The 55,524-nt window shown below is 59.2% G+C and carries 53 protein-coding genes, 1 tRNA gene and 1 riboswitch; of the genes, 32 read left to right on the top strand and 22 right to left on the bottom strand.

The features are described 5' to 3' along the window. Positions 1-60 precede the first annotated feature (60 nt). Positions 61-1,044 (bottom strand): tripartite tricarboxylate transporter substrate binding protein, encoded by a 984-nt coding sequence (locus tag Q1M54_RS11535; protein WP_366146258.1) that lies wholly within the window; start codon positions 1,042-1,044, stop codon positions 61-63. A gap of 134 nt (positions 1,045-1,178) precedes the next feature. Continuing rightward, the gene (locus Q1M54_RS11530; RefSeq protein ID WP_300557304.1) at positions 1,179-3,005 is read right to left on the bottom strand and encodes a gamma-glutamyltransferase family protein; all 1,827 of its coding nucleotides are present in this window, start codon (positions 3,003-3,005) and stop codon (positions 1,179-1,181) included. Positions 3,006-3,219: 214 nt separating this feature from the next. Here Q1M54_RS11530 and Q1M54_RS11525 point away from each other — a divergent pair, with 214 nt between their 5' ends. Together Q1M54_RS11525 and Q1M54_RS11520 are read left to right on the top strand one after the other, a co-directional pair. Beyond that, a complete protein-coding gene (locus Q1M54_RS11525; RefSeq protein WP_300557302.1) occupies positions 3,220-3,498 on the top strand; it encodes a type II toxin-antitoxin system RelE/ParE family toxin in 279 nt (92 codons plus the stop codon). A gap of 10 nt (positions 3,499-3,508) precedes the next feature. Beyond that, positions 3,509-3,814, top strand: a complete 306-nt coding sequence (locus tag Q1M54_RS11520; protein WP_300557300.1) for a HigA family addiction module antitoxin — start codon at positions 3,509-3,511, stop codon at positions 3,812-3,814. 21 nt (positions 3,815-3,835) lie between these two features. On the opposite strand, the gene Q1M54_RS11515 is transcribed toward Q1M54_RS11520, so the two are convergent. Next, positions 3,836-4,345, bottom strand: coding sequence for a hypothetical protein (locus tag Q1M54_RS11515; protein ID WP_300557298.1), 510 nt, complete (start codon positions 4,343-4,345; stop codon positions 3,836-3,838). Beyond that, the gene (locus Q1M54_RS11510; protein WP_300557296.1) at positions 4,335-5,048 is read right to left on the bottom strand and encodes a TetR/AcrR family transcriptional regulator; all 714 of its coding nucleotides are present in this window, start codon (positions 5,046-5,048) and stop codon (positions 4,335-4,337) included. The genes Q1M54_RS11515 and Q1M54_RS11510 overlap by 11 nt, the downstream gene beginning before the upstream one ends. A gap of 45 nt (positions 5,049-5,093) precedes the next feature. On the opposite strand from Q1M54_RS11510, the gene Q1M54_RS11505 reads away from it, so the two are divergent. Then, a complete protein-coding gene (locus Q1M54_RS11505; protein ID WP_300557295.1) occupies positions 5,094-5,888 on the top strand; it encodes a hypothetical protein in 795 nt (264 codons plus the stop codon). A 21-nt stretch (positions 5,889-5,909) separates the two neighbouring features. Here the strand turns inward: Q1M54_RS11505 and Q1M54_RS11500 are convergent, their stop codons facing one another. Further along, the gene (locus Q1M54_RS11500; RefSeq protein WP_300557294.1) at positions 5,910-6,668 is read right to left on the bottom strand and encodes a 3-hydroxyacyl-CoA dehydrogenase; all 759 of its coding nucleotides are present in this window, start codon (positions 6,666-6,668) and stop codon (positions 5,910-5,912) included. Positions 6,669-6,885: 217 nt separating this feature from the next. Between Q1M54_RS11500 and cfa the strand changes: the two genes are divergently transcribed. From cfa to ahpF, 4 genes are all read left to right on the top strand, one after another. Continuing rightward, positions 6,886-8,061, top strand: coding sequence for a cyclopropane fatty acyl phospholipid synthase (cfa, locus tag Q1M54_RS11495; protein ID WP_300557293.1), 1,176 nt, complete (start codon positions 6,886-6,888; stop codon positions 8,059-8,061). An 80-nt stretch (positions 8,062-8,141) separates the two neighbouring features. After that, positions 8,142-8,582 (top strand): DUF423 domain-containing protein, encoded by a 441-nt coding sequence (locus Q1M54_RS11490; protein ID WP_300557292.1) that lies wholly within the window; start codon positions 8,142-8,144, stop codon positions 8,580-8,582. A 168-nt stretch (positions 8,583-8,750) separates the two neighbouring features. After that, positions 8,751-9,317 (top strand): alkyl hydroperoxide reductase subunit C, encoded by a 567-nt coding sequence (gene ahpC, locus Q1M54_RS11485; RefSeq protein WP_019428084.1) that lies wholly within the window; start codon positions 8,751-8,753, stop codon positions 9,315-9,317. 159 nt (positions 9,318-9,476) lie between these two features. Continuing rightward, positions 9,477-11,069 (top strand): alkyl hydroperoxide reductase subunit F, encoded by a 1,593-nt coding sequence (ahpF, locus tag Q1M54_RS11480; RefSeq protein ID WP_300557291.1) that lies wholly within the window; start codon positions 9,477-9,479, stop codon positions 11,067-11,069. Here the strand turns inward: ahpF and Q1M54_RS11475 are convergent, their stop codons facing one another. After that, a complete protein-coding gene (locus Q1M54_RS11475; protein ID WP_300557290.1) occupies positions 11,070-12,113 on the bottom strand; it encodes an extracellular solute-binding protein in 1,044 nt (347 codons plus the stop codon). 131 nt (positions 12,114-12,244) lie between these two features. Here Q1M54_RS11475 and Q1M54_RS11470 point away from each other — a divergent pair, with 131 nt between their 5' ends. Then, complete coding sequence (locus tag Q1M54_RS11470; protein WP_300557289.1) at positions 12,245-13,153, top strand: patatin-like phospholipase family protein; 909 nt, start codon at positions 12,245-12,247, stop codon at positions 13,151-13,153. Positions 13,154-13,297: 144 nt separating this feature from the next. Here the strand turns inward: Q1M54_RS11470 and Q1M54_RS11465 are convergent, their stop codons facing one another. Next, the gene (locus tag Q1M54_RS11465) at positions 13,298-13,840 is read right to left on the bottom strand and encodes a phasin family protein (RefSeq protein WP_300557288.1); all 543 of its coding nucleotides are present in this window, start codon (positions 13,838-13,840) and stop codon (positions 13,298-13,300) included. A gap of 186 nt (positions 13,841-14,026) precedes the next feature. On the opposite strand from Q1M54_RS11465, the gene Q1M54_RS11460 reads away from it, so the two are divergent. From Q1M54_RS11460 to Q1M54_RS11395, 14 genes are all read left to right on the top strand, one after another. Beyond that, a complete protein-coding gene (locus tag Q1M54_RS11460) occupies positions 14,027-14,956 on the top strand; it encodes a histone deacetylase (RefSeq protein ID WP_300557287.1) in 930 nt (309 codons plus the stop codon). Further along, positions 14,953-15,417 (top strand): thioesterase family protein, encoded by a 465-nt coding sequence (locus Q1M54_RS11455; protein WP_300557286.1) that lies wholly within the window; start codon positions 14,953-14,955, stop codon positions 15,415-15,417. Before Q1M54_RS11460 ends, Q1M54_RS11455 begins: the two co-directional genes overlap by 4 nt. Continuing rightward, positions 15,414-16,145: a nitroreductase gene (locus Q1M54_RS11450; RefSeq protein WP_300557285.1), complete on the top strand. Its 732-nt coding sequence runs from the start codon at positions 15,414-15,416 to the stop codon at positions 16,143-16,145. The genes Q1M54_RS11455 and Q1M54_RS11450 overlap by 4 nt, the downstream gene beginning before the upstream one ends. A 41-nt stretch (positions 16,146-16,186) precedes the next feature. Then, complete coding sequence (locus Q1M54_RS11445) at positions 16,187-18,058, top strand: ABC transporter permease (protein WP_300557284.1); 1,872 nt, start codon at positions 16,187-16,189, stop codon at positions 18,056-18,058. Continuing rightward, on the top strand, positions 18,055-18,882 hold the full coding sequence (locus Q1M54_RS11440; protein WP_300557283.1) for an ABC transporter ATP-binding protein: 828 nt from the start codon (positions 18,055-18,057) through the stop codon (positions 18,880-18,882). Before Q1M54_RS11445 ends, Q1M54_RS11440 begins: the two co-directional genes overlap by 4 nt. Continuing rightward, a complete protein-coding gene (locus tag Q1M54_RS11435) occupies positions 18,869-19,519 on the top strand; it encodes an ABC transporter ATP-binding protein (protein ID WP_300557282.1) in 651 nt (216 codons plus the stop codon). Before Q1M54_RS11440 ends, Q1M54_RS11435 begins: the two co-directional genes overlap by 14 nt. Before the next feature lie 81 nt (positions 19,520-19,600). Then, positions 19,601-20,785, top strand: coding sequence for a nicotinate phosphoribosyltransferase (gene pncB / locus Q1M54_RS11430; protein WP_300557281.1), 1,185 nt, complete (start codon positions 19,601-19,603; stop codon positions 20,783-20,785). Between the two features lie 98 nt (positions 20,786-20,883). Continuing rightward, positions 20,884-22,263, top strand: a complete 1,380-nt coding sequence (locus Q1M54_RS11425) for a sodium:proton antiporter (protein WP_300557351.1) — start codon at positions 20,884-20,886, stop codon at positions 22,261-22,263. Next, positions 22,263-23,249, top strand: coding sequence for a D-glycerate dehydrogenase (locus Q1M54_RS11420; protein WP_300557280.1), 987 nt, complete (start codon positions 22,263-22,265; stop codon positions 23,247-23,249). The genes Q1M54_RS11425 and Q1M54_RS11420 overlap by 1 nt, the downstream gene beginning before the upstream one ends. Continuing rightward, positions 23,246-24,619 carry a DNA recombination protein RmuC gene (gene rmuC / locus Q1M54_RS11415; RefSeq protein ID WP_300557279.1) on the top strand — a complete coding sequence of 458 codons (1,374 nt, stop codon included), beginning with the start codon at positions 23,246-23,248 and terminating at the stop codon, positions 24,617-24,619. The genes Q1M54_RS11420 and rmuC overlap by 4 nt, the downstream gene beginning before the upstream one ends. Before the next feature lie 31 nt (positions 24,620-24,650). Continuing rightward, positions 24,651-25,832, top strand: a complete 1,182-nt coding sequence (locus tag Q1M54_RS11410) for an MFS transporter (protein WP_300557278.1) — start codon at positions 24,651-24,653, stop codon at positions 25,830-25,832. A 69-nt stretch (positions 25,833-25,901) separates the two neighbouring features. Next, complete coding sequence (locus tag Q1M54_RS11405; protein ID WP_300557277.1) at positions 25,902-27,884, top strand: DNA topoisomerase IV subunit B; 1,983 nt, start codon at positions 25,902-25,904, stop codon at positions 27,882-27,884. Positions 27,885-27,971: 87 nt separating this feature from the next. Next, positions 27,972-30,341 (top strand): DNA topoisomerase IV subunit A, encoded by a 2,370-nt coding sequence (parC, locus tag Q1M54_RS11400; protein WP_300557276.1) that lies wholly within the window; start codon positions 27,972-27,974, stop codon positions 30,339-30,341. Then, a complete protein-coding gene (locus Q1M54_RS11395) occupies positions 30,338-31,189 on the top strand; it encodes a thioesterase family protein (RefSeq protein ID WP_300557275.1) in 852 nt (283 codons plus the stop codon). Before parC ends, Q1M54_RS11395 begins: the two co-directional genes overlap by 4 nt. A 4-nt stretch (positions 31,190-31,193) precedes the next feature. Here Q1M54_RS11395 and Q1M54_RS11390 read toward each other — a convergent pair whose 3' ends face one another. Continuing rightward, a complete protein-coding gene (locus tag Q1M54_RS11390) occupies positions 31,194-32,237 on the bottom strand; it encodes a quinone-dependent dihydroorotate dehydrogenase (protein ID WP_300557274.1) in 1,044 nt (347 codons plus the stop codon). Between the two features lie 105 nt (positions 32,238-32,342). Between Q1M54_RS11390 and rpiA the strand changes: the two genes are divergently transcribed. Further along, a complete protein-coding gene (rpiA, locus tag Q1M54_RS11385; RefSeq protein WP_300557273.1) occupies positions 32,343-33,014 on the top strand; it encodes a ribose-5-phosphate isomerase RpiA in 672 nt (223 codons plus the stop codon). 7 nt (positions 33,015-33,021) lie between these two features. On the opposite strand, the gene Q1M54_RS11380 is transcribed toward rpiA, so the two are convergent. From Q1M54_RS11380 to Q1M54_RS11355, 6 genes are all read right to left on the bottom strand, one after another. Continuing rightward, positions 33,022-34,557, bottom strand: coding sequence for an AMP-binding protein (locus tag Q1M54_RS11380; RefSeq protein WP_300557272.1), 1,536 nt, complete (start codon positions 34,555-34,557; stop codon positions 33,022-33,024). A 72-nt stretch (positions 34,558-34,629) separates the two neighbouring features. Then, on the bottom strand, positions 34,630-35,745 hold the full coding sequence (gene ribD, locus Q1M54_RS11375; RefSeq protein WP_300557349.1) for a bifunctional diaminohydroxyphosphoribosylaminopyrimidine deaminase/5-amino-6-(5-phosphoribosylamino)uracil reductase RibD: 1,116 nt from the start codon (positions 35,743-35,745) through the stop codon (positions 34,630-34,632). Between the two features lie 99 nt (positions 35,746-35,844). Further along, on the bottom strand, positions 35,845-36,306 hold the full coding sequence (locus tag Q1M54_RS11370) for a prepilin-type N-terminal cleavage/methylation domain-containing protein (protein ID WP_300557271.1): 462 nt from the start codon (positions 36,304-36,306) through the stop codon (positions 35,845-35,847). Beyond that, on the bottom strand, positions 36,303-37,514 hold the full coding sequence (locus Q1M54_RS11365) for a hypothetical protein (protein ID WP_300557270.1): 1,212 nt from the start codon (positions 37,512-37,514) through the stop codon (positions 36,303-36,305). Before Q1M54_RS11365 ends, Q1M54_RS11370 begins: the two co-directional genes overlap by 4 nt. Then, on the bottom strand, positions 37,511-38,200 hold the full coding sequence (locus Q1M54_RS11360) for a hypothetical protein (RefSeq protein WP_300557269.1): 690 nt from the start codon (positions 38,198-38,200) through the stop codon (positions 37,511-37,513). The genes Q1M54_RS11365 and Q1M54_RS11360 overlap by 4 nt, the downstream gene beginning before the upstream one ends. Continuing rightward, the gene (locus tag Q1M54_RS11355) at positions 38,139-38,627 is read right to left on the bottom strand and encodes a type IV pilin protein (RefSeq protein ID WP_300557268.1); all 489 of its coding nucleotides are present in this window, start codon (positions 38,625-38,627) and stop codon (positions 38,139-38,141) included. The genes Q1M54_RS11360 and Q1M54_RS11355 overlap by 62 nt, the downstream gene beginning before the upstream one ends. A 92-nt stretch (positions 38,628-38,719) precedes the next feature. Here Q1M54_RS11355 and Q1M54_RS11350 point away from each other — a divergent pair, with 92 nt between their 5' ends. After that, entirely contained in the window at positions 38,720-39,295 is a 576-nt protein-coding gene (locus Q1M54_RS11350) for a GspH/FimT family pseudopilin (protein ID WP_300557267.1), read from the top strand. Positions 39,296-39,308: 13 nt separating this feature from the next. On the opposite strand, the gene nrdR is transcribed toward Q1M54_RS11350, so the two are convergent. From nrdR to Q1M54_RS11335, 3 genes are all read right to left on the bottom strand, one after another. After that, positions 39,309-39,758: a transcriptional regulator NrdR gene (nrdR, locus tag Q1M54_RS11345; RefSeq protein ID WP_019428054.1), complete on the bottom strand. Its 450-nt coding sequence runs from the start codon at positions 39,756-39,758 to the stop codon at positions 39,309-39,311. 12 nt (positions 39,759-39,770) lie between these two features. Further along, positions 39,771-41,015 (bottom strand): serine hydroxymethyltransferase, encoded by a 1,245-nt coding sequence (gene glyA, locus Q1M54_RS11340; protein WP_300557266.1) that lies wholly within the window; start codon positions 41,013-41,015, stop codon positions 39,771-39,773. 53 nt (positions 41,016-41,068) lie between these two features. Continuing rightward, positions 41,069-41,238: riboswitch (ZMP/ZTP riboswitch) on the bottom strand. A 12-nt stretch (positions 41,239-41,250) separates the two neighbouring features. Further along, positions 41,251-41,832 (bottom strand): lytic transglycosylase domain-containing protein, encoded by a 582-nt coding sequence (locus Q1M54_RS11335; protein WP_300557265.1) that lies wholly within the window; start codon positions 41,830-41,832, stop codon positions 41,251-41,253. A 592-nt stretch (positions 41,833-42,424) separates the two neighbouring features. Between Q1M54_RS11335 and Q1M54_RS11330 the strand changes: the two genes are divergently transcribed. Further along, on the top strand, positions 42,425-45,205 hold the full coding sequence (locus tag Q1M54_RS11330; protein ID WP_300557264.1) for a DUF349 domain-containing protein: 2,781 nt from the start codon (positions 42,425-42,427) through the stop codon (positions 45,203-45,205). On the opposite strand, the gene Q1M54_RS11325 is transcribed toward Q1M54_RS11330, so the two are convergent. From Q1M54_RS11325 to Q1M54_RS11310, 4 genes are all read right to left on the bottom strand, one after another. After that, positions 45,183-45,977: a UDP-2,3-diacylglucosamine diphosphatase gene (locus Q1M54_RS11325; protein WP_300557263.1), complete on the bottom strand. Its 795-nt coding sequence runs from the start codon at positions 45,975-45,977 to the stop codon at positions 45,183-45,185. The genes Q1M54_RS11330 and Q1M54_RS11325 overlap by 23 nt on opposite strands. 11 nt (positions 45,978-45,988) lie before the next feature. Then, positions 45,989-46,495 (bottom strand): peptidylprolyl isomerase, encoded by a 507-nt coding sequence (locus tag Q1M54_RS11320; protein ID WP_300557262.1) that lies wholly within the window; start codon positions 46,493-46,495, stop codon positions 45,989-45,991. A gap of 4 nt (positions 46,496-46,499) precedes the next feature. Further along, positions 46,500-47,066 (bottom strand): peptidylprolyl isomerase, encoded by a 567-nt coding sequence (locus tag Q1M54_RS11315; RefSeq protein ID WP_300557348.1) that lies wholly within the window; start codon positions 47,064-47,066, stop codon positions 46,500-46,502. A gap of 90 nt (positions 47,067-47,156) precedes the next feature. Next, complete coding sequence (locus Q1M54_RS11310; RefSeq protein ID WP_300557261.1) at positions 47,157-47,663, bottom strand: tetratricopeptide repeat protein; 507 nt, start codon at positions 47,661-47,663, stop codon at positions 47,157-47,159. A gap of 258 nt (positions 47,664-47,921) precedes the next feature. Between Q1M54_RS11310 and cysS the strand changes: the two genes are divergently transcribed. The 6 genes from cysS to Q1M54_RS11280 all read left to right on the top strand — a co-directional run bounded on the left by cysS (position 47,922) and on the right by Q1M54_RS11280 (position 53,500). After that, positions 47,922-49,298, top strand: a complete 1,377-nt coding sequence (gene cysS / locus Q1M54_RS11305) for a cysteine--tRNA ligase (RefSeq protein ID WP_300557260.1) — start codon at positions 47,922-47,924, stop codon at positions 49,296-49,298. Next, positions 49,295-49,945: a DNA-3-methyladenine glycosylase 2 family protein gene (locus Q1M54_RS11300; protein WP_300557259.1), complete on the top strand. Its 651-nt coding sequence runs from the start codon at positions 49,295-49,297 to the stop codon at positions 49,943-49,945. The genes cysS and Q1M54_RS11300 overlap by 4 nt, the downstream gene beginning before the upstream one ends. A 47-nt stretch (positions 49,946-49,992) precedes the next feature. After that, on the top strand, positions 49,993-50,967 hold the full coding sequence (locus tag Q1M54_RS11295) for an acetyl-CoA carboxylase carboxyltransferase subunit alpha (RefSeq protein ID WP_300557258.1): 975 nt from the start codon (positions 49,993-49,995) through the stop codon (positions 50,965-50,967). A 29-nt stretch (positions 50,968-50,996) separates the two neighbouring features. Further along, positions 50,997-51,953: a tRNA lysidine(34) synthetase TilS gene (gene tilS / locus Q1M54_RS11290; protein WP_300557257.1), complete on the top strand. Its 957-nt coding sequence runs from the start codon at positions 50,997-50,999 to the stop codon at positions 51,951-51,953. A gap of 173 nt (positions 51,954-52,126) precedes the next feature. Next, a complete protein-coding gene (locus Q1M54_RS11285; RefSeq protein ID WP_300557256.1) occupies positions 52,127-53,389 on the top strand; it encodes an aspartate kinase in 1,263 nt (420 codons plus the stop codon). An 18-nt stretch (positions 53,390-53,407) separates the two neighbouring features. Continuing rightward, positions 53,408-53,500: transfer RNA gene (locus Q1M54_RS11280), tRNA-Ser, on the top strand. 279 nt (positions 53,501-53,779) lie between these two features. Here the strand turns inward: Q1M54_RS11280 and Q1M54_RS16405 are convergent. Beyond that, complete coding sequence (locus Q1M54_RS16405; RefSeq protein WP_366146257.1) at positions 53,780-54,766, bottom strand: DUF3703 domain-containing protein; 987 nt, start codon at positions 54,764-54,766, stop codon at positions 53,780-53,782. A 105-nt stretch (positions 54,767-54,871) separates the two neighbouring features. Between Q1M54_RS16405 and cadR the strand changes: the two genes are divergently transcribed. Beyond that, on the top strand, positions 54,872-55,303 hold the full coding sequence (cadR, locus tag Q1M54_RS11265; protein ID WP_300557255.1) for a Cd(II)/Pb(II)-responsive transcriptional regulator: 432 nt from the start codon (positions 54,872-54,874) through the stop codon (positions 55,301-55,303). Positions 55,304-55,524 lie beyond the last annotated feature (221 nt).

Genomic DNA, 55,524 nt, shown 5'->3' with positions numbered 1-55,524 from the left:
TGGCAGCGATGCCAAACAAAAGGCAGCCTCGGCTGCCGTTTGTCATGGTGCTGACCCGCGTCAGGTTTTCATGGCCAAGCCCAAACGCTCGATGGTCGCTTTTTCGGACTGGAACATGTTGTTGATGAACCGGGTGTATTCCTCGGTGCCCATGTAGATCACTGACTGGTCGTACTTGTCGAAGCTGGCCAGCACGGCTGGGTCTTGCAGCGTGCTTCTGAAGGCGTCGTGCAGGCGTTTGACCACGGCCGGGTCCATGCCCTTGGGGCCGCCGATGCCAAAGGGCGAGTCGGACACCGTGTCGAAACCGAGTTCGTTGAGGGTGGGCACGTTGGGCCAACGCTTGGTGCGTTTGCTGCCATAGGTGGCCAACAAGCGCATGGTGCCCGCTTCGACCTGTGGGGCCCAGCCTGTGGCATCGCTGTGTGACATGACATGGCCGCCCAACACCGCTTGCACGCCATCGGCGCTGCCTTTGAAGGGAATGTGGGTGACGTCGATCTTGGCTTTGCTGGCAAATTCTGCAAAGGCCAGGTGCGGCGTGGTGCCGTTGCCCGTGGAGCCATAGGTGAACTTGCCCGGGTTGGCTCGGGCAAAAGCCACCAAGTCGGCAATAGACTTGATGGGCGAATCGGCCCTGACCACCACGCCAAAGGTGTAGCCGGTCAGGCAGGCGATGTAGGTGAAGTCTTTGAGCGGGTCGAACTGCATTTTTTGCATGTGCGGCAGACGCGCGACGCCGATGGTGATTTGCGACAGTGTGTAGCCGTCGGGTTGGGCGCGAACCAGTTCGTTGGGGCCGAGCATGCCGCTGGCGCCGGGTTTGTTTTCGATGACCACTTGCACGCCCAGAGCCTTGGTGGCGCTCTCGGCCAAAGCACGCATGACGGCGTCCGTAGAGCCGCCCGCAGGCCATGGGCAGATCAGCTTGATGGGCCTGGCTGGAAAGGCCTGGGCTTGCGCCAGGGTGGGAAATGCGACCGTGACTGCGGCGGCGGCGGTGGCCTGAACAAAGCTGCGTCGTGATGTGTCTTGGGTTTTCAAATTGCTCTCCTTTTTCAAATGGATCATCCCATTGAAAAGCAAGACCGCTTAATCAGCAAGGGGGCAAACCTGCAGCCAGGTCGGCAGCGGGTCGCTTGCGTGACTGGCCAAGGACTACACCCCTCGGCGCGTGTTCAGTCGCCCATCACCACGCCCTCGCGCCGGGGGTCGGCTCCGCCGAACCAGCCGCTTGGCGTGCGTTCAATGGCTTGCAGGCCGCTGGTCATGTCGATCTCCAACACATCGTGGCCTCGGGCTTTGAGGGCTTCGACCGTGGTTCGGTCAAATCGCTTGGCTTCCAGAAAGGAGGGGCCGTTCAGCGTGCCAAAGTTAGGCAGGTCGATGGCTTGCTGGGCGTTCAGGCCCCAGTGCAAAGTGCCCACGAGCAGCTTGGCCGTGTAATGGATGATGAAGGCACCACCCGGGCTGCCACCGCTCATGAGCAGTTGGCCTGTGGCTTTGTCAAACACCAGGGTGGGTGACATCGAAGAGCGCGGGCGCTTGCCGGGCTCGACGCGGTTGGCGATCGGACGGCCCTGCGCGTCTCTTGGGGACAAGCTGAAGTCGGTCAACTCGTTGTTGAGCAAAAAACCGCCTTGGCGCGCGGGGTCGGTGGTCACCATGCGGCGCGCTCCGAAAGCGGCTTCGATGGTGCTGGTCATGGCCACGGCGCGTCCTTGCGCATCCACCACGCTGATGTGGCTGGTGCCGTATTCGGTTTGAGTGGGCATGGGGGCAAAGCTGCTTTGGCTGGTGCCCGGTTGTCCGGGCTTGGCCACTTTCATGGACTGGTGGCCAATCCCTTGGCTGCGTTGGCGCAGGTAGTCAGGCGCCAGCAGGCTGCGCCAGTCGCCGCCCGGGGCAGGCACAAAATCCGGGTCGGCCAGGTACTGCGCCCGGTCGGCAAAAGCCAGGCGCGAGGCCTCGGTGTAGCGGTGCAAAAAATCGGGCGAGGGCAAACCACCCACCAGCTCGGGGCCCTGCGGCTGGGTGTGGGCCAGCAGCCCCAAGATTTGCCCGATGGCGATGTGCCCAGACGATGGCGGGGGAAAGCCGCAGACGCGGACCTCGCGTGCAGGCGCCGGGTGTTCAAAGCACAAGGCTTGTCTTTCCTTGGGCTGATAACTCGCCAAGTCTTGCAGGCTCAAGGTGCCGGGGCGGGGTGCTTGCGCTGTGCGTGCCACCATGGCCTCGGCCACCGGTCCTTCATGCAAGGCGCGGCTACCCTCTGTGGCAATGCGTCTGAGCACATGGGCGTATTCGGGGTTGCGCAGCACATGGCCCACGGGCCAAGCTTGCCCTTGGGCGTTGTAGAAAAAACGCAAAGCCAGTGGGTCTTTTTTCAGGTGGGGGTCGGCCTGCAGCAGGGTGTGCAAGCGGGGGCTGACCCGAAAGCCTTGCTCGGCCAGCGTGATGGCGGGCGCCAACAGCTGCGCCCAAGGCAAGCGGCCGTGTTGGCGGTGCGCCGCCTCCAGCATGCGCACCACGCCGGGCACGCCCACCGAATGGCCGCTTTGTACGGCTTCGTCAAACGGCAGCGGTTTGCCCTGGTCCATGAACATATCGCCCCGGGCGCCAGCAGGTGCGGTTTCGCGCCCGTCGTGCGCCGTGACTTTTTGGCCATCAAAGTGCAACAGAAACGCGCCGCCGCCAATGCCGCTCGACTGCGGCTCCACCAGGCCCAACACCATTTGCACGGCAATGGCCGCATCCAGCGCTGAGCCGCCCGCGCGAAGCACCTGGTGCCCCGCATCGGTGGCCAGCGGGTTGGCGGCGGCCACCGCCTGGCGCGAGAAGGCCCAGCCGGGTTTGGCGCTGCGGCCACTGGCCGCTTCGGGTTGAACGACAAGATCGGGCACGCTGTAGCGCAAGGCGTTGGCGGGTGTTGGTGATGTGGGCCCGGACGCGCAGGCGCTCAACAGCGTCAGCACGATCAGGCTCCAAGGTAAGTGTGTGTTCATGTGTCGTAACTCTTCTCAGCATGCTAGCGGCATTGGAGGTCAGCACCAAGTGATCCGATGGCAAGAATTTTGTCAAGGTTTACAGGTCAATAGTGGGTATCAATGTATTCATAATTGCCTCGTCAATTTTGAATTTTGCTTCGAGGCGTTGATCCGATCAGCCATCAGGTGAACGCCAGTTTTGAGCTATTCGTAAAGTCATGATTTACAGTTTATGATCCTGAGCATCCGACACAAAGGTCTTGAGCTTTATTTCAAGACGGGTCGCATGTCTGGCATCCAGGCCATTCATGCCAAGCGTTTGCGTGAATTGCTTACCGCGCTGAACGTGGCGCAAGGCCCGACTGACTTGAATCGCCCGTCATGGCGTTTGCATGTTTTGACGGGAGACCGGTCCGGTTTTCATGCTGTGACGGTTCAGGCCAACTGGCGGCTGAACTTACGGTTTGTGGGGCAAGACGTTGAATTGCTGGATTCTTTGGACTACCACTGAAAGGCCAACCATGAAGATGCACAACCCGGCCCACCCCGGTGAAATGCTGGCTGGCTGGCTGGAAGACTTGAACACGAGCGTGACCGCTTTTGCAGGTCATTTGGGCATCAGCCGTGTGATGCTGTCCCGTGTACTGCATGGCCATGCGGCGGTAACGGCCGATATGGATGTGAGGCTCTCCGAGGCTTTGGGCACCAACCCAGGGTATTGGCTGGCTTTGCAAACCCAGAGTGATTTGTGGAAAGCCATGGAGCGGGCCAAGGAGCGCCCACCCATTGGGCGCATGCCTTTGCCGCTGGGCTTGGCGGTCGACTGAGGGTTAAATTGGGTATTCCACTCAAAATTTTTGTGAATGTTGGAGCGCCACTTTAAGTTGAGGCAAAAGCCGAAGTGCCTCCATCTCGCCTGACTGCCTGGCCATTCTGAAAAAAGCGGGTGTGGGGCGGGTGGCAAAACCCATGTCGGGGTGGATCACAAAATCAGCGTGTTGCAGTCCCGGGTCGATGCGTGCGCGTCTGCGGGCTTCGCGTTCCAGGCGTGCGGCTGATGTGCCGTCAGGTGCGTTGCCCGGGCGGGCGGTCACGTCGACGGCGATGACAAACTTGGCGCCAGCTTGGCGGGCGGCGCGAACCGCCACTGGCAAGGACTCGTCACCGTCTTCATATCCTCGGGGGCCGCCGCTGCCAAGCACCAGCGCCACACGCGGTGCGGGCGAGATAGCGGGCACGGCGCTCAGGGCCACGGGGCTGTTGGGTTGTGCGTGGTTGAACTGGGCGCAGGCCGCGGAGGTCCCCGCGGCGATGAGCAGGGCGGCCAAGCCCCAGCGGCGGTGTGATTCAGCCTTCATGGCGGTCCTTGGCCGATGCCGGGCTGGCTGGGGAGGCCTGGGCCGGGCCGTGGGTCAAGGCGGTCTTCATCATGCCCATCAAGTAGGGCTCGGCCATTTCAGAAACACCGGGTGAGAGCATCAGGTGATGCATGACGTTGGCCTGCTGGATGCTGGCCATGCCGTGCAGGGCTGACCAAATGAACAGGGCTTGCAACTCCGCTTGGGCCAACAAGGCCAGCATGTCACTCTGTTTTGTGTCTGCGCGCTGTTGCAATTGCTGCTGCAAATGGTGACGCAACAGGTCAAAAGCATGCACCGCATGGCGCACCAATTCGGGATGGGCTGCAGGCTTGGGCCAGGGTATACCGAACATCAGTCGGTATTCCAGCGGGTGTTCTGCAGCGAAAAGCATGTAGGCCTGGCCCATGCCCAGCAGTGCATCGCTGGCATGGGCTTTGGAGGCTTGGTCCAAAAAAGCGGCGAAATCCTCAAAGCACCTCTGCATGATTGCCGCCAGCAAGTGGTCCCTGCTGGGGTAGTGCCGGTAGGGCGCTTGGTGCGACACACCGAGTTTGCGCGCCACATCGCGCAGGCTCAGGCCTTCCACGCCTTGCTCGGCAATCACCTCGCGGGCCGCTTGGATGCAGGCTTCTTTCAGATCTAGTTCCTGAATGGTTTTGACCATTTGGCCTTTGACTTGGGCTAATGTTGACAGTGTCAACAGTTTAAGCGACACTTGTAGACGGCGTCAACTTTAGGGGCGATCGTGTCGTTTTTAAACACGGTGCAGGGATGGGCCGATTCGGCCTTGGGCTGGCACGGACTGAGTGCATCGCAAAAAACTTTGTGCCTTTATGGTGTTCTGATGGCGGCGGTGCTGTTGCCCACTTATGCGCTGTCTTGGGTCGATGCGCGCACACTGCGCGAGGTGGGCATTTGGGCCAAGCCCATGAAGTTCATGGCAGGCACGGCGCTGTTTGCCTTGACCACCATTTGGTTGACCACGCTGGTGCCCGGTCAGGTAGGCCACGACCCAAGCTTTCAGTGGATCGCTGCTTTGATCATCGTCACCTCTTTGTTCGAAGTGGTGTACATCACATACCAAGCCTCGCTTGGTGAAGGCTCGCACTACAACACGAGCGACCCTGTGCGGGCGATCCTGTTTGGTCTGATGGCTGTTGCTGCGGTGGGCTTGGTGGCATCTCAGGCCTGGCTGGCATGGGTCATTTGGAAAGCTTTGGGGACAACTGTCCTCACGCCCACCCTCTTGGCGGTACTTTTGGGCTTGGTCCTGACCTTTGTGTTGTCCACCGTCAGTGGTTTCATGTTGGGCGGCAGGCAGCCGCCTGCTGGGGTGGGTTGGCCTGTGGTGGGTTGGCACACCTGGCAAGACGTGCGCCCCGCGCATTTTTTGGCCGTTCATGCCCAGCAATTCATCCCACTGTCTGGACTCTTGGCCGAACGCATCGGCGGTCAGGCTGCCATGCCATCTGTGCTGGCTTTCACCAGCGTTTACATCGCGGCTTGGTTCGCCTTGAGTTGGATGGGCATGGTGGCCTGAGTCAGCGGGCCTGCTGGGCGCTCACTTCGGCGCCAAGCGGATCGCGCCGTCCAGACGAATCACCTCGCCGTTGAGCATGTCGTTTTCGATGATGTGCTTGGCCAACTTGGCATAGTCTTGTGGTGTGCCCAAGCGGCTGGGGAAGGGCACGCCAGCGGCCAGCGCGTCTTGCACTTCTTGGGGCATGCCAAACAGCATGGGGGTGCCAAAGATGCCGGGGGCAATGGTCATATTGCGGATGCCGTTGCGCGAGAGGTCGCGGGCAATGGGCAAGGTCATGCCGACCACGCCGCCCTTGGATGCAGCATAGGCCGCCTGGCCAATCTGGCCGTCGTAGGCGGCCACGCTGGCGGTGCTGATCAGCACACCGCGTTCGCCAGTGGCTTCGGGCTCGTTTTTGCTCATGGCTTCCGAGGCCAGGCGGATCATGTTGAAGGTGCCCACCAGGTTGACCATGATGGTCTTGGTGTAGACGGCCAGGTTGTGTGCGCCGTTTTTGCCCACGGTTTTTTCGGCGGGGGCGATGCCCGCGCAGTTGACCAAGCCCACCAACTTGCCCATCGACACAGCTTGAGCCACCACGGCCTGGCCGTCGGCTTCGTTGCTCACATCGCACTTGACGAATGCGCCGCCCAGTTCTTTGGCGATGGCCTCGCCTTTTTCAGCCTGCATGTCGGCGATCACGACCTTGCCGCCATTGGCCGCCAGCATGCGGGCCGTGCCTTCGCCCAAGCCCGATGCGCCGCCGGTGACTATGAAAACTTTGCCTTGTATGTCCATTTCAACTCCTGAATTTGATTGACGTTACGTCAACGTCAATTATGCACAGATGGCCTGCGCAAAAGGACGCCATGCACCCGATCCATTCCGCCATGCCTTACCGATAACACGGTACAGGGCTACCGGCTTTGCTGAATGGATCTGGGCCAAGAGACGGCCTAGCATGGACAACACCCCGGGCCACCGGTCCGGGTGGGTGCATCAACAGGAGAACCGGATGGCTATAGAGCTCAAGTGGGATAAGAACGAATCGGCTTTGTTGCACACCGACAGCAACTGGCGGCGCGCCTGCGATTTGTTGGCCACGGCCGATATACGGGTTGGGGGCGGCAGGCCTTGGGACATGCGGGTGCGCCACCCCGACACCTTTGACCGCATCTTGACGCGCGGCAGTTTGGGTTTGGGCGAAAGCTACATGGATGGCTGGTGGGACTGCGACCATGTGGACGAGTTCATCGCCCGAATCCTCAGGGCGCGGCTGGACGAGCAGGTGGGTCGAGCGGGTTGGTTGTGGGCGTCGCTCAAGGCCCGTTTGACCAACTTGCAATCTCCCCACAGGGCTTGGCAGGTGGGCGAGCTGCATTACGACTTGGGCAACGATTTGTACGAAGCCATGCTCGACCCGTCAATGGCCTACAGCTGTGCTTACTGGCCAGCTGCCCAAACGCTGCAGCAGGCGCAAGAGGCCAAGCTGGAGCTGGTTTGCCAGAAGCTGCAACTTCAGCCTGGCATGACACTGCTGGACATTGGCTGCGGCTGGGGCAGTTTGATGTTGCACGCGGCCAAGCGCCATGGCGTGCACTGTGTGGGTTTGACCATTTCCAAAGAGCAGGCGCGGCTGGGTAACGCCAAAGCGCAGGGCTGGCCGGTGCGCTTCGAGTTGGCTGACTACAGGCAGTTCAACCCCGAGGGGTACCAACGCTTTGACCGCATTGCTTCGGTGGGCATGTTTGAGCATGTGGGCCACAAAAACTACCGCGCCTACTTTGAAATGGCACGGCGCAGCCTGCGCAATGAGGGTTTGTTTTTATTGCATACCATCGGCAAAAACCGGGCAGGTGCGAGCATTGATCCGTGGATTGAAAAATACATCTTTCCTAACGGCGTGCTGCCCGCTGCCTCTGAAATCTCTTTCTATAGCGAAGAGCAGTTCGTCATGGAGGATTGGCACAACTTGGGCGAGGATTACGACAAGACGCTGATGGCTTGGCATGCGCGTTTCGAAGCCGCATGGCCGTTACTTCGGGAACGCTACGGCGAGCGCTTTTACCGCATGTGGCGCTATTACCTGCTGTGTTGTGCAGGCACTTTCCGCTCTCGTGACAACCAGCTGTGGCAGGTGGTCCTGTCTCCTGGCGGACAGGCTGGTGGTTACCGAAGGCCGCTGATGTGAGCGTGCATTCCTGGTGGCGCATGGGGCTCCCGAACATGCTCCAATGCACGGGTCCCATTTTTGTCTTGTGCCCACACACCATGTCCAACCAGCCTTTTGCTTTCACTTCAAATTCCTCACCTGAAGTTTGGCCCCTGTCGGCTCGGTGGTTTCTGGCGCTGGGAGCGATCAGCGCCTGCGCCAGCGTGGTGTTCAGCGCTGCATTTGCACATTTGCCGGTGTTTGCCGGGGGTGTGCCCGCGGCAGTGCAAACCGCATTGAGTCAGCAGCAATTTCATTCGCTGGGATTGTTGTTCACGGGCCTGGCACTCCGGATCGGTGGGCCATGGCGTTGGCTGCAGGCGGCCGGTTGGCTCATGCTGGTCGGTTTGCTCTTGTTCAGCTTCAACCTGTATGCCCGCCATGTGTTCGGTTGGGATGCCATGCGTGCTTGGGTGCCGTGGGGCGGCATGGCTTGGATTTTGGCTTGGCTGAGCTTGGGGTTGGGGTTTTTAAAAACGCCCCGTTCAACAAGGGCTTGATTTGCCCTCTCTCAAGGGTCCGCCCCAATCAGGATGGGTCGGTTCTAAAGGTTTTTCCTATCGGGGCCATAAAAACTACTTATGAGTAGAAACCCTAGGCTGCATTATGATTGCGACCAATGAGTTACCTCATTCGATAGTTTTTTTAAACCACCCATAGGAAACACCATGTCCTCTTTGATCAATACCCAAGTTCAGCCTTTCAAAACCCAAGCTTTCCACAACGGCAAGTTCGTGCAAGTGTCCAACGAAACCCTCAAAGGCGAGTGGTCCGTGCTGATTTTCATGCCTGCAGCCTTCACCTTCAACTGCCCCACAGAAATCGAAGACGCTGCTGACAACTACGCCGAGTTCCAAAAAGCCGGTGCCGAGGTCTACATCGTGACCACCGACACCCACTTCTCGCACAAAGTCTGGCACGAGACATCGCCTGCCGTGGGCAAGGCCAAGTTCCCCTTGGTTGGCGACCCGACACATGCCCTGACACGCGCTTTTGGCGTACACATCGAAGAAGAAGGCTTGGCGCTGCGCGGCACCTTCATCATCAACCCCGAAGGCAAGATCAAGACGGCCGAAGTGCACTCCAACGAGATCGCTCGTGACGTGTCCGAGACCCTGCGCAAGCTCAAAGCAGCTCAGTACACCGCCGCCAACCCTGGCCAAGTGTGCCCCGCCAAGTGGAAAGAAGGCGCCAAGACTTTGGCGCCTTCCATCGACCTGGTCGGCAAGATCTAAATCTCGGGTGCCCTGCTGGTCAGGGCGCTGAGTTCAGCGCATGCGGGCCACAAGCCTGCGTGCCTTGCGCTCAACGAATACACCCAAGTCCCCATGTTCCCTGGCCTGCGCCACAAGTGCGGGTTCATGTTCACTGCACCCTGTAAACCGGAGATCACCATGCTCGACGACACCCTCAAAGCCCAACTTCAGCAATACTTGGGCTTGCTGCGCCAGCCCATTCGCCTGATGGCCTCGCTGGACGACAGCGAGACGGGCGTCGACATGAAGAACCTGCTGGAAACCATTGTCGGTTTGTCTGACAAGGTCAGCCTCGACACTTCGGGCAACGATGCCCGCAAGCCATCTTTTGTGGTGGCGCGTGAAGGTCAAACGCAAGGCGTGCGTTTTGCGGGTTTGCCTTTGGGCCACGAGTTCACATCGCTGGTGCTGGCCCTGCTGTGGACAGGCGGTCATCCGCCCAAGGTCGAGGCTGAAGTCATCGACAGCGTCAAAGTGCTGGAAGGCCACTTCAACTTTGAGGTCTACATGTCGCTGAGCTGCCACAACTGCCCCGACGTGGTGCAGGCTTTGTCGCTGATGGCCATCGTGAACCCGAATGTGAAGACTGTGGTCATCGAGGGCGGTGCCTTCCAAAAGGAAGTGCAAGAGCGCCAGATCATGGCGGTGCCCATGGTCTTCTTGAACGGCCAAGTGTTTGGCTCAGGCCGCATGTCGGTCGAAGAAATCGTGGCCAAGCTCGACACCAACGCCGGTGAGCGCGACGCAGCCAAGTTGACCGCCAAGGACCCCTTCGACGTTTTGATCGTGGGTGGTGGCCCTGCCGGTGCTGCGGCCGCTGTTTATGCGGCCCGAAAAGGCATCCGCGTGGGTGTGGCGGCTGAGCGTTTTGGGGGCCAGACCAACGACACCATGGCCATCGAGAACTACATCTCGGTGCTGGAGACCGATGGTCCCAAGTTTGCGGCGGCTCTGGAAGCCCAAGTGCGCCTCTACGAAGTGGACATCATGAATTTGCAGCGTGCCGAGAAAATCATCCCGGCCACTGTGCCCGGTGGCCTGATCGAGGTGCAAATGGCCAATGGGGGCGCCTTGAAAGCCCGCTCGGTCATCCTGTCGACCGGTGCCCGCTGGCGCAATGTGAACGTGCCCGGCGAAGCCGAGTACAAAAACAAGGGCGTGGCGTATTGCCCACACTGCGACGGTCCGCTGTTCAAGGGCAAGCGCACGGCCGTCATTGGCGGTGGCAACTCCGGCATCGAAGCGGCGATTGACTTGGCGGGCATCGTGGCGCATGTCACGGTGTTTGAATTTGCCGACCAACTCAAAGCCGATGCGGTGCTGGTGAGCAAGCTCAAGAGTTTGCCCAATGTGACGGTGCACACCGGCGCTCAGACCACCGAAATCACCGGTGCCGAAGGCAAGGTCAATGGCATCCGCTACAAGGACCGCACCACGGGTGATGACCACTGGGTGGAGCTCGAAGGCGTGTTTGTTCAGATCGGTCTGGTGCCCAACACCGAATTCCTCAAAGGTACTTTGGAACTGAGCAAGTTTGGCGAGATCGTGGTGGATGCCAAAGGCCACACGAATGTGGCGGGCGTTTTTGCGGCCGGCGACTGCACCACCGTGCCTTACAAGCAAATCGTGATCGCTGCAGGCGAAGGCGCCAAAGCCGCCCTGAGTGCCTTTGACCACCTGATTCGCTTGCCATCGGTGCCCGCTGAGGTGGCCGAAGCCGCCGTGGCTTGATTACTTGAAACCAACTCGGTCCAGCATTTGTTGAACCCTGACCTGGTTCATGCCCACGGCACTGATCGGGAGCAATTCGCTTTTGAAGCTTCCTCCCGTCATGGCTTTGAGGGCTGGATTGTCAAAATTCACACCTTTGGCGGCTGGCCATTCGTTGTTGCCGTTGGCAAAGTGGTTTTGCGCAGATGGACTGGCCAAGTATTCGAGGAACTTGACAGCGTTCTCGGTGTTTTTTGCGTTTCGGGCGACGGCACCCCCTGCGACGTTCATGTGTGTGCCCCAACTCGATTGGTTGGGAAACACCACGCCGATTTTGTCGGCCACAACGCGGTCCTCGGCTTTGCTTGACCGCATCAGTCGGGCCAAATAATAGGTGTTGGTCACGGCCACACCACATTCACCCGAGGCCACAGCCCGGATTTGGTCGGTGTCGCCACCCTTGGGGCTGCGGGCCATGTTGTCCACCAAACCTTTGAGCCAAACTTCTGTTTTTTGTGGGCCGAGGTGCTCGGTCATGGCACCAAACAGGCTCAGGTTGTAGGGGTGGGAGCCGCTGCGGATGCACAGTCTGTTTTTGAATTTGGCATCGGCGAGTTTCTCGTAGCTGTCCACATCGGAGGGATCAAATTTGGTTTTGTCAAAGACCGTGACGCGGGCGCGGGTGGACAGGCCAAACCAGGCCGTGCCGCCGTTGGCAGCAGGTTTGGCGCGCAAATTGGAGGGGATGGCATCCTCTAGCAATTTTGACCTGATGGGTTGGAACAAACCATCGACTTCAGCTCGCCACAATCGTGCAGCGTCCACCAACAAGATCACATCGGCGGGGGAGGCGGTGCCTTCGGCCTTGAGACGGGCGAGAATACCGGCATCGTCAGCGTCCACACGGTTGATTTTGATGCCAGTGGCTTTGGTGAATTCGCTGTACATGAGCTCGTCACTGGGGTAATGGCGTGCTGAATAGATGTTCAAGATTTTGTCTTGAGCCATGCTGGACGCGGCAGTCATCAGGCAAGCCAAGCTCAGAATGGATCGTGTGAAAAGCATGGTTTCAGTCGTGGTCGGTTGCGGTGGGTAAAGTTTAATCCAAATGCGAATCATTATCAACAAGATTTGAGAGAAAAATGGCTTCAAGGGATCATCATCAAAAAAACAGCCACATTGGCAGGCGATCGGGTATGGACTTGAAGGCTTGGGGCCAGCGTTTGGCGCTCTTGGGTCTGGCGGTGATTTTGGCCGCTTGCACCAGTGTGCCGCCCACAACGCCCTCGGTCGTGCCCGTGCCAGGTGTGGAGCGCAAAGAGTTGCGTTTGGGCTTGGCCTTGGGCGGTGGCGCAGCGCGGGGATTCGCGCATGTGGGTGTGATTCAGGTGCTCGAAGAGGCCGGTCTGCGACCTGCCTATTTGGTGGGGACTTCTGCTGGCAGTTTGGTGGCCGCTTTGTACGCCAGTGGCAAGACCCCCGCTGAGCTGATTCGCGTTGCCGAAAGCATGCAAGAGGCCGAGATCACCGACTGGATGCTGCCCATTTTGAACCGAGGCGCTTTGCGCGGCGAAGCTTTGGCCCGGTATGTGAACACCCAAGTGGGCGGACGAACATTGGAGCAAATGAGGATCCCCGTGGGCATTGTGGCCACCGACTTGGGCAATGGCGATGCCATCACATTCAGGCGGGGCAATACGGGCGCTGCGGTGCGCGCTTCGAGTGCGGTGCCGGGGGTGTTTCAGCCGGTGCGCGTGGCCGATCGTGAATACGTGGATGGCGGGTTGGTGGCGCCTGTGCCGGTCCGTCAGACCCGCGAAATGGGGGCCAACTTTGTGATTGCGGTCGATATTTCCAGCGATCCCGAAGGCAACCCTTCTGGCGACACGTTTCAGATCCTCATGCAGACCTTTGCCATCATGGGCAAGAGCATCAACCAACTGGCCTTGAAAGATGCCGACTGGGTGGTTCGACCAGCTTTGACTGGGGTTAAAAGCGCCGACTTCAGCGCCCGCATGCGCTCGATTGAAGCGGGCAGGGCCGCCATGCGGGAGGCGCTGCCCGGCCTCAAAGTCCGAATGGCTGCTTTTGAAGCGGGCCGTTGAAGAGGGCTTTTGAAGCACAAAAAAAGGGCTGATCTGGCGATCAGCCCTGGAAGGGATCCCTGTTTCCCAGATGAAATTCAAAAGGATCCGAGGAGACAACTTGCAACCAACTGTTCAAGTCAGCAAGACTTGAACGGCCGTGAATTACTTTTTCTTGGCGGCTTTAGGAGCAGCGGCGGTGACCGTTTGGGTCACTGCAGCGATGTTGGATTCGGCCATGTCGGTGGCTTGCTTGACCGCTTTTTGCACCGACTCGTAGGCTGAGGTGGCGGCGGTAACGGCCCCCTTCATCATGGCCACAGCTTGCTCAGAGCCAGCTGGCGCGTTTTGTGTCGCAGTTTCCACCAAGGTGCTGAACTGTTTTTGGGCGGCAACCGATTGGTTTTCAAAAGCTTTGGTGAATTCACTGCCTGTGCCAGATGCAATGTCGTAGAGGTGACGGCTGTAAGCTGCAGTTTTTTCAGCCAATGGCTGGAACAGGTTGGCTTGCATGGCCAGCAACTCTTGGGCATCTTTCACGCTCAAAACAGCTTGTGTGTTGTGCGCCGATTCGTCCAAGGCCGCTTTGGCGGCGTTCAGGTTCAGTTCGACCAGCTTTTCAACGCCTTCAAAGGCTTTGGCGGTCAGGCCAAACAGGGTTTCAACATTGGCTTTGTGCGAGGCGACGATTTGTTCGGGTGTCATCATGAGAGGCTCCAGAGAAGGGTTTGATTTCAAGAGGACTGCGCCGTAACTGGCCGAGACCGTACAACTTTGTTGCAGTGCAGCATAAGCTGAATTTTAGGTTGACTACCGAGCATTGCAAGGACTTGAGCCCACTCTTGGCTCAGTTTAGAGAGTGTTTTCTAGAATCACCTTGCTCTGAATCAATCCATGCACGCTTATTACGCCGACCACTTTGTCCTGCCTTTGCCCGAAGGTCACCGCTTTCCGATGCGCAAGTACAGTCGACTGCGGGATCGCTTGACGCAAGAGTTACCGGCCGTTGTCATGCGTGAGGCCCCGGCCGCCAGTGACGGCGAGCTGGCGCTGGTGCACACGCCCGCGTACATCCAGGGCGTGGCCACGGGCAGCTTGGAGCCAGCGCTGCAGCGCGAGATTGGTTTTCCCTGGAGCCCGGCCATGGCCGAGCGGGCAAGGCGATCGGTAGGCGCCACTGTCGCCGCCGCCCGCGATGCGCTGAGTCAAGGGGTGGCGGGCAACTTGGCCGGGGGCACCCACCATGCCTATGCGCACAAGGGTGGGGGCTTTTGTGTGTTCAACGACATTGCCGTAACGGCCCGCCTGATGCAGGCCGAGGCTTGGCGGCACCATCGGCAAACATTGAAGGTGGCGGTGGTTGACCTGGACGTGCACCAAGGCAATGGCACCGCGCATGTGTTTGCCAAAGACCCCAGCGTGTTCACCCTGTCGATGCATGGTGAAAAGAACTTCCCGTTTCGCAAAGAACCGAGCGATCTGGACGTGGGTCTGCCGGATGGCTGCACCGACGAGCCGTATCTGGCCGCGCTGCATCAAGCCTTGCAAACGCTGCAAGACAGGTTCGATCCGCAGTTGGTCATTTATCTGGCCGGAGCCGACCCGCACGAGGGGGACCGTTTGGGACGCCTCAAACTCTCGATGGACGGCATGCAGGCCCGCGACAGGGTGGTGATGGACTGGGCTTGGCAACGCAAGCTGCCGGTGGTCATGTGCATGGGCGGAGGCTACGGTCATGACATCGAGACCACAGTGCAGGTGCAAATGCAGACCTGGGATGTCGCTTTGGGCTATTGGCAACGCTGGCACAATCTCGGGCGATGAACACCCCTGCAACCACCTCTGAAACAGCCCCCGCCAAGGCGCAACCTGACGCCCGCAGCAGCTACAAAGCGTTTCGCGCCATCAGCACCCGCTGGATGGACAATGACGTGTACGGCCATGTGAACAACGTGGTGTACTACAGCTGGTTCGACACAGCAGTGAACGCCACCCTGATCGAGCAGGGTGTGCTGGACATCCACGCGGGCAGCACCATCGGCCTGGTGGTTGAAACCCAGTGTTTCTACTTCGCGCCTTTGGCTTTTCCGCAAACCATCGACGCGGGCATCCGTGTGGCCAAATTGGGCACGTCCAGCGTGCGCTACGAGGTGGGCCTGTTCGCCCAAGGCGCAGATCTGACCGCCGCCCGGGGTCACTTTGTGCATGTGTACGTGGACCGTCAGACCCGCCGCCCCGTGCCCCTGCCAGCCGCACTCAAAGCATTTTTGGAGACCTTGACATGAAAACCACCGGACCCCAGGTCAGCACCCGCGTGAATGACCCCGCGAGCGTAGACGCCGCCATTCTGAGCCGATTTTCGGCCCGCGCCTATTTGCCCCAAGCGGTGGAGCGCAATGTGTTGCAAGAGGTGCTGAGCATTGCCGCCCGCTCACCCAGCGGCACCAACACCCAGCCCTGGAAGGTGTATGTTCTGCAAGGCGCCAAACGCGACGAGCTGGTGACCAAGACCTGCGCTGCGCACGACGCCATCAGCGCGAATCCGGCCCTGGCTTCTGATTACGCCGAGGCCTACGATTACTACCCTGAAAAATGGGTCAGTCCCTACATCGATCGCCGCCGCGAGTGCGGTTTTGGCCTCTATGGCGTGCTGGGCATTGGCAAGGGCGACAAAGCCATGATGCACGCCCAGCACCAAAAGAATTTCCGCTTTTTCGACGCGCCTGTGGGCCTGATCTTCACCATCGACAAGGTCATGGGACGGGGCAGTTTGCTCGACTACGGCATGTTCTTGCAAAGCATCATGGTGGCCGCCCGCTCACGGGGTCTGCACACCTGCCCGCAAGCGGCTTGGAACGGGTTTTCCAAAATCATCTTGCCGCTGATCGGCGCGGGTGAGAACGAAATGGTGGTCTGCGGCATGTCGCTGGGCTATGCCGATGAGTCAGCGCTGGTCAACACCTTTCAGACCACACGGGTGCCAGCGCAAGACTTCACCCACTGGGTGGACTGACTTTGATCCCAACCCGTTTTTTTTAAAGACAAGGGCCTGAATTGGGATTCGAAGCACTGGCGCTGCAACTGCTCAACGGCCTGAGCCACGCCACCACTTTGTTCTTAATGGCTTCCGGGTTGACGCTGATTTTTGGCGTGACCCGGATCGTCAACTTCGCGCACGGCAGTTTTTTCATGCTGGGCGCTTTGTGGTCGGCCCACGCGGTCACCCACTGGTGGCCCGACATGGCGGGCACCGCCTGGGGTTATGGCGCGGTGATCTTGATGGGCGCGTGTGTGGCGGCCTTGCTGGGGGCTGTGACCGAGGTGCTGCTGCTCAAGCGCATGCGCCACGCGCCTCAGCTTTACCAATTGGTGGCCACCTTTGGCTTGACGCTCGCGCTGCACGATGCGATGCGCTGGTTCTTTGGCCCTGAAGAGGTGTTCGCGCCGCGCTTTCCGGGTCTCAAGGGTGCCATCCAGCTGGGCGAGTCGTTTTTTCCAACTTGGCAACTGTTCACCCTGGTGCTTGGGCCTTTGGTTTGGCTGGGCTTGCACCTGTTGCTGACGCGCACGCTGTGGGGCCAGCGCGTGAAAGCCGCGACGCAAGACCGCGAGATGCTGGGCGCCCTGGGTGTGAACCCGGCGCCCCTCATGCTGGGCGTGGTCGTGCTGGGCTGCGGTTTGGCGGGTCTGGCCGGTGCGCTGCAGTTGCCGCGAGAACCTGCGCATTTGCAAATGGACGTGAACGTGGTGGTCGAGACCTTTGTGGTCGTGGTCACAGGGGGGTTGGGCAGCATCGGCGGGGCGTTTGCAGCGGCGGTGCTGATTGGGGTGATCCACGCCTTGGGCTTGAGTTTTTTTCCGCAAGCGACTTTGGTGCTGGTGTTTTTGACCATGGCGGTGGTGCTGGTTTGGCGGCCGCAGGGCTTGGCGGGGTCGTCCGCGCATGCCGAGCAACGTGAGAGCGTGCCGGTGTTTGCACTTTGGCCGGTGGGCATGGTGGGTCGCTGGCTGTTTGTGGCCAGCTTTGTCGGCTTGACGCTGCTGGCTTGGGGGCAGGGCGATTACGGCCGCAGCCTGGCCGAAGATGTGATGGTGATGATGCTGTTTGGCCTGAGCCTGCAGTGGATGATGGCTTTGGGCGGCTTGGTCAGTTTTGGCCATGCAGCATTTTTTGCGTTAGGTGCCTATGGCGCTGCACTGGCGCACCTGCATGGGGGCGCAGGTTTGCTCACCGCTTTGGCGGCAGGCATGGCGCTGGCGTTTGCCGTGGCTTTGGCTTTTGGGGCTTTGGTGGTGCGCAGCAGCGGGGTGTACTTGGCCATGCTGTCGCTGGCGCTGGCGCAAATGATTTGGGCAGGTGCCACGCAATGGGTGGGCCTGACGGGCGGTGACAACGGCTTGATTGGTTTGCGCTTGATCGCGCCCGAATCGCGGGCATTGGCGGATGCTGTGCTGTGCGCCTTCATGCTCTTGGCCTTGGCAGCCATGGCCCGCGCGGCCCGCTCGAGCCGGGGTGCGGCTTTGCAGGCTTTGCGGGATGCGCCGCTGCGGGCGGCCGCCAGCGGTTTGCCGGTGCAGGCGCTGCGATACCAGGTTTTTGTGGGCAGCGCCACTTTGGCTGGATTGGCCGGTGGCTTGTGGGCCGCCTTCAAAGGCGCGGTATTCCCGTCGGTGGCTTCGGTGGCCATGTCGGTCGATGCCCTGTTGGTGATTTTGCTGGGCGGCGTGCACCAGCTGTGGGGCTCGGCGGTGGGCAGTGCGCTGCTGGTGTGGGGCGGGGCCGAACTCGGCCGGGGGCTGGAGTATTGGCGCGGGGTGTTGGGTGTGGTGATCATGCTCGTGATGGTGCTGGCCCCCAGTGGTGTGTTGGGTGGGCTGCAGCTTTTGTTGCAACGCTTTCGCCCAAGCAAAGGTGTTGCTGCATGAGCCCCCAAACCTCCGTGGCACTGCAAGTCAAAGCCCTGGCCAAGCACTTTGGAGGCGTGCGGGCGCTCGATGGCGTGGACTTTTCGGTGTCCACAGGCCAGTGCGTGGCCCTGATCGGCCCCAACGGCGCGGGCAAGTCGACCTGTTTTGCCTGCTTGGCGGGCCAGCAAGTGCCCTCGGCGGGTGAGGTGATGTGGCAGGGCCAGTCCCTTTTGGGCAAACCACCTGCCGAGCGCCAACGCCTGGGCGTGGCGCGCACTTTTCAAGTGGCGCAAACTTTTGAGGCGCTCACCGTGCTGCAAAACATCCAATTGGTGCTGCGCACTTCGGCGCCATTGGCCTGGTGGGACAGGCTTGACCGACGCCAACCCGAGCGTGCCATGCAACTGGCCATTCAAGCGGGCCTGCAGACCCAGGCGCATGCCACGGTGACTGATTTGCCCTATGGTGCCAAAAAGCGCTTGGAGCTGGCCATGGCCCTGGCGGGCCTCCCTGAAGCAGACGCTGTTGTGGCAGCCGATGGGGAGCCGGCCAAAAGTCCGTCCTTGCTGCTGCTGGACGAACCTGCTGCCGGATTGGCCCTGGCCGAGCGGGCCGACATGATGGCGCTGGTGCGCCAGGTGGCATTGCAAGGCGTGACGGTGCTCTATACCGAGCACAACATGGACGCCGTGTTTGGCGTGGCGGACCGGGTGCTGGTGCTGATGCAAGGCCGTTTGGTGGCCGATGGCCTGCCTGAAGTGGTGGCCCAGGACCCGCAGGTGCGCGAGCGTTACCTGGGGCTCGACTTCGACCTGAAAGGTTTGCGCGATGCTCACCGTTAAAGGTCTGAACGCTTGGTACGGTCAAGCCCAGGCCTTGTTCGAGGTGAGCTTGTCGGTGGGCGAGGGCGAGCTGGTCGTCATTCAAGGCCTGAACGGCGCTGGCAAATCCACCCTGCTGCAAAGCCTGATCGGCATTGGCCCGCGGGCGCAAGGCCGAATCACCTGGCAAAACGAACCCATACAAGCTTGGCCCGCGCACCGACGCGCCCAAGCGGGTCTGGGTTTCGTGGCAGAGGACCGGCGCTTGTTCACCGGCTTGTCGGTGAAAGAAAACCTGTGGATCGCCGCACCTTCGGGTTCAAATGCCCAGGCCACGCCCGCGCAGCGCTTTGACCGTGTGATGTCTTTGTTTCCACAGCTGCAAACCATGCTGCACCGCCCGGCCAGCCAAATGAGCGGGGGCGAGCAGCAAATGCTGGCACTGGCACGCACCCTGATGATCGCCCCGCGCCTGTTGCTGCTGGACGAGCCTTGCGAGGGCATTGCCCCGGTGCTGGTGGCGGCCATGCGTGACGCCCTGTTGCAGCTGGCCCGTGAGGGCGTGGCCATGCTGGTGGCCGAGCAAAACAATATTTTGTCGGGACATGCCCAGCGCGTGCTCGTCTTGACCAGTGGACGCCTGCAAACGTTGGTTTGAGCCAGATTTGTCCGAGGTCAGGCATCCCTTACACTGATCCACAAGAACAAACGGTACCAGCCGTCAGAGACAACACCCACCATGATCATCACCAGTTTGCTCGACACCGACCTGTACAAATTCACCATGATGCAGGTCGTGCTGCACCAGTTTCCGGGGGCGCAGGTCGAATACAAGTTCAAGTGCCGCAACCCGGGTGTGCCCCTGGCGCCTTTTGCCGAAGAGATTCGCCGGGAAATACGCTCCCTGTGCAGCCTGAGCTTCAAGGAGACGGAGCTGCATTACCTGCGGTCGCTGCGCTTTATCAAAAGCGACTTTGTAGATTTTTTGGGTCTGTTCAAGCTCAACGAAAAATGCATCGAGGTCTTGCCACTGCCCACAGGTGAGATCGACATCACGATTCGCGGCCCTTGGTTGCACACGATTTTGTTTGAAATCCCGGTGCTGGCCATTGTCAATGAGGTCTACTTTCGAAACACCCAAAAAGTGCCCGACCTCATGGAAGGTCGCCGCCGTTTGGACACCAAAATCGCCCAGTTGCAGGCCACTGGCCTTGAAACCTTGAAGATTGCCGACTACGGCACGCGCAGGCGTTTTTCAAGGGCCTGGCACGAGGAAGTCTTGCGCGTGTTGTCGGCCCGATTAGGCACCGGCCCCGAGGGCCAGTTTGCGGGCACCAGCAATGTTTATTACGCTTATTTGCTGGGCCTGACGCCCTTGGGCACCATGGCGCACGAGTACCTGCAGGCCGCTCAGGCGTTGGGCCCCCGTTTGCGCGACAGCCAGGTGTTTGCTTTCGAGTCTTGGGCCAAAGAGTACCGGGGAGACCTGGGCATTGCGCTGAGCGATGTGTACGGTTTCAATGCCTTTTTGCGCGACTTTGACCTGTATTTTTGCAAGCTTTTTGACGGCGCACGGCACGACAGCGGCGACCCTTTCACTTGGGGTGAGCGCATGATCGCGCACTACCAGCAAAATCGGGTCGACCCCAAGACCAAGACACTGATTTTCAGTGACAGCCTGACCGTGCCGCGCACCATTGAGCTCTTTGAGCAATTTCGGGGCCGTTGTCAGTTGGCTTTTGGCGTGGGCACCAACCTGACCAACGATCTGGGCTATGAAGCGCTGCAAATTGTCATCAAGATGACCCGGTGTAACGGTCAGCCTGTGGCCAAATTGTCAGATTCCCCCGGCAAAGGCATGTGTGAAGACGAGAAGTACTTGGCTTATTTGAGCCAAGTGTTTGAAATTTCTTCAGCGGTCTGAAAAGGATTAAGGCGCCCGTTAACATACGCCACCTTTTTACAGGAGTTGCACCGATGACGCGATTGGGTACGAGATGGAACGCTTGGCTGGCTGTGCCAATGTTGCTGGCCATGTCCAGTGGGGCTTTTGCGGCTGATTTTGACGGTTCGCAATTGTCCGCCGTTTGGGGTGTGCCTTTTGCTGGCATTTTGTTGTCGATTGCCCTGATGCCTTTGCTGGTCCCGCATTTTTGGCACCACCATTACGGCAAAGTGGCCGCAGCTTGGGGTTTGGCATTTTTGGTCCCATTTGCCGTGGTGTTTGGCCCTGCAGCAGCGGGCGTCAACATGGTGCATGCGCTGTTTGCCGAATACATCCCTTTCATCATTTTGTTGACAGCTTTGTTCACCGTGTCCGGGGGTATTTTCATCCGTGGCAATTTGCATGGCAGTCCTGGTTTGAACACTGCCATCTTGGCCATCGGTGCTTTTTTGGCCAGTTTCATGGGCACCACGGGGGCTTCGATGTTGCTGATCCGTCCCTTGATCCGTGCCAATGACAACCGCAAACATGTGGCCCATGTGGTGGTTTTCTTCATCTTCATCGTGTCCAACGCGGGTGGTGCATTGACGCCCTTGGGCGACCCGCCTTTGTTTTTGGGCTTTCTCAAGGGGGTGGATTTTTTCTGGACTGTGAAAACACTCTTGCCCGAAACCTTGTTCATGGTGGGCAGTCTGTTGGCCATTTTTTACCTGATCGACTCTTGGTTCTACCACCGCCGTGAAGAGTTGTTGCCGAAAGACCCCACGCCCGACTCCAAGGCCATTGGCTTTGATGGCGGCATCAACTTTGTGTTGCTTGGCGCCGTGGTGGCTCTGGTGTTGATGAGCGGCTTTTGGAAGTCGCCGGTTTCGTTCAGCATTTATGGCACTGAGGTGGGCTTGCCTGGCATTTTGCGTGACATCGGCTTGGTGGTGGTCGCGCTTGTTTCGCTCAAAATCACGCCCAGTCAGGTGCACGCCGATAACCAGTTTGGCTGGGCTCCCATGGCCGAGGTGGCCAAGCTGTTTGCGGGCATCTTTCTCACCATCATCCCAGTGATCGCCATGCTCAAAGCGGGTGTCAACGGGCCATTTGGTGCGGTGGTGCAGGCCGTGACCCAGCCCGATGGCAGCCCCGACGTGTTGATGTATTTCTGGATCACAGGTGCACTGAGTTCGTTCTTGGACAACGCGCCCACTTATTTGGTGTTTTTCAACACAGCAGGTGGAGACCCTCAAGTCTTGATGACCACCTTGGCGCCAACCTTGGCAGCCATCTCGGCCGGAGCCGTGTTCATGGGCGCCAACACCTACATTGGCAATGCACCCAATTTGATGGTCAAGGCCATCGCCGAAGACCGTGGCGTCAAAATGCCCAGCTTCTTTGGCTACATGTTGTGGTCAGGTGGCATTTTGGTGCCCTTGTTTGTGGTGATGAGTTTTATCTGGTTCAAATGATGTCAAAACCTTCCATTTTGGTGGCCCGCGCCATCTTCCCCGAGGTCCTGCAATCCCTTGAGCAGGTGTTTGATGTGCAAAACAACCAGGCGGATCAAGTCTGGTCAGCTGACGAGCTCACACGCCGCATGCAAGGCAAAGTGGGCGCATTGACCACCGGCAGCGAGCGCATCGACACTGCGTTGCTGCAGGCCAACCCACAGTTGCGCATCGTTGCCAACATGGCTGTGGGTTACAACAACTTTGATGTGCCTGCCATGACCGCCGCTGGGGTGGTGGCCAGCAACACCCCTGATGTCTTGACCGAAACCACGGCCGACTTTGGCTTTGCCTTGCTCATGGCCACAGCCCGCCGCGTGACTGAGAGTGAGCATTACCTGCGTGCAGGCTTGTGGACGAAGTGGAGCTACGACATGTTTGCGGGGGCTGAGGTACATGGCTCGACCATTGGCATCATTGGCATGGGCCGCATCGGTCAAGGCATTGCTCGTCGTGCGGCGCATGGCTTTGGCATGAAGGTCATTTATCACAACCGCAGCCGTTTGAGCGCTGAATTGGAAGCCGATTGCAAAGCCACCTATGTCTCCAAGCAAGAACTCCTGAAAAGCGCAGACCATGTGATGCTGGTCGTGCCCTACAGTGCCGAGTCGCACCACACGATCGGCGCGGCCGAGCTTTCACAAATGAAGCCCACCGCCACACTGGTCAACATCGCGCGGGGTGGCATTGTGGACGATGCGGCCTTGGCCAAAGCACTGGCAGCGCGCCAAATCGCTGCAGCAGGCATTGATGTGTTCGAGGGTGAGCCCTCGGTGCACCCCGATTTGCTCAAGGTGCCCAATGTGGTTCTGACTCCGCACATCGCCAGCAGCACGGTCAAAACCCGCAAGGCCATGGCCCAACTGGCCGCTGACAACCTGGTGGCTTACCTGACCCGTGGCCAAGCCCTGACCCCCTTGAACAAGCTGCCAGGCCCTGCTGCATGATCGATTGGGCCCTGTTGGCCCTGGGGGGGCTGAACCTGTTGTTGTTGGCCTGGCTGCTGCTTCGTCGCAACGCTCCGCCCGCTGAGCAAGCGCAGGAAACTGCTGAGCTGTTGGCCGAACAAACCGCTTGGTTGCAACAGCAGTTTGGCCATCTGCAAGTCCAGTCGGAGCGGCTTGAACGCGAACTGCGCACCGAAATCAGCCAGTCTGGCGTGCAGGGGCGGCAAGAGGCCATGCAGAACCTCAGCTTGTTCCAGCAGTCTTTGCTGCAGCAAGGCGCCGAAGCCACGCGTACCCAAAACCAACAAATCGACGCGCTGGCCCAGCAATTGGCCTTGTTGCAAAAAAGCCTGACCGACAGCTTGGCCCAGCAAGTCAACGCTTTGTCTGAAGCCAATGCCAGGCGCCTGACCGAGATGCGCGGCACCATGGAAACCCAATTGGCCCAGCTGCAGCAAAGCAACGCCGCCAAGCTTGACGAAATGCGTCAGACCGTGGACGAGAAGCTGCAAGCCACATTGCAAGCCCGTTTGGGCGAGAGCTTCAAACAAGTGGCTGATCGTTTGGAGCAAGTGCACAAGGGCTTGGGCGAAATGAACACCTTGGCACAAGGGGTGGGCGATCTCAAGCACCTGCTGACCAACGTCAAAACACGGGGCATGTTTGGCGAGGCGCAATTGGCGTCTTTGCTGGAACAAGTGCTCACGCCCGAGCAGTACGCGGTGCAAGTGGCCACGCGCCCGGGTGACAAAAATCGGGTGGACTTTGCCATCCGCTTGCCAGGTCGTTCAGACCATGGCGAGCCGGTTTGGTTGCCGATCGATGCCAAGTTTCCGAACGAGGACTACGAGCGCTTGCTGGAGGCTCAAGGTCGCGCTGACCCGGTGCAGGCCGAGTTGTGCGCCAAAGCGCTGGAGACCCGCATCAAGCTTGAAGCCAAGTCGATCGCAGAAAAGTATTTGGAGCCCCCCCACACGACCGACTTTGCAGTCATGTTTTTGCCCACTGAAGGGCTTTACGCCGAAGTTTTGCGCCGTCCGGGCCTGATGGAGACCCTGCAGCGCGACCACCGCGTCACGTTGGCGGGCCCGACCAACCTGATGGCCATGCTCAATGCTTTGCAAATGGGTTTCAGAACCCTCGCGCTCGAAAAGCGTTCCAGCGAAGTCTGGCAGGTTTTGGGCGCAGTCAAGACCGAGTTTGGCAAGTTTGGCGATGTCTTGGACAAGGTGCGCAACCAGACCCAAACGGTGCTCAACACGCTGGACCAGGCCCAGACCCGCAGCAATGTCATGAACCGAGCATTGCGCCAAGTGGATGCCTTGCCCGAACCCGAGGCCCAGGCCTTGTTGCCCGGCAGCGAGCACTGATCCGTCCAGTGAAAGCCGGGGGTGACCTGACATGAAGACACTCCCTCAACTGATCGCAGGCCAAATTTTCTTGCACGCTTGCATGGCCGGTATGCGCATGGCCACGCCATTACTGGCTTTGAAGCAAGGCTACAGCCCTCTGGCTGTGGGCGCCTTGTTGGCTTTGTTTGCCCTGACCCAGGTTTTTTTGGCCTTGCCTGCAGGCCGGTACGTTGACCGCACGGGCCTCAAAAAACCGCTGCTCATCAGTGTGGCCATCTCGTCTGTGGGGGCCAGTTTGTCGGCCATTTGGCCGGTTTTCCCGGTCTTGTGCCTCAGTGCCTTGGCCACAGGCGGTGCCACGGGCATGTCGGTGATCGCCTTGCAGCGCCATGTGGGCCGCATGGCCCAAAACCCCGCTGAACTGCGTGTGGCCTTCAGTTGGCTGTCGATCGGCCCTGCCATCTCCAATTTTTTGGGCCCGGTGATGGCGGGTTTGTTGATTGACTTTGCCGGACCGCAACCGGCCCACATCGCAGGCTTTCAGTGGGCTTTTTTGTTGTTGGCCATGTTGCCTTTGAGCACTTGGTTTTGGGTGCGGGCAGTGCCCGAGTTGCATGCCCCCCCAGCGCCCGGTGAGGTTCAGCCCCGCCGAGCCATGGATTTGCTGGCCGAGCCCATGATGCGCCGTTTGCTGGGGGTCAATTGGGTGTTGTCCTCTTGTTGGGATGTGCATACTTTTGTGGTCCCGGTGCTGGGGCATGAGCGTGGTTACAGCGCTTCGGTGGTGGGCACCATCTTGGGTGCTTTTGCCATTGCGGCCACCTTCATTCGCGTGTGTTTGCCTTTCATCTCGCGCCATGTCAAGGAGTACCAGATCATCACGGGCTCAATGGCGTGTACCGCAGTCTTGTTTGGGCTTTATCCCTTCATGCCCACAGCTTGGGCGATGGGCTTGTGTTCGGTCATGTTGGGGCTGGTCTTGGGCACAGCGCAGCCTATGATCATGAGCACTTTGCACCAGATCACTCCGCCACACCGACATGGCGAGGCACTGGCGCTGAGGCTGATGAGCATCAACGCTTCCAGCGTGCTCATGCCGGTTCTTTTTGGTGCTGCTGGTGCGGTGGCGGGGGTGGGGCCTGTGTTCTGGGTGGTGGGGTCGGTCGTGGGCTGGGGATCGCAATGGGGCTGGCGGCTACGGCCAGCCAGTGCTCATTCCGAGAGATCCTGAAGCAACAAGGCGTCGTGAACTGTGTTTGTATCCAGTGGTTCGCCTGAAATCACTCTACAATTCGCCTCCATGGTCACCCAATCAACTGTCAAAACTTCCAACGAGTACTCTGAAGGCTCTATCCGCGTTCTGAAGGGCCTAGAGCCCGTCAAGCAACGCCCGGGCATGTACACCCGCACCGACAACCCCCTGCACATCATCCAAGAGGTGCTGGACAATGCCGCCGACGAGGCGTTGGCGGGTTACGGCAAAAAGATCAAGGTCATCTTGCACCTCGATGGCTCGGTCAGCATCGAAGACGATGGCCGGGGCATCCCCTTTGGCCTCCACCCCGAAGAAAACGCTCCGGTGATCGAGCTGGTGTTCACCCGCTTGCACGCGGGTGGTAAGTTTGACAAGGGCAAGGGTGGGGCTTACAGCTTCTCGGGCGGCCTGCATGGCGTGGGCGTTTCGGTGACCAACGCGCTGTCCAAACGACTGGAGGCCACCAGCTACCGCGAGGGCCAGGTGGCTAGCTTGGTGTTCTCGGGTGGCGACGTGACCGAGCCACTGGTCAAACGCGCCTCAGGCGAGGGGGACCGCAAGCAAGGCACGACCGTTCGCGCCTGGCCCGACGCCAAATACTTTGAATCCAGCGCCCTGCCCATGAACGAGCTGACGCACCTGTTGCGCAGCAAAGCCGTGCTCATGCCGGGTGTGACGGTGACCTTGGTGAATGAAAAAACCAAGGAGTCCCAGCAGTGGCAATACAAAGCCGGTCTGCGCGACTACCTCACGCAGACCCTGAACGGCGACCCGGTGATCCCGCTGTTTGAAGGCGAGGGCTATGCCGACGCCAACCACGACAGCTTCGCTGAAGGCGAGGGCGCTTCGTGGGCTGTGGCCTTCACCGAAGACGGCGCGCCGGTGCGTGAGAGCTACGTGAATTTGATCCCCACCAGCGCGGGCGGCACGCACGACAGTGGCCTGCGCGATGGCCTGTTTACCGCCGTCAAAAGCTTCATTGAGCTGCATGGCTTGCTGCCCAAGGGTGTCAAGCTCATGCCTGAAGACGTGTTCGCACGCGCCAGCTTTGTGCTGAGCGCCAAAGTGCTGGACCCGCAGTTTCAGGGCCAGATCAAAGAGCGCCTGAACTCGCGTGACGCAGTGCGGCTGGTCTCCAGCTATGTGCGTCCGGCGCTGGAGTTGTGGCTCAACGAGCATGTGGACTACGGCAAAAAACTGGCGGAGCTGGCCATCAAGGCTGCGCAAACCCGCCAAAAGGCTGGCCAAAAGGTCGAAAAACGCAAGAGCTCGGGCGTGGCCGTTCTGCCCGGTAAGCTGACCGATTGTGAGAGCAAAGATATCCTGCACAACGAGGTGTTTTTGGTGGAGGGTGATTCGGCCGGTGGCAGCGCCAAAATGGGCCGAAACAAAGAAAGCCAGGCCATCTTGCCTTTGCGCGGCAAGGTGCTCAACACCTGGGAGGTGGACCGTGACCGTTTGTTTGCCAACAACGAGATCCACGACATCTCGGTGGCCATCGGCGTGGACCCGCATGGCCCGGGTGACAACCCCGACATGAGCAACCTGCGCTACGGCAAGGTCTGCATCTTGTCGGATGCGGACGTGGACGGCTCGCACATCCAGGTGCTGCTGCTCACGCTGTTTTTCCGCCACTTCCCCAAATTGATTGAAGCGGGACATTTGTATGTGGCCAGGCCGCCGCTGTTCCGGGTCGATGCCCCCGCACGCGGCAAAAAGCCCGCCTCCAAAGCCTATGCGCTGGACGAGGGCGAGTTGACCGCCATCATCGACAAGCTGCGCAAAGATGGCGTGAAAGAAGGCGGCTGGAGCATCAGCCGTTTCAAAGGCTTGGGCGAGATGAGTGCTGAGCAGCTCTGGGACACCACACTCAACCCCGACACGCGCCGCCTGCTGCCCATCGAGCTGGGCCCGTTGGACAACGAGGGCACCGAAAACCTCATGACCCAGCTCATGGGCAAAGGCGAAGCCGCTGCCCGCCGCGAGCTGATGGAGCTGCATGGCGACAGCATCGAAATTGACGTGTGACGAATTCCCCGTAGGAGCCCACCCCGTGGGCGAAATGTCTGAGCAGATCTAACGCCCGCAGGCAGGCTCCTACCCTGAAAGAACCCGATGACCATTGACCTGTTGACCCCCGAAACCGCAGCCGCACCTGAAGGCGATCACCTTGGAGCCTACGCTCAGCGTGCCTACCTGGAATACGCGCTGTCCGTTGTCAAAGGCCGTGCCTTGCCGGATGTATGCGATGGCCAAAAACCCGTTCAGCGCCGCATTTTGTACTCGATGGACCGCATGGGCCTGTCGTACAGCGGCCCCAACAACAACACCGCCGCCAAGCCCGTCAAAAGCGCCCGTGTGGTGGGTGACGTGCTGGGCCGTTACCACCCGCACGGCGACACGGCGGCGTATGACGCGCTGGTGCGCATGGCGCAAGACTTCTCTCAGCGCTACCCGCTGATCGACGGCCAGGGCAACTTTGGCAGCCGGGACGGCGATGGTGCGGCGGCCATGCGCTACACCGAGGCGCGCTTGTCGCGCATCACCAGCTTGCTGCTGGATGAGATCGACATGGGCACGGTGGATTTCATCCCCAACTACGACGGCTCCACCGAAGAGCCGCGCCAGCTGCCCGCCCGCTTGCCTTTCAGCCTGCTCAACGGTGCCAGCGGCATCGCCGTGGGCCTGGCCACCGAAATCCCCAGCCACAACCTGCGCGAAGTGGCCGATGCTTGCGTTGCTTTGATCCGCAACGACAAGCTGAGCGACAGCGAGCTGATGGCCATCATCCCCGGCCCCGACTACCCCGGTGGCGGTCAGATCATCAGCCCGGCCAGTGACATTGCCGACGCGTACCGCACGGGACGCGGCAGCCTCAAAGTGCGTGCCCGCTGGAAGATCGAGGACCTGGCTCGAGGCCAATGGCAACTGGTGGTGACCGAATTGCCGCAAGGTGTGAGCTCGCAGCGCGTGCTCGAAGAGATCGAAGAACTGACCAACCCCAAGGTCAAAGCCGGTAAAAAAGCGCTCAGCACCGATCAGGTCCAGCTCAAAGCCAGTATCCTGAATGTGCTCGATGTGGTGCGTGACGAATCGAGCAAAGACGCCGCTGTTCGCCTGGTGTTCGAGCCCAAGACCAGCCGCATTGAACAGACCGAACTCATCACCGCCTTGCTGGCGCACACCAGTCTGGAAACGTCTGCGCCCATCAACATGACCTCGGTGGGCATCGACGGCAAACCGATTCAGAAGTCGCTGCGCCAAATGTTGGTGGAGTGGATCAGTTTCCGCCAGGCCACCATCACCCGCCGCAGCCAGCACCGCCTGAACAAAGTGCTGGACCGCATCCACATTCTGGAGGGCCGCCAGCTGGTGTTGCTCAACATCGACGAGGTGATCCGCATCATCCGTCACAGCGATGAGCCCAAGCCCGCGCTGATCGAAGCTTTCAGGCTCAGTGACCGTCAGGCCGAAGACATCCTTGAAATTCGCCTGCGCCAACTGGCCCGCTTGGAGGCCATCAAGATCGAGCAAGAACTGAGTGAGTTGCGCCAAGAGCAAGGCAAGCTCGAAGAGATTCTGGGCAGCCCCGCCGCCCTGCGTCGCCTGATGATCAAGGAGATCGAAGCCGACGCGAAGACATTTGCCGACCCGCGTCGAACGCTGATCCAGGAAGAAAAAAAAGCCATCGCCGAAGTCAAGGTGGTGGACGAACCGGTGACGGTGGTCGTGTCCGAAAAAGGCTGGGTCCGTGCCCGCACCGGCCACGGCCATGACGCCAGCAGCTTTGCCTTCAAGGCCGGCGACGGCCTGTATGGCACCTTCGAATGCCGCACGGTGGACACGCTGCTGATCTTTGGCAGCAACGGGCGCATCTACAGCGTGCCCGTGGCCACACTGCCGGGCGCACGCGGTGACGGCCAACCGGTGACCACGCTGATTGAGCTGGAAGCCACGACGCAAATCGCCCACTACTTTGCCGGCCCGACCCACGCCACGCTGCTGCTGAGCGGCTCGGGCGGCTACGGCTTCATGGCTTCGGTCGAGAACATGATTTCTCGCAACAAAGCAGGCAAGGCCTTCATCAGCCTGGGCGAGGGCGAAACCGTCTGCGCTCCTAGCCATGTGAGCGGCTCCAGCGCCACGGTGCCTGCCGACAAGCAGCCCATGCCCGCGGCCACCAGCGTCTGCTGCGCTAGCACGGGCGGTCGTGTGCTGACCTTTGAGATCAGCGAGCTCAAAACCATGGAAAAAGGCGGTCGGGGCCTGATGCTCATCGACCTGGAAGCCAAAGACAACCTGGCAGGTGCGGCGGCCTATACCCGCAGCGTCAAGATCGCGGGCATTGGCCGGGGCGGTAAGGACCGTGAAGAAACGCTGGAAATCCGCAGCCTGAACAACGCCAAAACCGCCCGCGCCAAAAAAGGCAAAGTGGCGGACTTGGGCTTCAAGCCGAACCGGGTGTCGCGGGTGGAGTCATCATGATCACTCCCGGCAACCGAATGCACCCTCTTGACGAAGCCATCGCCCTGCGCGTCACAGAGCGTCTGGACTTGCCTCACGAATTCACGGGTGCCACCCATCCTGCCTACGCCAACATGGTCGGGCCCTTTGGGGGCACCACAGCCGCGCAGTTGTTGCAGGCCGCTCTTTTGCATCCAGAGCGCCTGGGCGAGCCCGTGGCCCTGACGGTCAACTTTGCAGCCCCGGTGGCCGATGGCGAGATCCGCTTTGTGGCCCGTCCCGTGCGCACCAACCGATCGACCCAGCACTGGATCATCGAGGCGCATCAAACGGCCCATGACACGGAGGGCGTGGTGGCCACCGCCACAGCGGTGTTTGCGGTGCGGCGCGAGACCTGGTCGGATGTGGAGGCCGTGATGCCAGCCAACGTGCCCGCGCCCGACGCCGTGCCCCGCATGCCGGTCCAAGGCATGCCCGCTTGGCCGCAGCGCTACGACATGCGTTTTGTTGAAGGCGCTTTCCCCTTGGCCTTTGATGAGCAAGAGCAAACCCATTCGCGCTCGACACTGTGGGTGCGCGACGAGCCTGAGCGGGCGTTGGACTTTGCCTCTTTGGCGGCCTTGAGCGACAGCTTTTTTCCGCGCATCTACATTCGCCGTCGCCGCCGCGCCATGATCGGCACGGTGTCCCTCACCACCTATTTCCACGCCGACAGCGCCTTGATGGCGCAGGTCGGTACGCGCCATGTGCTGGGCGTGGCCAAAGCGCTCAACTACCGCCACGGTTACTTTGACCAGACCGGCGAGTTGTGGAGCCCCGAAGGCCAGCTGCTGGCGAGCACGCACCAGCTGGTGTATTTCAAGGATTGACCGTTCAGCGCTTCATCTGTTGCAGCGCACTCGCCACTTCTGTCACCAGCGCTGGGCCTTTGTAGATGAGGCCGGTGTAGATCTGCACCACATCGGCCCCGGCTTCTATTTTTGAAATCGCGTCATGTCCGCTCAAGATGCCGCCCACACCGATGATGGGGAAGTCTTTGCCCAACGCGGCGCGCAGGCCACGGATCACCCGGTTGCTGCTGTCCAAAACAGGCGAACCCGACAAGCCGCCCATTTCTTCGGCATGTAGCAGGCCGCTCACGGCGTCGCGGGCCAGGGTGGTGTTGGTGGCGATCACGCCGTCCATGCCATGCTTTTGCAAGGTGGCGGCGATCACGCCGACTTGGGTGTCGTCCAGATCGGGGGCGATTTTGAGGAACATCGGCACGCGGCGGCCGTATTCGATGGCCAGTTCTTCGCGCCGTGCGACCAGGGCGCCCAGCAGGCCGTCCAATGCCTCATCGCTTTGCAGGGCGCGCAGGTTTTTGGTGTTGGGGCTGGAGATGTTCACCGTCACGTAGTCGGCATGCGGGTACACACCAGCCAGGGCGATGAGGTAGTCATCGGTGGCGTTCTCAATCGGTGTGGCGGCGTTTTTGCCGATATTGAGGCCCAAGAGGCGCCCTTGTTGCCGGAATTTGGAGCGCTTGACGTTGGCCACAAAAGCATCCAGCCCGTCGTTGTTGAAACCCAGTCGGTTGATCAAGGCTTGCGCTTCAGGCAGGCGAAACATGCGGGGTTTGGGGTTGCCCGGCTGCGCCTTGGGCGTCACGGTGCCGACTTCGACAAAGCCAAAACCCATGGCGCCCAGACCATCGATGCAGCGGGCGTTTTTGTCCAGACCGGCAGCCAAGCCCACGCGGTTAGGAAACTGCAGACCCGCCAAGGTGATGGGCTGGGCCACAAAGGGTTGACGGTACACGCGGTCAAGCGGGGTGTTTTGGGTTCGGGCCAAGCCCTCAATGGTCAGGTCGTGTGCCTCTTCGGGGTCCATCTTGAACAAAAAGGAGCGGGCGAGGGCGTAAGGGATCAGGGACATTGGATAATTCCGGTCTTGTGCAGGATACTGCGGCGTTGGGCTGAATGGCCTTGATTGTCGCAAACCCCGGCCTGTTTCTTTTGATTCCCGAACCGAGCTGCTTTCATGACCCAAGACGAACTCAAAGCCCTGGTGGGCCATGCCGCCCTGAAATACGTGGTGCCTGGCGAGATTGTGGGCGTGGGCACGGGCTCCACGGTGAATAAATTCATCGATGCGCTGGCCAGCATGAAAGACCAGATCAAGGGCGCAGTGTCCAGCTCCGAAGCTTCCACAGTGCGCCTCAAGGCTCTGGGCATACCGGTGCTTGACAGCAACGAAGTCGAGAGCCTATCGGTCTACATCGATGGCGCGGACGAGATTGATCACCAAGGTCATATGGTCAAAGGCGGTGGCGCTGCGTTAACCCGCGAAAAAATCGTCGCTGCACAGTCCAAACAATTCGTCTGCATCGCGGACGAGAGCAAGCTGGTGCAGGCTTTGGGCGCTTTCCCATTGCCGGTAGAAGTGATCCCCATGGCCACCGCCCGGGTGATGCGCCAGTTCGCAGCCATGGGCGGCAGTGCGGTGGTTCGCATGCAAGACGGTCAGCCGCTGGTCACCGACAACGGCCAGTACATCGTCGATGTGAAGGGTCTCAAAATCACAGACCCGGTTGCCTTTGAATCAGAGGTCAGCCAGTGGCCCGGCGTGGTCACCGTCGGGGTATTTGCCCATCAAAAAGCCCAAGTGTGCTTGCTGGGCACCTCTGAAGGCGTGAAGACGCTGAATTTTTGAAGGCGTCTCAGTTCAGCCTGAGCCGCAGCTCGGTCTTGAGCACCTTGCCGTAGTTGTTCTTGGGCAAGCTGGCCACGATTTCATAGCGTTTGGGACGTTTGAAACGGGCGATTTCTTGCAGACACAGCGCATCCAGCGCCGCCGTGTCGAGCCTTTGACCTTCAAGAGGCACCACAAAGGCCACCACCACCTCGCCCCATTCGGCATCGGGTGCGCCCACCACCGCCACTTCGGCCACGCCCGGGGCGTGCAGCAATACTTCCTCGATCTCGCGGGGGTAGATGTTGGAGCCGCCGCTGATGATCAAGTCTTTGCTGCGGTCTTTCAGGGTCAAAAAGCCATCGGCATCCAGGCAACCCATGTCGCCCGTGAACAACCAGCCGTTCTGGATGGCATTGGCGGTGGCCTCGGGGTTACGCCAGTAGCCCGCCATCACGCTATCGCCCTGGATCAACACCTCGCCCACCTCCCCTACTGGCAGGTCGCGGCCTTGGGTATCGGTCACGCGGATGCGCACAGGCGTTTGCGCTACCCCCACAGAGGCCAAGCGATCTGCGTAGCGCGGGTGGGTGATGTCCTGAAGGTGATGACGTGACAAGGCTGTGCCCACCATGGGGCTTTCGCCTTGGCCATAAATTTGCACAAAGCGCGGGCCCATGACGCGCAGCGCACGCTGGATATCGGCGGCATACATCGGGGCGCCACCGTACACCACGGTCTTGAACGACTGCCCACAAGCCTCAGTTGACAGTCCAACGGATTCGGCATGGTCCACCAAGCGCTTGACGATGGTGGGCGCCGCAAACATGGACAAAGAACCCAGGTGTCGGCCTAACTCAAACAGCTCCGCCGGATCGAAGCCCCCCGAGGGTGGCACCATGTGCTGGGCGCCGGCCATCAGGTGCGGCACTGCGTAAATGCCTGCGCCGTGGGACATGGGCGCGGCATAAGCGATGCAGTCCAGCGGGCTGATTGCATCCACATCGGTGAAATACGTCAGACCCATGGTCATCAGGTTGCGGTGGGTGATCATCACGCCCTTGGGTCGACCTGTGGTGCCACTGGTGTAGAACAACCAAGCCAGATCATCTGAGGCCCGTTCGTGAATGGGTGTGTCGGCTGCGTTGTCAGCGCCGAGCCACAGCGCATCGGCCTGGTCGCTGTCCACATCGATCACGCGCTCCAGGCTGTGCAAGGTGTCACCGGTCTCGTTGGTGGTGTCGGCCGTAACAAAAGCCCAGCGGGCCTGTGCGTTGTCGATGATCCATTGGGCTTCGCGCATGTGAAGTTTGGCGTTGATGGGTACCACCGCCAGCCCGGCCCACCAAGCCCCAAACATCACTTCCAGGTAGCGCGCATGGTTGCGCATGAACAGCGCCACCCGGTCGCCAGGCTGCAAGCCTGCAGCTTGGAACTGCGACGCCAGGTGCTGGCAGCGTTTGGCCCATTGCCCGTGCGTGGCCACCACCTGCGTGCCCAGAAAAATGGCGGGACGCTCGGGGGCCATGCGGGCTTGGCGTTGCAGCAGGTGGGCGAGGTTCAATTCGGGCTCCGACAAAGAAGAGCTGTCATTGTGGCTTGAGGGGTCAGTTTCAGGCTGTCTCGCCCAGGTCTTTCAGGCTTTGCGCAGCAACACGCGAAGATCGGGACCGATGCGGTCCACGGTGTGGAACGCCAGTTTCACCGAGTCTTTGAGCGCTGTCAGCGCAGGCATGTTGGCCATACCTTGGCCGGGACCGAGCAATTGGGGGGCGGTGTAGATCAGGTATTCGTCCACCAGTCCTCCTCGGATGAAAGATCCGTTGAGTTTGTACCCCGCTTCGACATGCAGTTCGTTGATCTCTCGCCGAGCCAAGTCGCGCAGCATCGCGGCGAGATCGACCTTGCCGTTGGGGCTGGGCTGGTCGATCACGGTGGCGCCGCGTGCGGCAAGGGCTGCGCGTTTTTCGGCTTGCAGTGGGTTGTTGAGGTCGATGGCGGTGTAAATCCAGATCTGGCGTGCTTGCTCGCCCGAGCCTTGGGTGTCCAGCAGTTTGGCGTTCAGGGGCATGTCCAGCTTGCTGTCGACCACCACCAGATGCGGTTGGCGCGGCACATCGAATCCGCGCACGTTCAACTGAGGATCGTCTTCAAGCACCGTGCCAATGCCGGTCAGTACCGCACAGGCGCGTGCACGCCAAGCGTGGCCATCGGCGCGGGCTTCGGGGCTGGTGATCCATTGGCTTTGGCCATTTTGCAAAGCGGTTTGTCCGTCCAGCGAGGTGGCCATTTTCATGCGCACCCAAGGCTGTTCACGTTCCATGCGGCTGAAAAAACCGATGTTCAGTTCGCGGGCTTGAAGTGCGGCTTCGCTTTGCGCATCCAGCAACTCGGTTTGCACCCCTGATGCGGCCAGTCTGGCCATACCTTGTCCAGCGACCAATGGGTTGGGGTCGACCATGGCCAAGACCACGCGGACGATGCCGGCTGCGGCCAGGGCATCGCAACACGGCCCAGTTCGACCATGGTGGGCGCAGGGCTCGAGCGTGACCCAAGCGGTGGCGCCTTGCACACTGTGCCCGTGCTCTGCCGCATCTCTCAGGGCCATGATTTCGGCGTGGGGCCCGCCAGCGCGCTGCGTGTGGCCTTGGCCCAGCACAGTGCCGTCAGGGGCCGTGATCACGCAGCCTACGCGGGGGTTGGGTGAGGTCAGCCACAAGGCTTGGGCGGCCAAAGCCAGCGCCTGCTGCATGGGCGGGGTGGGTGGGATGGGACTTGGGGTTGGGGGCACGGTCGTTGGGTTCAAAAATCAAGAAAAGCGCTTCAGCGCAGTGTCATCAGCGCAAGGGCATCAAGGCGAGGATACGCCAACCCAAGAAGGCAAGGTGCTCACGCTGCTGCGCCAAGAGATCTGTGGGTCCGAATGGGCGCTTGAGTTGGCGTTTAACCCATCTGCTGAGGCACCACTCAATCGTCTGTTGGGCCAAGTCACCTGCACCAGCAGATCGGTGGACTGCCCTCGAGGCAAAATCTGGGCTTGCCGGGTGTAGCGGACGCCCTGCACCACGATGCTTTGCTGCGCCGGACAAGCGGTTGGGTTATGGGCCTGAGCCTGCAGACAATCCATGGCCTCGAGTGCCAGCATTTGGCCCACGGTGTTTTGCAGGTTTTCGGTGGCCGTTTGCTGTGATTTGAGCGAGAGTTGAGCGGCGCCCATCAAACCGATGGCCAAGACGGCTGAGGCGATGAGCGCTTCGACCAAAGCCATGCCTTGCTGCTGTGCAGGCCGCCATGCGCCCCATGAGGGTTTCATGGCGAACCCTCGCTCCAACTGCCGTTGATGCGTTGAATTCGGCGGGCATCGATGCCTTCGGGCCAATTCAAAATATAAGCGTCTCGGCCTTGTGGGGTGGCAATAACCGTGCCCGAGCGCCACTCGGGCATGCCCGATTCAACCACCAGTTGGCCTTCTATTTGGCCGCCTTCCCAGCCGCGCATTTTCTCGTCGTTGCAGCCCGAATCCAGTAACACGCTTCCCATGATGCGCACCCCTGAACCGATGCGAGGACACCGCTGGGCGCAGGCCAGGGCTGAAAACACCAACAAAGCCGGAATCTCAGGGGTGCCCACACTGGTGTGCCAGTCCGCAGGGCTGTCGATCCAATAAATAGAGCGAGGAGGAGAGGTTTGCGCGGTCAGGCCCTTGCGCTCCTGAGCCTGGGACCAAGCTTTCAACTGTGCGTCTTCAATGGAGCCCAACACACTGGCCCAGGCTTTGCGCAGACAAGGGCTGCGCGTCCCGGCTGTGCTGGGGCCAGTGCGGGTGCCCCCGCCAGGCATGCTGACCGTGCGCAGTGCCAGACAGGCGTTTCTCTCTGCCGTGTTGATGAGGCCATTGCCGTTGGTGTCCACCACAAAATGGGTTTGAACCACCGGGGCTTTGGCTGTACCGCTGCAGCTTTCTCCTCGGCTCACCAAGGGGCAGATCCGCAGCTGGGCTCCAAGTGCTTCACTGATGCAGCCTTGAGTGACCACAGCCGCTGGGCTGGCCAAGCTGGGGGCGGGTGCCACGGCGGGCACAAAAAGGCTCTCGCGCATGTGGGCTTGGCTGCCTTGCCCGCTGTGGCTGGCGCTGGCATGCAAGGTGATGACATGAGGCGACATCAGCAAATCGCGCACGGCGGTGGCATGCCCTTGTACCCCCGGCATGTCTGGATGCTCAGCAGTGCCCATATCGCTGCATTGCCAGCCCAAACCCGATACACCAGAGGGGCAGGTCGATTGAATCGCCAACAAGTCCAGCAAAGGCGTGCTCGCGACCGTGCTTTGAGCTTGGGCCAGAACCATGCCTGCAGCCAAGCGCGCTTGTGCGGCGCGCGCGTGGTTGTGGCTGGCGAGTTGGTCGAACAGCACTGTTCGCGCGCTGTACAAACTGGTCAGACTGGCCAACAGCACCAAACCAACGGCCACCATCAAAGTGACAGCGCCATTTTGTCTCGGACAAAAGGGATGAGCGGTCATGGGCAAAACAGCGCTTGTTGGCTGGCAGGTATGTCGTTGCGCAAGTGCACGATTTTGGACAGGGTGATGTGCCGAGACGCATCACTGGGCCATTGGGCTTTGAGGGTCATCTGCACGCTGCGGCGCAGCCAGCCTTGGTGCTGGTCGCATTGCAGTTGCCAGGCCAAGTCGGTGATGTGCACGGTTTGGCTGTGGCTCATTGCCTGCCAATCGCCACTGCTGTTGCAAGATCTTTTGGCTTGCAATGTGGTGCCCGAGAGGCGAAAGCCCATGCATTCGTCGTTGTCTTGCTCCCCGTTGTGGTTTCGGTCGTGGCTGAAATCAATCCAGTTGCCTTCGATGCTGAAGTCCTCGAAGCCATCGCAAAAAGTGTCATCGCAAAGGGTAGGGGAGCGGGTTTCCCAAGCCTTGGCCGTGTATTGGGCTTTGCGCAGTTCGCGCCCCATCCAATCTGCGGCGACGCGCAATTCATGGTTCAGATGGCTGTCTTGCCAGGCCATCCGATGCCCGCGTAAATGCTGGCTCAGCAGACTGCTGCCACCGGTCAGCACGACCAATCCCACCGACAAGCCCACCATCAGGCCCATCAAGGTCTCCCCTTTTTCAACCCTTTTGGCCATGGCGCTAACGTCGCCAGCAGCGCGCCACATCGCTGTCAGGCGATGCGCCTGAGCCAAGCACCACATGGGCACTGCCTTGCCAGCGCAACTGCAAGGGTGTGCAGGGGTGGTCTGCGGCTTGAGCACCTAAGGCAATGGCCTGTGCGGTGAAGGCGTTCGCCGTGCTTTCGACCAAGCGGATGCGGTAATGCCCCAAGGGAGACAGGTCACTCGGCCAACCCAGGGCCTGCAGGGTTTGGGCATGGCTGTCGTGCATGCTGCGCCAACGGGCTTGGTCGGTTTGCAGCTTCAGCAAGGCCGCTTGACCGTCGCTGCGGCGAGCCAGCCGCTGTTGTTCTTGGTAAGCGGGCAGGGCCATCGCGGCCAGTATGCCGAGCACTGCCAGACAAATCAGCATTTCGGTCAAGGTCCAGCCTCGGTTATCGGCCGCTCGAAAGCTAAATGCTTGGGGTACAGAGCTCAGTTTTTGGGGCTTGGCGTTTAACCGTTGCATGGCGTGACCACCTCTTGAGTTGATTCAATTGTGGCTTTTTGTATTCATCTTGTACAGTTTCAGACCACGTTCCCCAAAACTGTTGCCTGAACATGCCGCTTTCCGTGCTGGATTCCGCCTCGCCCCAAAGCCAAACCCATTGGCATGGCTTTACCTTGCTGGAGGCCTTGGTGGCGATGGCTTTGTTGGGGATTTTGGTGGGCTTGGCAGCCCCAACCCTGTCGGGGCTGCAGGCACGTCAGCAGTTGCAAGGCCAAGGAGAGGCTTTTTTGAACAGTTTGGTCTTGGCCCGCTCGGAGGCTTTGCGAAGACAGCAACGGGTGAGCCTTTGCGCTCAAGGCTTGGAAGCCCAATGCGACACGCTGGGTCGCTGGCATCAAGGCTGGCTGGTGTTTGCCGATGCCAACCACAATGGCCTGCGGGATTCAGGGGAAGTGCTGATAGAGGCCAGACCCGCAGTGCCACTTGCCATGCAGGTGGTGGTGAGCAACACGGTGAAAACCTATTTTTCTTATAACGCAGAAGGTCGAAGTGCCAGTGCCAACGGTGCGTTCATGGCCGGAACTTGGCGCTTTTGCAGAGCAGGTTCAAATCAGGGCTGGCAAGTTGTGGTGAACGCACTGGGCCGACCCAGAATTGAGGCTTACGAGGTGCAGCTTTGCTCGTGAGGGCTGAGGGTTGTCAGCGCTGCACTTCGTCCACCAAGGTCTTGAAGGCGTCGATGTCCTCGAAGTTTCGGTAAACGCTCGCAAAGCGCACATAGGCCACTTTGTCGAGTTTTTTCAATTCGCGCATGACCAACTCGCCAATGCGGTGCGATGCCACCTCACGGATGCCCAGATTGAGGAGTTTTTCTTCGATGCGCTCAATCGCCCCGTCCACCTGTTCGATGCTCACCGGTCGCTTGCGCAAGGCCAAGCGCAAGCTGGCCAATAACTTGTCGCGTTGGTAGTCGATGCGCCGGCCATCTTTTTTGACGATGGCCGGAAAGCTGACCTCGGGCTTTTCGTAGGTGGTGAAGCGTTTTTCGCAGGCGCCGCACTGGCGGCGCCGACGTATGAAGTCCCCGTCTTCGGCCAGCCGCGTCTCCACCACTTGGGTTTCGAGGTGACCACAAAATGGGCATTTCATGGTGCGCCTCGATCAACCGTAAACCGGGAAGCGGCTGGTCAGGGCGTGCACCTTGGCGCGCACAGTGGCCAGGTTGGCTTCGTCCAGCGGGTTGTCCAGCACGTCGGCAATCAGGTGGGCCGTGGCTCGAGCTTCTTCGTCCTTGAAACCACGGGTGGTCATGGCCGGGGTGCCAATGCGCACGCCGCTGGTGACAAACGGCTTTTCAGGGTCATTCGGGATGGCGTTCTTGTTGATCGTCATGTGGGCGTTACCCAAAGCGGCTTCGGCCACTTTACCGGTAATGCCCTTGGGCCGCAGGTCCACCAGCATGACGTGGCTTTGCGTGCCGCCACTCACGATGCGCAGGCCGCGCTGCGTCAAAGTCTCGGCAATGATTTGAGCGTTTTTGATGACTTGGGCTTGATAGGCCTTGAAATCAGGCGCCATGGCTTCTTTGAAGGCCACGGCTTTGGCGGCTATCACATGCATGAGCGGGCCGCCTTGCAGGCCGGGGAAGATCGCGCTGTTGATGGCTTTTTCGTGCTCGGCCTTCATCAGGATGATGCCGCCACGGGGACCACGCAAGCTCTTGTGGGTGGTCGAAGTGACCACATCGGCGTGCGGTACGGGGTTGGGGTAGACGCCTGCGGCAATCAAACCCGCGTAGTGGGCCATGTCCACCAAAAAGATGGCGCCGACTTCTTTGGCCACTTTGGCAAAGCGCGCCCAGTCGATGTGCAACGAGTAGGCTGAAGCGCCTGCAATGATCAGCTTGGGTTTGGTTTCGCGGGCCTTGGCTTCCATGGCGTCGTAGTCGATGGCTTCGTTGGCGTCCAAACCATAGGAGACCACGTTGAACCATTTGCCCGACATGTTCAGCGGCATGCCGTGGGTCAGGTGACCGCCTTCGGCCAGGCTCATGCCCATGATGGTGTCACCGGGTTTCAAGAAAGCCAGGAACACGGCCTCATTGGCCGAGGCGCCGCAATGCGGCTGCACATTGGCGGCTTCTGCACCAAAGATTTGTTTGATGCGGTCAATGGCCAACTGTTCGGCCACGTCCACGTACTCGCAGCCACCGTAGTAGCGCTTGCCGGGGTAGCCTTCGGCGTATTTGTTGGTGAGCTGGCTACCCTGAGCAGCCATGACGGCGGGCGAGGCGTAGTTTTCGCTGGCGATCAGTTCGATGTGGTGTTCTTGACGGGCGTTCTCAGATTGGATGGCGGCGTAAAGCTCGGGATCGGTTTGTTCAATGAGTGTGTTGCGGTTGTACATGGCAGTCCTTCGGGTGATGGAACCTTGGCAGGTGACCTGTGAGGGTGACCGACAAGGGCTGCCCAGGCGAACGGCTTGAAACCGTGCCGGGCAAGATGCAATCCAGGCAGGCTGTGCGCTTCCCAGTGGTTCTGGGGCGGTCCAAATTGGCCGCCACGTTCCACGTCAGAGTGGTCTGTTTTGGGTTCAAAACAGGCTCCTATCGCCAGTCGCGCACCCGAGGAGTGTAGCCCAGTCAGTGCCTGAAATTGCTTCCAGTTGGGGTCTGGAGACGGCTGTTTTGTGCCACTTCCATGCTTTTGGATGTGCGTGACATGGTTTCCAGCTGCTGTTGCTTGGCCAATACCCGGGTGGCGTATTCGGCTCCGTTGGGCTGACCAGAGCTTGTGGCATACAGATGCAAAGCCGATTCGACCGAGGTGCTTTTCTCAATGAGCGTTTGAAGGTGACGAGCGCCAACGCGTAAGTTGGTCAAGGGGTCAAACGCTGCCAGGTGGCCTCCAAAAGGTAACAAAGCGCTTTGCTGAGCCAGTGGTTCGATTTGCATCAGGCCCATGCCGCCTTGGGGGCCAGAGGCAAAGGGGTTGAATCGAGATTCAATCGCCATCACTGCCAACAGCAAAGTGGGTGAAATCTGAATGCGATCTCCCAGCGCCCATGCCTCAGAGACCAGGCCACCCAAGGGTTCTGGTGAGAGCTTGTACCTGCGGCTCAACCAAAGGGTGATAGCTTGTTGCTCTTCCGTCAAAGCCACGGTATTTGCAGTATCCAAAGACACTGGGACGAGATCGGCGTGTGCGGCGCTGGGGTGTTCCATTGCTGCGTCCTGCCTAGCGTCAAGCCAGTTGATCAGTCTGTGGCTGGCGCTGTATCGCCAATCGGGCTGGCTCAAAAAAACAAAAACAAGTGCCAAGCCCGCCAAGCCGAGCAGGGCGAAGCCGTGGCGGGTCAAACTCAAAAGACCTTTGTGGAGGTGACTTTCTTGAGGATTCTTTTTCAGTGGGTAGATCACGTTGTTACTCTTATGCCAAGAACTCACCACGCACTCAGGGGCGTTCATTCAAGTGGGTGGATGGGTCGGTGGCCACAAGTGCTGATCACTTGGGCTCAAGCCGCCGTATTGGCGACCATTGCGGGTTATCCCTAGATTTCTGGGATGCGCGATTCTAGGGTAAATAAACTTTTAAATTGGAATATCAATGTGAAATTAAATGTATTTTTTGGAATAAAGGGTATGCGGCGGGTCAATAATCAACAGAGATTGCAAAGGAAAGTGGTTCAACACACGCCGGGCATGAAATACCGGCGAAAATATGCGTTTTATGTCTGTCCAGATCTCTTAGCGCGTGCGCAAGATTTGGTCGAGCGTGTTGCCAGCCCGGCATGCCTTGTGTTTTAAAGCCTTTACCGTGACCAATCCCTCCAAGCCCCTCGATCTCGCCAACCTCGACCCGTTGACTGCCGGGATCTTTCAAGCCACCACCTCGGGCGATCGAAGTGCTCGTTTGCGCGAGTGGCTCCAGACTGGGCCTAACGAAGCCTTGTTACATGAGGTTTACCGTGAGTTGTCGTCCAAAGACAAAGGGGTGGCCAAACAGCTCAAGGAAAAAATTGACGAGATCAAGCGCAGCCACGGACAGGAAGCACTGGCCAGTGATTGGGCCCAAAAAGCGGAGCTGATTTTGTCGGCACCTCGACTCAATATGGCCGATGCATTGGCTTGGCAGCGCGACGCTGCCAAAGCAGGGGCGCCCTTGTCGCGCGAGCCCTTAGCCAGCCTCAAAGTCAAGTTGGTTGAGGTGGTTAAAGGTGTTGAAGACCTGCAACATCAAGTCATGGTGCAACGCGAATCGGCAGTCTTGTTGGCGCAGCGCATCGAGGTCTTGTCGACCAAGCCAATAGCCGAAGCCGAACATGGGCATGCCGGATTGCTAAATGATGTGGCACAGTGGCAAACTCAGGCCCAATCGTTGACTGTCAGTGCCGTTTGGCCGAGCGTTGACCTCAAATACCCCAACCAATTGGATGCCGCTGGTAAGCAGATGCAAGCGGTTTGGGATGGTTTTTCTGCTGCGCTCGCACTGGCGAATCTGGCCTTGTCCGACGCCAGCTCAGCCTTACCACCCGTACCTGTTTGGGCCGACGAGATTCGCCGTCAGCGTGGTGAAGCGGTCCATGCCCCTGCGGTGACCACCTCCAACCCGGTCCAGCCCGGAGCCGAAAAGTCGGATAAAGCGGAAAAAACAGTCAAACCCAAGATTGACCCAGCCCAACGCCAAGCCATGCGGGAGCTGGCGCTCCAAACAGTGACCCACGAGCTGGTAAGCCTTGAAAAACAAATCACCGAAAACCAAGGCGCTGCGCTGCCCGAGGCTTGCATCGCTTTGCGCAACGCACTCAAAACGCATGGCAAAAATCTGGACACCAGTTTGGATGAGCGCCTGCACCTGGCCCTGAAGGCCGCAGGTGATGCTGAGGGCTGGCAGCGCTGGTTGGCCGATCAAGTTCGTCTTGACTTGGTGACCCAAGCCGAAGCTTTGCTGGACGATCACAAAGTACCCACCGTGGGTGGACGCAAGATGCAAGACAAGTTGCGTCAATTGCGTGACGGTTGGAAGCAGATCGACCAAGGTGGCTTGCCCAACCATGCTCTTTGGAAGCGTTTCGATGCAGCATGCAACGAGGCATATAAAGCCGTGCTGGCTTGGCTTGAGCAGATGAAAAAGGACTCGGCCGATCAGCGAGCTCAGCGCGTTGCTCTGATGGACGAAGTCAAGGCATGGACCGCTGCCCATGTCGAAAGTGACGATTGGCGCGCCCAGTTGCGAGCGCTGCACCAGTTTGCCGACCGGTGGCGCAACGCAGGTCACTTGAGCGAAAAAGCCTTTGGCGAAATGCAAAGCCAGTGGAAAGGTATTTTTAAAGCGGCGGCTGCTCGGCTTGAGGCGGCCCAAAAGGCCAGCATCGAGCGACGCCATGCCTTGATTCAGGAAGCCCAAGAGGTGGGTGCTGCCCCTGCCTTGCGCATCGACGCGGTCAAAGCGCTGCAGCAACGCTGGCAGGTTGAGGCGCAGTCGGTGCCTTTGGACCGCAAAACAGAACAAAAATTGTGGGAAGTCTTCCGTGCCCCATTGGACGAAGCTTTTCAGCGCAAAGGCGCTGACCGCCCACAAACTGCTGCCCCGGTCAGTGACCACGACCGTGCTGTCATTGAAGCGTCCAAAGCCCTTGATGCCGCCAATGCGAGTGGCGATGTGTCCCAAATTCGCGCTGCCATGGCCGCTTTAGACGCTGCTTTGCGCGGGCAAGCCTTGCAGGCCAAAGCTGGGCAGTCGGCTCCGGTCTCCGCGCCAGCGGTGCAGGTCGTTGCCGCAGAGCCTGTTCTTGACACAGACAAAGATTCGGCTGCGGAGGATGCTTCCGATGTGGCGCCTGCCGAAGAAGCACAAAATGGCGCTGACCCATCCAAAACGGATGAAGTCAGTGAACAGACGCCAGTGCCAGCCCCAGCGGCTGCGATCAAGCCCGCCAAACCTGTGATCGCGGTTCGTGGTGACGACCGACCTGGGCAAAAGCGTACAGAGGCCCCGTCCGGTCGTGACGGTCGCCGAGACGCACGCCCAGGCGAGCGTGGTGTGCGACCGGGAGCCGACCGTGGCCCTGGCCCCGGCCGTGGCGGTGACCGATTCGCTGACCGTGCGCCGCGTGGCGATTTCCGCGAAGACCGTGGCCCACGTTTGGGTGACGCGGCCTTCCGCGCCCAGCGAGAGGCCATGGAGCGCGCCGAAATGTCGCTGCGCAAACTCGCTGCACAAGCGCATGGCGAAACCTTGACCCGTTTGATGGGGGCATGGCAAGAGCGTCAGGCCGATGCATTGCCGACCTCGCAAGAATTGGGCAAAGCTGTCCCTGCACCGATCCGTCAGGCTTGGGTTCAAGCAGTTGGCGCCGAGGCCAAGGCGCCTGCCGATAACGCGTTGTTGCGCCTTGAAATGGCGGCCGAAGTGCCAACACCCGCCGATCAATTGAATGCGCGCCGTGCACTGCAACTTCAGTTGCTGACCCAACGCAACCAGCCAGGCCCCAAAGAAACATGGGCCCAAGATGTGGCACAGGTGTTGTCCGGTCCTCATGAAGAGGCGACAGCGCGTCGTTTGCAAAACGCGCTCAAAAACCTTTTGCGTTCGTGATGTCCAGGCGGCGCAAGCCGCCTGATTGATCGAGCCGCAAGACTTGAGCCCTGAGGGGTTCGTGGTCGAGCGACCAATCGCTCAACACATGCCGCATCCCCGTGCCCAGTGGATGGTCAGCGGGTTGGTGCGTATGGCCATGCACCAGAGTGTCGGCTGCCGCTAGGCTCAACCAATTCAAGGCCATGGTGGGGTCTGCATCCGCGTATAACTTTTGCGAGTTTTTCTGTGTCTCGCTTTGGGCACGCATAGCGCGCGCCAAAGCCACTCTCTCGGCCAGGGGTTTGGCTAAAAAATCCTGTTGCCAAGCATCTCCCCGGACTTGCTCGCGGAAGGCTTGGTAATCCACATCCCCTAGACACAATGCATCGCCATGGCTGAGCAAAATTTGTTTCGCACCCCATTCAAGTACGCAGGGGTCACTGAGCGCATGCATGCCACAGCTGGATAAAAAGGTCGATCCCACTAAAAAGTCACGGTTGCCAGGCATGAAAGCCAGATGCATCCTGTGAGCAGCTTGGCGTAAAACTTCGGCGCAGGATGCCAAAAATGGATCTTGCTCCACGGCATCGTCTCCCACCCAAACCTCAAAAAGGTCGCCCAGGATGAACACCGCATCTGCAGTGGTGCTGGCCATGTAGTCACGCCAGGCTTGAAAAGTGGTTGACTCGGAAGCCTGCAAATGCAGGTCCGAGATCAAATCCACGGTTTGCCATGCCTGTGGCGCAGTCAGCTTGCCAAAGATCGGCGAGGTGGTGCGCGGGTCAGACATGGCTCAAACCCTCAAAGGGCAATGGCTTTTTCGATCACGACGTCGTCTTTGGGCACGTCACCGTGACCGCCGCGGGTGCCGGTTTTCACGCCCTCAATCTGGTCTACCACTTCGGTGCCCTTGACCACTTTGCCAAACACGGCATAGCCCCAGCCTTGCATCGAGGGGGCGGTGTGGTTCAAAAAGTCGTTTTTGGCAACGTTGATGAAGAACTGTGATGAAGCAGAGTGGGGCGCCGAGGTGCGGGCCATGGCCACGGTGTACTTGTCGTTTTTCAGGCCGTTGTTGGCTTCGTTTTCGATGGTGGCATCTGTGGGTTTTTGGCCCATGCCGGGCTCAAAACCACCGCCTTGGACCATGAAGCCGGGAATGACTCGGTGAAAAATCGTGTTGTTGTAGTGGCCCTTATTCACATAAGCCAAAAAGTTTTCGGTCGACTTGGGGGCTTTTTCAGCGTCCAGTTCGAGGGTGATGACGCCGTAGCCAGTGATGTGCAGTTCGACTTGTGGGTTGCTCATGGTGTTACTTCAACAAAGTGATGGTTTGAATGACGACCGGCGTGCGTGGCACATCGGTCGGGAAGGGGCCGCCTGCACCCGTGGGCGTGTTGCGGATTTTTTGGAGCACGTCCATACCAGACGTGACTTTGCCAAAAACGGTGTAGCCGAAGCTCTGAAAACTGGGGTCCAAAAACGCGTTGTCCACCACGTTGATGAAAAACTGCGAGGTGGCCGATTGCGGATCGTTGGTGCGGGCCATGGCCAATGTGCCGGTGGTGTTTTTCAGGCCCGCAGCCAGGGCTTGTCGGCCCTCATGGGCCACTGGTGCGCGGGTTTTCTTCTCACGGTACTGGGCGTCATAGCCGCCGCCTTGCACCATGAAGCCCGGGATCACGCGGTGAAAAATCGTCCCGTCGTAGTGTTTGTCGTTCACGTACTGCACAAAGTTGGCCACAGTTTTAGGGGCTTTGTCGGCGTACAACTCGGCTTCAATGTCACCCATGGAGGTGGTGATCCGGACTTTGCTCGTGGGCGCTGGGGTAGGTGCTGGGTTTTGAGCCCAAGAGGCAACGGGCGCAAGCAAACCCATGGCGAGCAAAACGCCGGTCAAGCGACGGGAAGAATTCAAGAAAGTGGTCATAACGTTGAAGGGATGTCGGGCAGATCGGACGAGGCCAACTCAGGGTGCTTTCAAAACCTGTTGGGTGTTCGCTTGTTTGTTTTGCAGGCGTTTTAAGGAGGGGGTCAAGCTGAGCGCTTGTCCATAAGCTCGGGCCGCCAATGCCAAATAGAGGTCGCCCATGTTTTCAAGGGCCAAAGCGTAATCCGGGCGGGCCTGAACGGCAGCCTGCAATGACAGCAAGGCCTCTTCATGTCGGTTGGCTCGAGCCAACAATGCCGCAAGGTTGTTATGCGGCTCGGGCAACTCAGGGAAAGACAAGGTCAAGGCCCGCAAGGTGTCCATGGCCGCTTGGGTTTGTCCCAATCCTGTCTGGATGTGGCTGAGCAAAAGCCGCATTTGCGGATCGGTTGGTGTGGTTTTGAGGCGGGATTCCGCAAGAGCCTGTGCGGGCTGCCACTGACCGCTTTGGACCAGCGCGTTGACTTCGGTGTAGATGTCTGCTCTTGCACTGGCACCCAAGGTCCAGAAGGTGCAAAAAGCCATCAAGGTCAGCCAAGTACGCATGCGAGCCCGAAAAGTTAGTGGTGTGTGCCTCAAATGTCAAGGAGGCAAAACCTGACTCCAAAAGAGCGTCTGGCGCCAAGGCACGGGGATATACTGAGCGGCCATTGTAACGGAGCACCCTGATTTTTTGGTTGCCCCAAACCCTCATCAGTTCCGCGTTCGCAGACTTCACCAGAGCATTTGGGTGCAGATCCGCCGAATTCATAAGGGCTGTTCGCGATCCGTGCGGATTTTGACCGCCACTTCATTTCATCAAACATGAGTTTGCGCATTTTCAACACGCTCAGCCGTGCTGTCTCTGAATTTTCAACCGCCGAGCCCGGTCATGTGCGCATGTACGTGTGCGGCATGACCGTGTACGACCTGTGCCATCTGGGCCATGCTCGCTCGATGATCGCGTTCGATGTGGTTCAACGTTGGCTCAAAGCCAGCGGCTACCTGGTCACTTATGTGCGCAACGTGACCGACATCGACGACAAGATCATCAAACGTGCCCTGGAGAATGGCGAAACCATCCGTGGCTTGACCGACCGCATGATCGAGGCGCTGCACCAGGACGCCGACGCGCTGGGCATTGAGCGGCCCCAACACGAGCCCCGTGCGACCGACTACGTGCCCCAGATGCTCAGGATGATTGGCACGCTGGAGCAAAATGGTCTGGCTTACCGCGCTGGCAACGGCGACGTGAACTATTCGGTGCGCAAGTTTGTGGGATACGGCAAGTTGTCGGGCAAGTCATTGGACGAATTGAATGCCGGTGAGCGTGTGGCGGTGGAAACAGACAAACAAGACCCTCTAGACTTTGTGCTCTGGAAGAGTGCCAAGCCCTCCGAGCCCGAAGACGTGAAATGGGCCAGCCCTTTTGGCACAGGCCGCCCCGGCTGGCACATCGAGTGCTCTGCCATGGCCTGCGAGCTGCTGGGCCAGACCTTTGACATCCACGGTGGCGGGGCTGACCTGCAGTTTCCGCACCACGAAAACGAGATCGCCCAAAGCGAAGGCGCCAACGGCCAGCCTCTGGCGCGCTTTTGGATGCACAACGGCTTCATCAATGTGGACAACGAGAAGATGTCCAAAAGCCTGGGCAACTTTTTCACCATCCGCGATGTGCTCAAAGAATTCGACGCGGAGACCGTGCGCTTTTTCATCGTGCGCAGCCATTACCGCAGCTCGCTCAATTACAGCGACGTGCACCTCAACGACGCCAAAGGCGCTTTAAAGCGCCTGTACACCGCCCTACAGGCCGTACCGCCTGCCGATGTCCGCATGGATTGGGCTGATCCTCTGGCAGCACGCTTCAAAGCGGCGATGGACGAAGACTTTGGTACCCCCGAAGCGGTGGCGGTGCTGTTTGAGCTGGCAGGCGAAGTCAACCGCAGCGGTTCGACCGAGCGGGCAGGCCTGCTCAAATCTTTGGGTGGCTTGCTGGGTTTGCTGCAGACCGACCCCACGACCTACCTCCAAGCGGGCGCCGGCTTGAATGAGGTGGCCATTCAGGCGCAAATTCAGGCCCGGGCCGATGCCAAAAAGGCGAAAAACTTTGCTGAGGCAGACCGCATCCGCAACGATTTGCTGGCGCAAGGCATTGTGCTCAAAGACTCGGCTTCCGGTACCACTTGGGAGGCTGCGCCATGAACGCTGCTTCGGTCGCCACGGTGATGCCGGTCACGCCCGCTTATTGGGCGGAGGCCTGTGTGCACCTGACCAAAAAAGACCGGGTCATGAAAAAACTGATTCCGCAGTTTGGCAACGCCATTCTTGAGACTCGGGGCGATGCCTTTGTGACCTTGGCACGGTCCATCGTAGGCCAACAAATATCTGTCAAAGCTGCCCAAACGGTTTGGGATCGTTTTGCCTTGCTGAGCAAGCGCATGACCCCTGCTGCCGTTCTCAAGCTCAAAGTAGACGACATGCGTGCTGCAGGCCTTTCGGTGCGCAAAGTCGAGTATTTGGTCGATCTGGCCGTTCACTTCAGTTCCGGTGCGCTGCACGTTAAGGCCTGGCAAGACATGGACGACGAAGCCATCATTGACGAATTGGTGGCTATCCGGGGCATTGGCCGTTGGACGGCAGAAATGTTCCTGATCTTCCATTTGCTTCGGCCCAATGTGTTGCCGCTCGACGATGTGGGTTTGATCAATGGCATCAGCCGCAATTACTTTTCGGGTGAGCCGGTCAGCCGCAGCGATGCCCGCGAGGTGGCGCAGGCTTGGAGCCCCTACACCACCGTGGCGACTTGGTATATTTGGCGCTCCCTGGATCCTGTTCCGGTCGCGTATTGAGGTCTGGACGCTGGCCGTCCGTCTGATCATGAATTGAGGAGTAAAACTTGGTCAAAAAATCATTTCTCGACTTTGAGCAACCCGTTGCCGAACTCGAAGCCAAGATCGAAGAATTGCGCTACGTGCAAACCGAGTCTGCGGTGGACATCACCCTCGAAATCGAGCAACTGAGCAAAAAAAGCCAACAGCTGACCAAAGACATCTACAGCGACCTGACCCCCTGGCAGGTCACCAAAATTTCTCGCCATCCGGAGCGTCCTTACACACTGGACTACATCAATGGCATCTTTACTGATTTTGTCGAAATGCACGGCGACCGACACTTCGCCGATGACCTGTCGATTGTCGGTGGGTTGGCCCGTTTCAATGGCCAAGCTTGCATGGTGTTGGGTCAGCAAAAAGGGCGCGACACCAAAGAGCGCACCATGCGCAACTTTGGCATGAGCAAACCCGAGGGTTACCGCAAAGCGTTGCGCCTCATGAAAACGGCCGAAAAGTTCAAGTTGCCGGTCTTCACCTTCGTGGACACCCCGGGCGCCTACCCGGGCATCGACGCAGAAGAGCGCGGCCAGTCCGAAGCCATTGGGCGCAACATCTTCGAGATGGCCCAGTTGGAAGTGCCGATCATCACCACCATCATTGGCGAAGGCGGCTCGGGTGGCGCATTGGCCATTTCGGTGGCCGACCAGGTTTTGATGCTGCAGTATTCTGTGTATTCGGTCATCAGCCCGGAAGGCTGCGCCTCCATTTTGTGGAAAACCAGCGAAAAAGCCGAAACCGCCGCAGACGCCTTGGGCATCACGGCGCACCGACTCAAAGCCTTGGGTTTGATTGACAAAATCGTCAATGAACCCATTGGCGGCGCCCATCGAGATACCGAGCAAATGGTGGCTTTTCTCAAACGTGCGCTGGGTGAAGCATGGCGTCAAGTGGCCGACCTGAAGCCCAAAGAGTTGCTGGATCGCCGCTATGAGAGACTGAACAGCTACGGCCGTTTCACCGATACCAAAGCAGGCAAGTAAACAAGCTGCGGAGCCTTTAGGCTTCAAGCATGACGTCACACACCGCAAAAATGCCCGAACAGGCCTTGGCTCAATTCAGCCCTGGCCTTCCTTTTGCTGTGGCCTTGAGTGGTGGAGCCGATTCAGTGGCCTTGCTGTTGGCTTGCGCCCATCGCTGGCCGGGTCAGGTGAGGGCGGTGCACATTCACCATGGTTTGCAAGCGGCCGCCGATGTTTTTGAGTCGCACTGCACCTTGCTTTGTGAGCAGCTGGGCGTACCGCTTGTCGTTCGTCGGGTGCAAGCGCGGCACGCTCCGGGCCAAAGCCCTGAAGACGCTGCCCGCCAAGCCCGCTACACCGCACTGGCCGAAGCCCTTGACACCGATTGGCCCGAAGTGCGCGATGTGGTTTTGGCGCAGCACGCTGACGACCAAGTCGAAACTTTGCTCATTGCGCTGTCGCGTGGTGCCGGTTTGCCGGGACTGGCCAGCATGCCTGTCCACTGGCAGCGGCAGGGCCTGAATTGGCACCGTCCTTGGCTAGGCGTGCCAGGCGCAGCGGTGCGGGAATGGCTGCGCAGCCAAGGCCAAGACTGGATCGAAGACCCCAGCAACAGCGATGAAAAGTTCACCCGCAACCGCATTCGCGCACAAGTTGTTCCTGCTTTGGCCCATGCCTTACCCGCCTTCCGCGAAACTTTTGCACGGAGCGCAGCGCACGCCGCTCAAGCGCAAGAAGTTTTGAACGAAGTGGCTGCGCAAGACCTTGCCGAGGTCGGTATCCCCCCCCGCATCCAGGCTGTGCAGCAACTCAGCCGTGCCCGTCAAGCCTTGGTGCTTCGCCACTGGTTGCGGCAGGAGCATGGCACCACGCCCAGCACCGCCCAGTTGAACGAATTGCTCGGTCAAATCGAGGCCTGCACCACCCGAGGCCATCGGCTGCACCTGAAAGTCGGGCAGGGTTTTGTCGAGCGAGACGCGGCGCACTTGGTTTGGCACAGCGCTTGACCTCGATTTAAAAGGTCACACGACACACTCACTGGCCAAACACAGTGCTGGCACAAAGCATATGGGGTCAAGAAACAGTCAGGCCGATGGGTACAATCGAGGGTTTTTCCGAGTCTGGTAATCAGTTTTTTAATTCTGGCTGACCAGTTTCATTTTTCTTTTCAGCATTACACATGGCTTTGATCGTTCACAAATACGGCGGCACTTCAATGGGCTCGACCGAGCGCATTCGGAATGTTGCCAAGCGCGTGGCCAAATGGGCACGCGCTGGCCACCAGATCGTGGTGGTGCCCAGCGCCATGAGCGGCGAAACCAACCGCCTGCTGGGCCTGGCCAAAGAGCTGGCCCCCGCCAAGCCTGACAACACTTACAGCCGCGAACTCGACATGCTGGCTTCCACCGGCGAGCAGGCCTCGTCAGCTCTGCTGGCCATTGCGTTGCAATCCGAAGGCCAGCCCTCGGTCAGTTATGCCGGTTGGCAAGTCGCCATCAAAACCAACGACGCCTTCACCAAAGCGCGCATCCAGTCGATCGATGACGAAAAGGTCATGGCCGATCTGAACGCCGGCAAGGTCGTCATCATCACCGGCTTTCAGGGTGTGGACGACAACGGCAACATCACCACGCTTGGTCGTGGTGGCTCTGACACCTCGGCTGTGGCCGTGGCAGCTGCCCTCAAAGCCGACGAATGCCTGATCTACACCGACGTAGACGGCGTTTACACCACCGACCCCCGCGTGGTGCCCGAAGCCCGTCGCCTGCACACCGTGAGCTTTGAAGAGATGCTGGAAATGGCGTCGCTTGGCTCCAAGGTCTTGCAAATCCGTTCGGTCGAATTTGCGGGCAAATACAAAGTGCCCATGCGTGTGCTGTCCAGCTTCACGCCTTGGGACATCGACATCAACGAAGAAGCCGCATCCGGCACCCTGATCACTTTTGAGGAAGACGAACAAATGGAACAAGCCGTCGTATCCGGCATCGCATTCAACCGCGACGAAGCCAAAATCTCTGTGGTGGGCGTGCCCGACAAGCCCGGTATCGCCTACCAAATCTTGGGCGCTGTGGCCGATGCCAACATCGAAGTCGATGTGATCATCCAGAACCTGAGCAAGGACGGTAAAACCGACTTCAGCTTCACCGTGCACCGTAACGACTTCGCCAAGACCCTTGACCTGCTCAAGGAAAAAGTCTTGCCAGCCTTGGGTGCTGCCGAGGTTTTGGGCGATGCCAAGATCTGCAAAGTGTCGATCGTGGGCATTGGCATGCGCAGCCATGTGGGTGTGGCCAGCAAGATGTTCCGCAGTTTGAGCGAAGAAGGCATCAACATCCAGATGATCTCGACATCTGAAATCAAAACTTCGGTTGTGATCGATGAAAAATACATGGAGTTGGCTGTGCGCGCCTTGCACAAAGCCTTCGATCTGGATCAAGCCTAAGTTATAATTTGATTCACTGGAAACGTGACCGAGTGGCCGAAGGTGCTCCCCTGCTAAGGGAGTATGGGGTGTAGAGCCTCATCGAGGGTTCGAATCCCTCCGTTTCCGCCAGTGACTTCTTTCAATATTTCAATCCTTCAAACGCCTGTTTGCAAGTGATTGATCTGATTGAATTTTTTCTTCCAAAGCCTCCCGCGTTCTTGAAGAAAGTCCCCCTTTGATGGGGTACTCGAACTGTTGAGACGGCTTTCTGCTCAAAACCTCTTGACCAAGCGCGTTCAAAACCCAAATTTGAACCGTACCGATTGCACGCGGTTTTATTTGATGCAGGCCCTCCATAGTGACCATTCAAAAAAGTGTTCTTGAGATGGCCTGAACCTGATATTTCCATTATTCGGCCAGCATCTTGGCATTGGCAATCAATTTTCTCAACCTGTGAGGAATCTCCTTAGTCGAAAAAGCACTTACATCTGCCGTGCCGGGATTGCCAATGGGGAGACGCCCCAATAGGTGTCCGAATGGGACAAGGCTTAGGCGAAAAATTTGACCCAAAGCTTCACGCCCGTCTCGCGTTCGCAATGCCAGCTGCAGCATTTGGATGTGGCTATCTATATGAAGCCAAAAAAAGCACTGTCCTACGATGTGTGCAGCCTGCAGTAACAGCCACTTCTCTGGAAGGTCTGTGCATTTGCGGGCTTGGGTGCGTAGCGTTTTATAGGTCGTTTGCTGCAATCCTTGGTCCGTTGTCTCTTTAGTTTGCATAGTTCCAAAATCGGTCGCGGCTTTGCCCCGCATCTCGCGGCGTGCGTGCCGTAATACAGTCCATCCGCTGCTCAGCGCCAAGGCGGCCATCAAACTCGCTACAGCTAAGTCCGGCCAGGCGCGGCTCGTGCCAAAGACGCCTACCGCCGCAGCAATTACAGCCAAATTGCCGATTGCATCATTGCGCGAGCACAACCATACGCTACGCATGTTGGCATCACCCTCGCGAAACGCGTAAAGCATCCAAGCAACGCCGACGTTGGCTACGAGGGCCAATGTGGCCACTGCGCCCATGGCGGCGGCGTCGGGTACGCTGCCGCGCCATACGGCCCACAAAGCTTGTCCAAGGATGATCAGGCCAAAGGCCATCATGCTGATCGCCTTGCCAATCGCGGCGTAGGCACGCCACGATAGTGCTGAAGTCAGTATCGCTAGTGATACGCCATAGTTCATTGCGTCCCCCGCAAAGTCAATGGCATCCGCCTGAAGTGACAGGGACTGCGACGCTAGGCCGGCCGCAATTTCCACGAGGAACATCGCCAGGTTTACACCCAATGCAATCCAAAGCACTTTGCGGTAGCGCCCCAGGTTGACTATCTGATGGGGTGCGGGCATTTCGTGTTCGCAGCTATGACCTGACATTTTGATTTCCTTTGCAAAGTAAGCATTTGAAACCCTGTAGCTGCTACAGTGTCAAGATCTTTTTGAGGAGTGCGTTCTATGCAGATCAAACAGCTTTCCAGTGCCACAGGTGTCGACATTGAAACCATCCGCTACTATGAAAAACAGGGCCTTTTGCCAGAGCCTGACCGTAAAGAGAATGGCTATCGAGACTATGACAACACCCACCTAGAGCGGCTTTCCTTCATCCGCCATTGCCGCGCACTGGAAATGTCCCTCAGCCAAGTGGCCCTATTACTGGGTTTTGTCGATCAGCCCGGCGAAGGGTGTGAGGATGTTAATTTGTTGGTCGATCAGCAGTTGGCTAAAGTACGAGCACGTCTGCAGAGCATGAAAGCACTGGAAAAACAGTTATTGCAACTTCGGGCGCGTTGCACTGAGGAGCGCGGGACCCACGCCTGCGGCATCTTGACCGAGTTAGTGTCTGCGGCCCATGGCGAAGCCTGCGCGTGCCATGCCATTTTGGATTGAAGTTGTTCCTCGCTTGATTTGGGCCTAAGCTCACTCTTAGTCACTGCGAAAGGACAGGCAGTTCAAGATCAAGTCCAATTGGCAGTATGCAGCAACCATTAGCTGTCTCAACATTTAGAAACTTGAACCGGACACCAAGTGCTTGATTTGCTTGCCCATCAAAAACTTAGGCGGTTTGTGATGAGGTATGTTCTGCCCCGCCAGCGACTTCTTTCAATATT

It is taken from the genome of Limnohabitans sp. Rim8 (assembly GCF_943326455.1).
Classification (GTDB): Bacteria; Pseudomonadota; Gammaproteobacteria; order Burkholderiales; family Burkholderiaceae_C; genus Limnohabitans_A.
This window is presented reverse-complemented; position numbering and strand designations above follow the sequence as displayed.

What these genes read in the sequence shown, in the direction of transcription:
- Q1M54_RS11530 (WP_300557304.1), bottom strand. Translation starts at nt 3,005, where the DNA reads ATGAACACACACTTACCTTGGAGCCTGATCGTGCTGACGCTGTTGAGC.
- Q1M54_RS11525 (WP_300557302.1), top strand. Translation starts at nt 3,220, where the DNA reads ATGATCCTGAGCATCCGACACAAAGGTCTTGAGCTTTATTTCAAGACG.
- Q1M54_RS11520 (WP_300557300.1), top strand. Translation starts at nt 3,509, where the DNA reads ATGAAGATGCACAACCCGGCCCACCCCGGTGAAATGCTGGCTGGCTGG.
- Q1M54_RS11515 (WP_300557298.1), bottom strand. Translation starts at nt 4,345, where the DNA reads ATGAAGGCTGAATCACACCGCCGCTGGGGCTTGGCCGCCCTGCTCATC.
- Q1M54_RS11500 (WP_300557294.1), bottom strand. Translation starts at nt 6,668, where the DNA reads ATGGACATACAAGGCAAAGTTTTCATAGTCACCGGCGGCGCATCGGGC.
- cfa (WP_300557293.1), top strand. Translation starts at nt 6,886, where the DNA reads ATGGCTATAGAGCTCAAGTGGGATAAGAACGAATCGGCTTTGTTGCAC.
- Q1M54_RS11490 (WP_300557292.1), top strand. Translation starts at nt 8,142, where the DNA reads ATGTCCAACCAGCCTTTTGCTTTCACTTCAAATTCCTCACCTGAAGTT.
- ahpC (WP_019428084.1), top strand. Translation starts at nt 8,751, where the DNA reads ATGTCCTCTTTGATCAATACCCAAGTTCAGCCTTTCAAAACCCAAGCT.
- ahpF (WP_300557291.1), top strand. Translation starts at nt 9,477, where the DNA reads ATGCTCGACGACACCCTCAAAGCCCAACTTCAGCAATACTTGGGCTTG.
- Q1M54_RS11475 (WP_300557290.1), bottom strand. Translation starts at nt 12,113, where the DNA reads ATGCTTTTCACACGATCCATTCTGAGCTTGGCTTGCCTGATGACTGCC.
- Q1M54_RS11470 (WP_300557289.1), top strand. Translation starts at nt 12,245, where the DNA reads ATGGACTTGAAGGCTTGGGGCCAGCGTTTGGCGCTCTTGGGTCTGGCG.
- Q1M54_RS11465 (WP_300557288.1), bottom strand. Translation starts at nt 13,840, where the DNA reads ATGATGACACCCGAACAAATCGTCGCCTCGCACAAAGCCAATGTTGAA.
- Q1M54_RS11460 (WP_300557287.1), top strand. Translation starts at nt 14,027, where the DNA reads ATGCACGCTTATTACGCCGACCACTTTGTCCTGCCTTTGCCCGAAGGT.
- Q1M54_RS11455 (WP_300557286.1), top strand. Translation starts at nt 14,953, where the DNA reads ATGAACACCCCTGCAACCACCTCTGAAACAGCCCCCGCCAAGGCGCAA.
- Q1M54_RS11450 (WP_300557285.1), top strand. Translation starts at nt 15,414, where the DNA reads ATGAAAACCACCGGACCCCAGGTCAGCACCCGCGTGAATGACCCCGCG.
- Q1M54_RS11440 (WP_300557283.1), top strand. Translation starts at nt 18,055, where the DNA reads ATGAGCCCCCAAACCTCCGTGGCACTGCAAGTCAAAGCCCTGGCCAAG.
- Q1M54_RS11435 (WP_300557282.1), top strand. Translation starts at nt 18,869, where the DNA reads ATGCTCACCGTTAAAGGTCTGAACGCTTGGTACGGTCAAGCCCAGGCC.
- pncB (WP_300557281.1), top strand. Translation starts at nt 19,601, where the DNA reads ATGATCATCACCAGTTTGCTCGACACCGACCTGTACAAATTCACCATG.
- Q1M54_RS11425 (WP_300557351.1), top strand. Translation starts at nt 20,884, where the DNA reads ATGTTGCTGGCCATGTCCAGTGGGGCTTTTGCGGCTGATTTTGACGGT.
- Q1M54_RS11420 (WP_300557280.1), top strand. Translation starts at nt 22,263, where the DNA reads ATGTCAAAACCTTCCATTTTGGTGGCCCGCGCCATCTTCCCCGAGGTC.
- rmuC (WP_300557279.1), top strand. Translation starts at nt 23,246, where the DNA reads ATGATCGATTGGGCCCTGTTGGCCCTGGGGGGGCTGAACCTGTTGTTG.
- Q1M54_RS11410 (WP_300557278.1), top strand. Translation starts at nt 24,651, where the DNA reads ATGAAGACACTCCCTCAACTGATCGCAGGCCAAATTTTCTTGCACGCT.
- Q1M54_RS11405 (WP_300557277.1), top strand. Translation starts at nt 25,902, where the DNA reads ATGGTCACCCAATCAACTGTCAAAACTTCCAACGAGTACTCTGAAGGC.
- parC (WP_300557276.1), top strand. Translation starts at nt 27,972, where the DNA reads ATGACCATTGACCTGTTGACCCCCGAAACCGCAGCCGCACCTGAAGGC.
- Q1M54_RS11395 (WP_300557275.1), top strand. Translation starts at nt 30,338, where the DNA reads ATGATCACTCCCGGCAACCGAATGCACCCTCTTGACGAAGCCATCGCC.
- Q1M54_RS11390 (WP_300557274.1), bottom strand. Translation starts at nt 32,237, where the DNA reads ATGTCCCTGATCCCTTACGCCCTCGCCCGCTCCTTTTTGTTCAAGATG.
- rpiA (WP_300557273.1), top strand. Translation starts at nt 32,343, where the DNA reads ATGACCCAAGACGAACTCAAAGCCCTGGTGGGCCATGCCGCCCTGAAA.
- ribD (WP_300557349.1), bottom strand. Translation starts at nt 35,745, where the DNA reads ATGCAGCAGGCGCTGGCTTTGGCCGCCCAAGCCTTGTGGCTGACCTCA.
- Q1M54_RS11370 (WP_300557271.1), bottom strand. Translation starts at nt 36,306, where the DNA reads ATGAAACCCTCATGGGGCGCATGGCGGCCTGCACAGCAGCAAGGCATG.
- Q1M54_RS11365 (WP_300557270.1), bottom strand. Translation starts at nt 37,514, where the DNA reads ATGACCGCTCATCCCTTTTGTCCGAGACAAAATGGCGCTGTCACTTTG.
- Q1M54_RS11360 (WP_300557269.1), bottom strand. Translation starts at nt 38,200, where the DNA reads ATGTGGTGCTTGGCTCAGGCGCATCGCCTGACAGCGATGTGGCGCGCT.
- Q1M54_RS11355 (WP_300557268.1), bottom strand. Translation starts at nt 38,627, where the DNA reads ATGCAACGGTTAAACGCCAAGCCCCAAAAACTGAGCTCTGTACCCCAA.
- Q1M54_RS11350 (WP_300557267.1), top strand. Translation starts at nt 38,720, where the DNA reads ATGCCGCTTTCCGTGCTGGATTCCGCCTCGCCCCAAAGCCAAACCCAT.
- nrdR (WP_019428054.1), bottom strand. Translation starts at nt 39,758, where the DNA reads ATGAAATGCCCATTTTGTGGTCACCTCGAAACCCAAGTGGTGGAGACG.
- glyA (WP_300557266.1), bottom strand. Translation starts at nt 41,015, where the DNA reads ATGTACAACCGCAACACACTCATTGAACAAACCGATCCCGAGCTTTAC.
- Q1M54_RS11335 (WP_300557265.1), bottom strand. Translation starts at nt 41,832, where the DNA reads ATGGAACACCCCAGCGCCGCACACGCCGATCTCGTCCCAGTGTCTTTG.
- Q1M54_RS11325 (WP_300557263.1), bottom strand. Translation starts at nt 45,977, where the DNA reads ATGTCTGACCCGCGCACCACCTCGCCGATCTTTGGCAAGCTGACTGCG.
- Q1M54_RS11320 (WP_300557262.1), bottom strand. Translation starts at nt 46,495, where the DNA reads ATGAGCAACCCACAAGTCGAACTGCACATCACTGGCTACGGCGTCATC.
- Q1M54_RS11315 (WP_300557348.1), bottom strand. Translation starts at nt 47,066, where the DNA reads ATGGGTTTGCTTGCGCCCGTTGCCTCTTGGGCTCAAAACCCAGCACCT.
- Q1M54_RS11310 (WP_300557261.1), bottom strand. Translation starts at nt 47,663, where the DNA reads ATGCGTACTTGGCTGACCTTGATGGCTTTTTGCACCTTCTGGACCTTG.
- cysS (WP_300557260.1), top strand. Translation starts at nt 47,922, where the DNA reads ATGAGTTTGCGCATTTTCAACACGCTCAGCCGTGCTGTCTCTGAATTT.
- Q1M54_RS11300 (WP_300557259.1), top strand. Translation starts at nt 49,295, where the DNA reads ATGAACGCTGCTTCGGTCGCCACGGTGATGCCGGTCACGCCCGCTTAT.
- tilS (WP_300557257.1), top strand. Translation starts at nt 50,997, where the DNA reads ATGACGTCACACACCGCAAAAATGCCCGAACAGGCCTTGGCTCAATTC.
- Q1M54_RS11285 (WP_300557256.1), top strand. Translation starts at nt 52,127, where the DNA reads ATGGCTTTGATCGTTCACAAATACGGCGGCACTTCAATGGGCTCGACC.
- Q1M54_RS16405 (WP_366146257.1), bottom strand. Translation starts at nt 54,766, where the DNA reads ATGCCCGCACCCCATCAGATAGTCAACCTGGGGCGCTACCGCAAAGTG.
- cadR (WP_300557255.1), top strand. Translation starts at nt 54,872, where the DNA reads ATGCAGATCAAACAGCTTTCCAGTGCCACAGGTGTCGACATTGAAACC.